This is a genomic window from Streptomyces sp. NPDC050988, from assembly GCF_044456225.1.
Classification (GTDB): Bacteria; Actinomycetota; Actinomycetes; order Streptomycetales; family Streptomycetaceae; genus Streptomyces.
Map to the genome: position 1 here is coordinate 57,672 of NZ_JBITFQ010000022.1, position 57,671 is coordinate 115,342.

At 69.7% G+C, this 57,671-nt stretch carries 42 protein-coding genes, 1 tRNA gene and 1 pseudogene (2 of these 44 cut by a window edge); 30 read left to right on the forward strand and 14 right to left on the reverse strand.

Annotation, left to right across the window (positions count from 1 at the left end):
- The 4 genes from ACIBEI_RS34245 to ACIBEI_RS34260 form a co-directional block, all read right to left on the reverse strand.
- Positions 1-638: the 5' portion of a 2Fe-2S iron-sulfur cluster-binding protein gene (locus ACIBEI_RS34245; RefSeq protein WP_398894195.1), read on the reverse strand. 223 nt of this gene lie to the left of the window's left edge; only the first 638 of its 861 coding nucleotides appear in the window; its start codon is at positions 636-638; the stop codon falls past the left edge of the window.
- Positions 635-2,467, reverse strand: a complete 1,833-nt coding sequence (locus tag ACIBEI_RS34250; RefSeq protein WP_398894325.1) for an NAD(P)H-dependent oxidoreductase subunit E — start codon at positions 2,465-2,467, stop codon at positions 635-637. Before ACIBEI_RS34250 ends, ACIBEI_RS34245 begins: the two co-directional genes overlap by 4 nt.
- A 6-nt stretch (positions 2,468-2,473) precedes the next feature.
- Positions 2,474-4,399, reverse strand: a complete 1,926-nt coding sequence (locus ACIBEI_RS34255) for a molybdopterin oxidoreductase family protein (protein WP_398894196.1) — start codon at positions 4,397-4,399, stop codon at positions 2,474-2,476.
- Between the two features lie 72 nt (positions 4,400-4,471).
- Positions 4,472-5,443 carry a 2-dehydropantoate 2-reductase gene (locus tag ACIBEI_RS34260; protein WP_398894197.1) on the reverse strand — a complete coding sequence of 324 codons (972 nt, stop codon included), beginning with the start codon at positions 5,441-5,443 and terminating at the stop codon, positions 4,472-4,474.
- 363 nt (positions 5,444-5,806) lie between these two features.
- Between ACIBEI_RS34260 and ACIBEI_RS34265 the strand changes: the two genes are divergently transcribed.
- From ACIBEI_RS34265 to ACIBEI_RS34275, 3 genes are all read left to right on the forward strand, one after another.
- Complete coding sequence (locus tag ACIBEI_RS34265) at positions 5,807-7,138, forward strand: OFA family MFS transporter (RefSeq protein WP_398894198.1); 1,332 nt, start codon at positions 5,807-5,809, stop codon at positions 7,136-7,138.
- Between the two features lie 254 nt (positions 7,139-7,392).
- A complete protein-coding gene (locus ACIBEI_RS34270; RefSeq protein WP_189840978.1) occupies positions 7,393-8,331 on the forward strand; it encodes a beta-ketoacyl-ACP synthase III in 939 nt (312 codons plus the stop codon).
- Between the two features lie 188 nt (positions 8,332-8,519).
- On the forward strand, positions 8,520-9,197 hold the full coding sequence (locus ACIBEI_RS34275) for a GntR family transcriptional regulator (RefSeq protein ID WP_055616771.1): 678 nt from the start codon (positions 8,520-8,522) through the stop codon (positions 9,195-9,197).
- A gap of 102 nt (positions 9,198-9,299) precedes the next feature.
- Here ACIBEI_RS34275 and ACIBEI_RS34280 read toward each other — a convergent pair whose 3' ends face one another.
- Positions 9,300-10,124 carry an NAD(P)H-binding protein gene (locus ACIBEI_RS34280; RefSeq protein ID WP_398894201.1) on the reverse strand — a complete coding sequence of 275 codons (825 nt, stop codon included), beginning with the start codon at positions 10,122-10,124 and terminating at the stop codon, positions 9,300-9,302.
- A 228-nt stretch (positions 10,125-10,352) separates the two neighbouring features.
- Here ACIBEI_RS34280 and ACIBEI_RS34285 point away from each other — a divergent pair, with 228 nt between their 5' ends.
- From ACIBEI_RS34285 to ACIBEI_RS34360, 16 genes are all read left to right on the forward strand, one after another.
- Positions 10,353-11,534, forward strand: coding sequence for an ROK family transcriptional regulator (locus ACIBEI_RS34285; protein ID WP_266507014.1), 1,182 nt, complete (start codon positions 10,353-10,355; stop codon positions 11,532-11,534).
- Positions 11,535-11,785: 251 nt separating this feature from the next.
- A complete protein-coding gene (locus ACIBEI_RS34290; RefSeq protein ID WP_398894203.1) occupies positions 11,786-13,303 on the forward strand; it encodes a sugar ABC transporter ATP-binding protein in 1,518 nt (505 codons plus the stop codon).
- Positions 13,300-14,319, forward strand: a complete 1,020-nt coding sequence (locus ACIBEI_RS34295) for an ABC transporter permease (protein WP_398894205.1) — start codon at positions 13,300-13,302, stop codon at positions 14,317-14,319. Before ACIBEI_RS34290 ends, ACIBEI_RS34295 begins: the two co-directional genes overlap by 4 nt.
- Before the next feature lie 17 nt (positions 14,320-14,336).
- Complete coding sequence (locus ACIBEI_RS34300; protein ID WP_383944889.1) at positions 14,337-15,374, forward strand: substrate-binding domain-containing protein; 1,038 nt, start codon at positions 14,337-14,339, stop codon at positions 15,372-15,374.
- A gap of 158 nt (positions 15,375-15,532) precedes the next feature.
- Positions 15,533-16,753 carry a Gfo/Idh/MocA family protein gene (locus tag ACIBEI_RS34305; protein ID WP_398894206.1) on the forward strand — a complete coding sequence of 407 codons (1,221 nt, stop codon included), beginning with the start codon at positions 15,533-15,535 and terminating at the stop codon, positions 16,751-16,753.
- A gap of 129 nt (positions 16,754-16,882) precedes the next feature.
- Positions 16,883-17,887 carry a sugar phosphate isomerase/epimerase family protein gene (locus ACIBEI_RS34310; protein ID WP_398894207.1) on the forward strand — a complete coding sequence of 335 codons (1,005 nt, stop codon included), beginning with the start codon at positions 16,883-16,885 and terminating at the stop codon, positions 17,885-17,887.
- 91 nt (positions 17,888-17,978) lie between these two features.
- Complete coding sequence (locus tag ACIBEI_RS34315; RefSeq protein WP_398894208.1) at positions 17,979-20,498, forward strand: PQQ-dependent sugar dehydrogenase; 2,520 nt, start codon at positions 17,979-17,981, stop codon at positions 20,496-20,498.
- Positions 20,499-20,510: 12 nt separating this feature from the next.
- Positions 20,511-21,917 carry a ThuA domain-containing protein gene (locus ACIBEI_RS34320; protein WP_398894210.1) on the forward strand — a complete coding sequence of 469 codons (1,407 nt, stop codon included), beginning with the start codon at positions 20,511-20,513 and terminating at the stop codon, positions 21,915-21,917.
- Between the two features lie 184 nt (positions 21,918-22,101).
- The gene (locus ACIBEI_RS34325; protein WP_398894211.1) at positions 22,102-23,355 is read left to right on the forward strand and encodes an inositol-3-phosphate synthase; all 1,254 of its coding nucleotides are present in this window, start codon (positions 22,102-22,104) and stop codon (positions 23,353-23,355) included.
- Positions 23,356-23,555: 200 nt separating this feature from the next.
- A complete protein-coding gene (locus ACIBEI_RS34330; RefSeq protein WP_398894212.1) occupies positions 23,556-24,536 on the forward strand; it encodes an SCO3242 family prenyltransferase in 981 nt (326 codons plus the stop codon).
- Entirely contained in the window at positions 24,533-25,528 is a 996-nt protein-coding gene (locus ACIBEI_RS34335) for a sugar phosphate isomerase/epimerase family protein (protein WP_398894213.1), read from the forward strand. The genes ACIBEI_RS34330 and ACIBEI_RS34335 overlap by 4 nt, the downstream gene beginning before the upstream one ends.
- The gene (locus ACIBEI_RS34340; RefSeq protein ID WP_398894214.1) at positions 25,525-26,223 is read left to right on the forward strand and encodes an EboA domain-containing protein; all 699 of its coding nucleotides are present in this window, start codon (positions 25,525-25,527) and stop codon (positions 26,221-26,223) included. The genes ACIBEI_RS34335 and ACIBEI_RS34340 overlap by 4 nt, the downstream gene beginning before the upstream one ends.
- Positions 26,223-27,134, forward strand: coding sequence for a TatD family hydrolase (locus tag ACIBEI_RS34345; protein WP_398894216.1), 912 nt, complete (start codon positions 26,223-26,225; stop codon positions 27,132-27,134). The genes ACIBEI_RS34340 and ACIBEI_RS34345 overlap by 1 nt, the downstream gene beginning before the upstream one ends.
- A 3-nt stretch (positions 27,135-27,137) precedes the next feature.
- Entirely contained in the window at positions 27,138-28,307 is a 1,170-nt protein-coding gene (gene eboE, locus ACIBEI_RS34350) for a metabolite traffic protein EboE (protein ID WP_398894217.1), read from the forward strand.
- Entirely contained in the window at positions 28,304-29,728 is a 1,425-nt protein-coding gene (locus ACIBEI_RS34355; RefSeq protein ID WP_398894219.1) for a nucleotide pyrophosphatase/phosphodiesterase family protein, read from the forward strand. The genes eboE and ACIBEI_RS34355 overlap by 4 nt, the downstream gene beginning before the upstream one ends.
- 176 nt (positions 29,729-29,904) lie before the next feature.
- A complete protein-coding gene (locus tag ACIBEI_RS34360) occupies positions 29,905-31,074 on the forward strand; it encodes a sugar phosphate isomerase/epimerase family protein (RefSeq protein WP_398894221.1) in 1,170 nt (389 codons plus the stop codon).
- Between the two features lie 238 nt (positions 31,075-31,312).
- Here ACIBEI_RS34360 and ACIBEI_RS34365 read toward each other — a convergent pair whose 3' ends face one another.
- From ACIBEI_RS34365 to ACIBEI_RS34380, 4 genes are all read right to left on the reverse strand, one after another.
- The gene (locus tag ACIBEI_RS34365; protein ID WP_398894223.1) at positions 31,313-32,701 is read right to left on the reverse strand and encodes an OFA family MFS transporter; all 1,389 of its coding nucleotides are present in this window, start codon (positions 32,699-32,701) and stop codon (positions 31,313-31,315) included.
- Positions 32,702-32,866: 165 nt separating this feature from the next.
- On the reverse strand, positions 32,867-34,999 hold the full coding sequence (locus tag ACIBEI_RS34370) for an acetate--CoA ligase family protein (RefSeq protein ID WP_398894224.1): 2,133 nt from the start codon (positions 34,997-34,999) through the stop codon (positions 32,867-32,869).
- A 3-nt stretch (positions 35,000-35,002) separates the two neighbouring features.
- Complete coding sequence (frc, locus tag ACIBEI_RS34375; protein WP_398894225.1) at positions 35,003-36,280, reverse strand: formyl-CoA transferase; 1,278 nt, start codon at positions 36,278-36,280, stop codon at positions 35,003-35,005.
- Between the two features lie 10 nt (positions 36,281-36,290).
- The gene (locus tag ACIBEI_RS34380) at positions 36,291-37,976 is read right to left on the reverse strand and encodes a thiamine pyrophosphate-binding protein (protein ID WP_189840998.1); all 1,686 of its coding nucleotides are present in this window, start codon (positions 37,974-37,976) and stop codon (positions 36,291-36,293) included.
- Between the two features lie 200 nt (positions 37,977-38,176).
- Here ACIBEI_RS34380 and sucC point away from each other — a divergent pair, with 200 nt between their 5' ends.
- From sucC to ACIBEI_RS34395, 3 genes are all read left to right on the forward strand, one after another.
- Positions 38,177-39,307 (forward strand): ADP-forming succinate--CoA ligase subunit beta, encoded by a 1,131-nt coding sequence (gene sucC / locus ACIBEI_RS34385; protein ID WP_398894227.1) that lies wholly within the window; start codon positions 38,177-38,179, stop codon positions 39,305-39,307.
- A gap of 11 nt (positions 39,308-39,318) precedes the next feature.
- Positions 39,319-40,203: a succinate--CoA ligase subunit alpha gene (gene sucD, locus ACIBEI_RS34390; RefSeq protein ID WP_398894229.1), complete on the forward strand. Its 885-nt coding sequence runs from the start codon at positions 39,319-39,321 to the stop codon at positions 40,201-40,203.
- 229 nt (positions 40,204-40,432) lie between these two features.
- Positions 40,433-41,974 carry an aldehyde dehydrogenase family protein gene (locus tag ACIBEI_RS34395; protein WP_398894230.1) on the forward strand — a complete coding sequence of 514 codons (1,542 nt, stop codon included), beginning with the start codon at positions 40,433-40,435 and terminating at the stop codon, positions 41,972-41,974.
- Positions 41,975-42,268: 294 nt separating this feature from the next.
- Here the strand turns inward: ACIBEI_RS34395 and ACIBEI_RS34400 are convergent, their stop codons facing one another.
- On the reverse strand, positions 42,269-43,666 hold the full coding sequence (locus ACIBEI_RS34400; RefSeq protein ID WP_398894231.1) for a DUF2254 domain-containing protein: 1,398 nt from the start codon (positions 43,664-43,666) through the stop codon (positions 42,269-42,271).
- 141 nt (positions 43,667-43,807) lie between these two features.
- Here ACIBEI_RS34400 and ACIBEI_RS34405 point away from each other — a divergent pair.
- A tRNA-Leu gene (locus tag ACIBEI_RS34405) sits at positions 43,808-43,892 on the forward strand.
- A 288-nt stretch (positions 43,893-44,180) separates the two neighbouring features.
- Here ACIBEI_RS34405 and ACIBEI_RS34410 read toward each other — a convergent pair.
- Both ACIBEI_RS34410 and ACIBEI_RS34415 read right to left on the reverse strand, forming a co-directional pair.
- The gene (locus ACIBEI_RS34410) at positions 44,181-44,720 is read right to left on the reverse strand and encodes a GNAT family N-acetyltransferase (protein ID WP_398894233.1); all 540 of its coding nucleotides are present in this window, start codon (positions 44,718-44,720) and stop codon (positions 44,181-44,183) included.
- Positions 44,721-44,885: 165 nt separating this feature from the next.
- Positions 44,886-45,869: a BtrH N-terminal domain-containing protein gene (locus ACIBEI_RS34415; RefSeq protein ID WP_398894235.1), complete on the reverse strand. Its 984-nt coding sequence runs from the start codon at positions 45,867-45,869 to the stop codon at positions 44,886-44,888.
- A gap of 346 nt (positions 45,870-46,215) precedes the next feature.
- On the opposite strand from ACIBEI_RS34415, the pseudogene ACIBEI_RS34420 reads away from it, so the two are divergent.
- Together ACIBEI_RS34420 and ACIBEI_RS34425 are read left to right on the forward strand one after the other, a co-directional pair.
- Positions 46,216-47,280 (forward strand): annotated as a pseudogene (locus ACIBEI_RS34420) (dihydrodipicolinate reductase); the annotation flags it as partial.
- Between the two features lie 174 nt (positions 47,281-47,454).
- Positions 47,455-47,934: a carboxymuconolactone decarboxylase family protein gene (locus ACIBEI_RS34425; protein ID WP_143633754.1), complete on the forward strand. Its 480-nt coding sequence runs from the start codon at positions 47,455-47,457 to the stop codon at positions 47,932-47,934.
- Positions 47,935-48,037: 103 nt separating this feature from the next.
- Here the strand turns inward: ACIBEI_RS34425 and ACIBEI_RS34430 are convergent, their stop codons facing one another.
- Positions 48,038-49,681, reverse strand: coding sequence for a GMC oxidoreductase (locus ACIBEI_RS34430; protein ID WP_398894237.1), 1,644 nt, complete (start codon positions 49,679-49,681; stop codon positions 48,038-48,040).
- Between the two features lie 395 nt (positions 49,682-50,076).
- A complete protein-coding gene (locus ACIBEI_RS34435) occupies positions 50,077-51,102 on the reverse strand; it encodes a LacI family DNA-binding transcriptional regulator (RefSeq protein ID WP_398894239.1) in 1,026 nt (341 codons plus the stop codon).
- A gap of 459 nt (positions 51,103-51,561) precedes the next feature.
- Between ACIBEI_RS34435 and ACIBEI_RS34440 the strand changes: the two genes are divergently transcribed.
- The 5 genes from ACIBEI_RS34440 to ACIBEI_RS34460 form a co-directional block, all read left to right on the forward strand.
- Entirely contained in the window at positions 51,562-52,941 is a 1,380-nt protein-coding gene (locus ACIBEI_RS34440) for an ABC transporter substrate-binding protein (RefSeq protein ID WP_398894241.1), read from the forward strand.
- Positions 52,942-53,080: 139 nt separating this feature from the next.
- Positions 53,081-53,989, forward strand: a complete 909-nt coding sequence (locus tag ACIBEI_RS34445) for a carbohydrate ABC transporter permease (protein ID WP_398894243.1) — start codon at positions 53,081-53,083, stop codon at positions 53,987-53,989.
- 2 nt (positions 53,990-53,991) lie between these two features.
- The gene (locus ACIBEI_RS34450) at positions 53,992-54,879 is read left to right on the forward strand and encodes a carbohydrate ABC transporter permease (RefSeq protein ID WP_398894245.1); all 888 of its coding nucleotides are present in this window, start codon (positions 53,992-53,994) and stop codon (positions 54,877-54,879) included.
- A gap of 52 nt (positions 54,880-54,931) precedes the next feature.
- A complete protein-coding gene (locus ACIBEI_RS34455; RefSeq protein ID WP_398894246.1) occupies positions 54,932-56,449 on the forward strand; it encodes an alpha-N-arabinofuranosidase in 1,518 nt (505 codons plus the stop codon).
- Positions 56,450-56,508: 59 nt separating this feature from the next.
- On the forward strand, positions 56,509-57,671 hold the 5' portion of the coding sequence (locus ACIBEI_RS34460) for a sialidase family protein (protein ID WP_398894248.1). It continues 34 nt past the right edge of the window; 1,163 of the gene's 1,197 nt are visible here — the first part of the coding sequence; it begins with the start codon at positions 56,509-56,511; its stop codon lies beyond the right edge, outside the window.

Genomic DNA, 57,671 nt, shown 5'->3' on the forward strand with positions numbered 1-57,671 from the left:
AACGACAGCGCGCCCGTCGGGCACACCTCGATGCAGTTGCCGCAGTACACGCACGCCGAGTCGGTCAGTGGGGCGTCGTGCTCGACGGCGATCCGGGCGTCGAAGCCGCGCCCGGTGACCGAGATCGCGAAGGTGTTCTGCCACTGGTCGCCGCAGGCGTCCACGCACTTGTAGCAGAGGATGCACTTGTCGTAGTCGCGCACGTACAGGTCGTTGTCGACCTTCGGCTCCTCGTTGAGACGGGCCGCGTCCGGGCCGAACCGGTCGGGCTTCGCCTCGTACTCCTTGAGCCACCCGGCGACCTCCGGTGTGGTCGACAGGTCGACGGAGGACGCGAGGAGTTCGAGGACGATTTTGCGGCTGTGGCGGGCGCGCTCGCTGTCCGTCCGCACCTGCATGCCCGCCTCGGCCTTGCGGGAGCACGCCGGGACGAGGGTGCGCGAGCCCTCGACCTCGACGACGCAGACGCGGCAGGCGTTCTTGGGGGTGAGGGTGTCGCCCTGGCAGAGGGTCGGGACGTCCTTGCCCACCGACCGGCAGGCGTCGAGGAGCGTCGACCCCTCCGGGGCCCGCACGGGCTCACCGTCGATCGTGAACTCCAGCAGACGGCGGGGGATCCCCAGCGGTATCAAGGTCATTCGTACGCCCCCAGGCGGTCGATGGCGGATTCCACGGCGTTCCACGCGGTCTGCCCGAGACCGCAGATCGAGGCGTCCTTCATGGCGCGGCCCACCTCGCGGAGCAGGGCGATGTCGGAGGCCGCCGCCGCGCCCGTCCGGTCGACGATGCGGTGCAGCGCCTCCTCCTGGCGCACGGTCCCTACCCGGCACGGCACGCACTGCCCGCAGGACTCGTCGCGGAAGAACTCGGCGATCCGCAGCAGCAGACGCGGCAGCGGCACAGTGTCGTCGAAGGCCAGCACGACCCCGGAGCCGAGCGTCGTGCCCGCCTCCCGCGTCCCCTCGAAGGTGAGCGGGATGTCCAACTCGTCGGGCCGTACGAAACCGCCGGCCGCGCCGCCGAGCAGCACCGCGCGCAAACGTTTACGTACGCCCGCGAGATCCAGCAGCTCGCCGAGCGTCGCGCCGAACGGCAGCTCGTAGATGCCGGGCCGGTCCACGCTGCCCGACACACAGAACAGCTTCGGTCCGGTGGACTTGCCGGTGCCGATCGCGGCGTACGCCTGCGACCCCATCGTGAGGATGGGCAGCACGTTGATCAGCGTCTCGACGTTGTTCTCGGCAGTGGGTTTGCCGAACAAACCCTTCTCTACGGGGAAGGGCGGTTTCGACCTGGGCTCTCCTCTGTACCCCTCTATGGAGTTGAAGAGGGCGGTCTCCTCGCCGCAGATGTACGCGCCCGCGCCGCGCCGGATCTCGATGTCGAAGGCGTACCCCTGGCCGAGCACGTCGTCGCCGAGCAGCCCACGCGCGCGTGCCTGTCCGATGGCGTGCTCCATGCGTTCCAGTGCCCTCGGGTACTCGCCGCGCAGATACAGATAGCCCTTGTGCGCCCCGACCGCGTAGCCCGCGATCGTCATCGCCTCCACGAGGGAGTACGGGTCGCCCTCCATGACCACGCGGTCCTTGAAGGTGCCCGGCTCGGACTCGTCGGCGTTGCAGACGAGGTAGTGCGGACGGTCGGGCTGCGATGCCGTGGCCTGCCATTTGCGGCCGGTGGGGAAGGCGGCGCCGCCGCGCCCGACCAGGCCTGCGTCCGTGACCTCGCGGATGACCCCGGCGGGGCCGATCGCGAAGGCCTGCCGCAGGGCCGTGTAGCCGCCGTGCGCCCGGTAATCGTCCAGCGAGACCGGATCGACCACGCCGACGCGGCTCAGAAGCACGAGCTCCTCACGGCCCGCCCGGCCCGCCTGCGGTACCGCCAGGGCCGCCGGCGGCTCCTCGGGCGCCGAGTCGGGCGCGCTCGCCGCGAGCACGGCCCGCTCGACGGTCGCGGGCGCCGACACGGCCGTACGCACGGGATCGCCGGCCTTGATGGCCAGCGTGGCCGGAGCGCGCTCGCACAGGCCCAGGCAGGGGCTGCGCTCGACGCTCACACCGCTGCCGAGGCCGAGCCGGGCCTCGACGCCCGCGCACAGCTCCGATGCCCCGGCCGCCGCGCACGCGAGGTCCGTGCACACGTGCAGGACCGTCGCGGGCCGCGGTTTCACCGAGAACATCGCGTAGAAGGTGGCGACCCCGTAGGCCTCCGCCGGCGGCACGGTCAGCCGTCGGCAGAGGTAGTCGAGGGCGCCCTCACTGATCCAGCCGATCCGGTCGTTGACGGCGTGCAGCCCCGGCAACAGCAGGTCACGGCGTTCCCGGGCCTCACGCCCGCCGCGTGCCCACCTCAGGTCGGCGTCGGAACGGTCGGCGCCCTCCCACGAAGACTCCGGAGGACCGAGCAGCGTGTCGATGGCCGCCCGCTCCTCGTCCGTCGGTTTGCTGTCACCGAAGCGCAGGTCCACCACACATCACCTCACTTGAATAGCAACCGGCAGCTTTTCGATCCGGATCGCCGACGCCTTGAACTCAGCCGTGCCCGCGATCGGGCAATTGGCCTCGATCGTCAGCTGGTTGGTGTCCACCTCGTCGGGAAAGTGCATGGTCATGAACGCGAGCCCGGGCCGCAGCGCGGTGTCGATCCACACCGGCGCCACCACCGCCCCGCGCCGCGAGGAGACCTGGACCTCCTCGCCGACCACCACGCCGTAGCGCTCCGCGTCCTCCGGGCACAGCTCGACGTACTCACCGCGCCGCATCGGCGAGGCGAAACCGCCGCTCTGCACCCCGGTGTTGTACGAGTCGAGCCGCCGCCCGGTGGTCAGCCGGATCGGGTACTCCTCGTCCGTCAGGTCGACCGGCGGATCGTGCTGGACCAGCCCGAAGGGCGCGAGCCGGCCCCGCTCGGCCGGGTCGGACGCCCACAACCGGCCGTGCAGATAGGTCGGTTCGAGTCGGTCCGTCTCCGGGCACGGCCACTGGATGCCCTGGTGCTCCTCCAGCCGCTCGTACGTCATCCCGAAGTGGTCCGGGGACACCGACCGCAACTCGTTCCAGACGGCCTCGGAGTCCGCGTACTTCCACTCGTGCCCGAGCCGTGCGGCGAGGTCGCAGAGGATGTCGATGTCCTCGCGGGCCTCACCGGGCGGGATCACCGCCCGGCGCACCCGCTGAACGCGCCGCTCGCTGTTGGTCGTCGTGCCCTCGGTCTCGGCCCAGCCGGCCGTCGCGGGCAGGACGACGTCCGCCAGCTCGGCCGTCTTCGTCAGGAAGATGTCCTGGACGACGAGGAAGTCGAGGGCGCGCATACGGCGTACCGCCTGCTCGCTGTCGGCCTCCGACTGCGCCGGGTTCTCCCCGATGCAGTAGACGGCCTTGAGCGTGCCCTCCTCCATGGCCTCGAACATCTCGGTCAGGTTCATCCCGTAGTGGGGCTGGATGACGGTGTCCCAGGCGGTCTCGAACTTCAGCCGGGTGTCCGGGTCGAGGATGTCCTGGAAGCCGGGCAGCCGGTTCGGGATGGCGCCCATGTCGCCGCCGCCCTGCACGTTGTTCTGCCCGCGCAGCGGCTGCAATCCCGAGCCGAACCGCCCGACATGGCCCGTCAGGAGCGACAGGTTGATGAGCGCGCGGACGTTGTCCGTGCCGTTGTGGTGCTCGGTGATGCCGAGCGTCCAGCACAGCTGGGCGCGCTCGGCGCGGGCGTAGGCGTGCGCCAACTCCCGTATCGCGGCGGCCGGTACGCCCGTCACCTTCTCGGCGAGGGACAACGTCCAGGGCTCTACGAGCTGCTTGTACTCCTCGAAGCCGGTGGTCGCCCGCTCGATGAACGCGTCGTTGGCCAGCCCCGCCCGGATGATCTCGCGGCCGATCGCGTGCGCCATCGGGATGTCCGTGCCGACGTTCAGCCCGAGCCAGCTCTCCGCCCACTCGGCCGTGGACGTGCGGCGCGGGTCGACCGCGTACATCCGGGCGCCGTTCCTGATCCCCTTCAGCACGTGATGGAAGAAGATCGGGTGCGCGAAGCGGGCGTTGGAGCCCCACATCACGATGAGGTCGGAGTGCTCGACCTCCGCGTACGAGGAGGTCCCGCCGCCGGATCCGAAGGCTGCCGACAGGCCCGCCACGCTGGGCGCGTGACAGGTCCGGTTGCAGGAGTCGACGTTGTTGGTGCCCATGACCACGCGGGCGAACTTCTGCGCCACGTAGTTCATCTCGTTGGTCGCGCGGGCGCAGGAGAACATGCCGAACGCGTCGCGTGCCGCGCCGAGGCCCCGGGCGGCGCGGTCCAGGGCCTCGTCCCAACTCGCCCTGCGGAAGGGCTCGTCGCGCGAGTCGCGGACCAGCGGATACTCAAGTCGGGTGTAAGTCTTGGGAGTTCGGTCGCGCTTCCTCATGCGGTGGTCCTCACGGTCCTCATGCGGGTGCTTTTGGCGGTCCTCATGCGGCGGGTCCTCATGCGGCGGTCCTCATGCGGCTGTCCTCAGGGCGAGGAGGTCCGAGATGGCGTGGACGGTACGGAGCGTGGGCACCGGGACGTCGGTGATCTCCGCGAGTTCGACGACGGCGGCGAGCAGCACGTCGAGTTCGAGCGGTTTGCCGCGCTCCAGGTCCTGGAGCGTCGAGGTGCGGTGGTCGCCGACGCGCTCCGCGCCGGCCAGCCGCCGTTCGATGGAGACGCCCACCTCGCAGCCGAGCGCCTCGGCGACCGCGAGCGTCTCGGTCATCATGATCTCGATGACCCGGCGCGTACCGCCGTGCAGGCACATCTGCCGCATGGTCGCGCGGGCCAGGGCGCTGATGGGGTTGAAGGAGATATTGCCGAGCAGCTTGAGCCAGATGTCGTTGCGCAGGTCCGGCTCGACGGGGCACTTGAGTCCGCCCGCGACCATGGCCTCGCTGAACGCCGCACAGCGCCTCGAGACCGAGCGGTCGGGCTCCCCGATGGAGAACCGGGTGCCTTCCAAGTGGCGGACGACGCCCGGTCCTTCCAGCTCGGTCGCCGCGTAGACGACGCAGCCGACGGCCCGTTCGGGCGCGATCACCGCACTGACCGCGCCGCCCGGGTCCACGCTCTCGACCCGGTGGCCGTCGTGCGGGCCGCCGTGCCGGTGGAAGTACCACCAGGGGATGCCGTTCTGAGCGGCGATCACCGCTGTCGTGTCGTTCAGGAGTGGCTCGATCAGCGGCCCGCACGCCGCGTACGAGTTGGCCTTCAGGCCCAGGAAGACGAAGTCGACCGGGCCGACCTCGGCCGGGTCGTCGGTGGCGTGCGTCCGCGCGGTGAAGTCGCCGCGCGGGCTGAGCACTCGCACTCCGTGCTGCCTCATGGCCGCGAGATGCGGTCCACGGGCGATGAGGTGCACATCGGCACCCGCGCGATGCAGCGCGGCACCGACGTAGGCGCCGATAGCACCGGCGCCGAGAACTGCCACTTTCACGGGAGGGGCTCCGTTCGGTCGAGGGTACCGAGGAGACGCTGAACAGCGTTGAACCATGTCGACTGAATATTGTCTACAGTATGGGAGTTGGGGCAGCAAGGGTTCGCGCAGCACCTGCGACAGGCTTCGGGGATCCACCAGGTATCGCCGGACACGGCTCAGGAGTTCGCAGAGCGTCGCGCCCCGAACACCCTTGGTGGAGCAGTCGAGTTCGGCCACGTCCCGATGAGCGCAGCGCCCGAATGCCGTTCGTCGGACCGAACCGACCGTTCGTCGCGCACCGCATACCGTTCACCGCACACGGGATACGCGTTCGTGTGGCCGTCTTCCCAACCGGCCGACCGGTTCCTATCGTCCGGGATCATGAGTCCCCCTGTAGCCCCACCGGGCTGGAGCCGCTGGCTGGTCCCGCCCGCGGCCCTGTCGGTCCACCTCTCCATCGGACAGGCCTATGCCTGGTCCGTGTTCAAGCCGTCCCTGGAGTCCGCGCTCGACCTCAGCGGCACCCAGAGCGCCCTGCCCTTCCAGCTCGGCATCGTGATGCTCGGCCTGTCCGCCGCGTTCGGCGGCACACTCGTCGAGCGCAACGGCCCGCGCTGGGCGATGACGGTCGCCCTGATCTGCTTCTCATCGGGCTTCCTGCTCTCCGCGCTCGGCGCCGCCACCGAGCAGTACTGGCTGATCGTCTTCGGCTACGGATTCGTCGGCGGCATCGGCCTGGGCATCGGCTACATCTCGCCCGTCTCCACGCTCATCAAGTGGTTCCCGGACAGGCCGGGCATGGCCACCGGCATCGCCATCATGGGCTTCGGTGGCGGCGCGCTCATCGCCTCGCCGTGGTCCGCGCAGATGCTGGAGTCCTTCGGTTCCGACAGCTCCGGCATCGCCCAGGCATTCCTCGTGCACGGACTGACGTACGCCTTGTTCATGTCCCTCGGCGTGTTCCTGGTCCGCGTGCCGCGCCCCACGAAGACCGCGGCCGACGGCGCTCCGGCGCCACTCGAAGGCGTACAGGTCTCCGCGAACAGCGCCATCCGCACGCCGCAGTTCTGGTGCCTGTGGGTGGTGCTCTGCATGAACGTGACCGCGGGCATCGGCATCCTGGAGAAGGCCGCCCCGATGATCACGGACTTCTTCTCGGACACCTCCACACCCGTCTCGGTGTCGGCGGCGGCCGGGTTCGTCGCGTTGCTCTCGGCGGCGAACATGGCGGGCCGTATCGGCTGGTCGTCGACGTCCGACCTGATCGGGCGCAAGAACATCTACCGCGTCTACCTGGGCGTCGGCGCGCTGATGTACGCCCTCATCGCCTGGGTCGGAGACTCCTCGAAGCCGCTGTTCATCTGCTGCGCCCTGGTGATCCTCTCCTTCTACGGAGGCGGCTTCGCGACCATCCCCGCCTATCTCAAGGACCTCTTCGGGACCTACCAGGTCGGCGCGATCCACGGGCGGCTGCTCACCGCCTGGTCGACCGCCGGAGTCCTCGGACCGCTGATCGTCAACTGGATCGCGGACCGCCAGGAGGAGGCCGGCAAATCCGGAGCGTCCCTCTACGGAGTGTCACTGATCATCATGATCGGGCTGCTCGTGATCGGCTTCGTCGCCAACGAACTGGTCCGCCCGGTCAACGCCCGCCATCACATCCCCGCCCAGAGGGAGGCCTCCGATGTCCACGAGCGACAGCAGTCCGCCTGAGGGCGCCACACCCGACCGCCGCCCACTGATCGCCTTCGCCTGGCTCTGGGTGGGGGCGCCGCTGGCCTATGGTCTGTACGAGCTGGTGCAGAAGGCCACCCAATTGTTCACAGGGTAGGTGTTCGGGTGTCCGAGGGCCTGACAGAAGCCGACAAGGGTGGCACACCAATCCTGTGGCATCACGTGCCCTCGTACCCGTGAGTACCTGATCAGACTGGTGAGTCCCGTTACCCAGGCAACAAAGGGGACCGCCCATGAACGGCTCGCGCATCGCCGCTGTCGGCCACTACCAGCCCGCCAGGATCCTCACCAACGAGGACCTGGCGGAACTGGTCGACACCAGCGACGAGTGGATCACGAGCCGGGTGGGCATCCGTACGCGGCACATCGCGGGCCCCGACGAACCGGTCGACGAGCTGGCCGCGCACGCGGCGGCCAAGGCCCTGGCGGCCGCCGGCCTCGCCCCCGACGACATCGACTTCGTCCTGGTGGCCACCTCCACCGCCGTCGACAAGTCGCCGAACATGGCCGCCCGGGTCGCCGCCCGCCTCGGCATCCCGTCGCCCGCCGCCATGGACGTCAACGTCGTCTGTGCGGGCTTCACGCATGCCCTGGCCACCGCCGACCACGCCGTCCGCGCGGGTGCCGCGACCCGGGTGCTGGTCATCGGCGCCGACAAGATGTCCGACGTGGCCGACTGGACGGACCGTACGACCTGTGTGCTTGTCGGGGACGGGGCGGGGGCCGCCGTCGTCGAGGCCGCCGAGGAGCCCGCCATCGGGCCCGTGCTCTGGGGCTCGGTGCCCGAGATGGGACACGCGGTACGCATCGAGGGCACCCCCTCGCGGTTCGCGCAGGAGGGCCAGAGCGTCTACCGCTGGGCGACCACCAAGCTCCCGTCCCTCGCGCGCGCGGCCTGCGAGCGCGCCGGCCTGACCCCCGAGGAACTCGCCGCGGTCGTGCTGCACCAGGCCAACCTGCGGATCATCGAGCCCCTCGCCGCGAAGATCGGTGCCGTGAACGCGGTCGTGGCACGCGATGTCACCGAGTCGGGCAACACCTCCGCCGCCAGCATCCCGATCGCGCTGTCCAAGCTCGTCGAACGCGGCGAGATCTCCACCGGCGACCCGGTCCTGCTCTTCGGCTTCGGCGGCAACCTCTCGTACGCGGGACAGGTCATCCGCTGCCCGTGACGTGCGCGTATGCCGTCGAGCGAGCCCCTCGCGACGGGCGTGTGACGAGGCCAACTCCCCTCCGGCCTGGCCATTGTGCGCCGTAGACTGTAGACGAAAGACAATTGATACTGGCTTCGAGGCTGTCGTGCTGCTGTGCTGTCGTGCTGCCGGCGCGCACGCCGCCACTGCCCAGGAGGGGGACCGCGATGTTGTCGACCGGACTGCCGCAGGGGTCGGTGCCCAAGCTCGAACGGCCGGGACCGCTCCGGGACCGTGTCTACGAAGCGCTGCTAGAACTGATCACGACACGTGCCCTGCAGCCCGGCCAGCATCTGGTCGAGAGCGAGTTGGCGGGGCACCTCGGGGTCTCCCGGCAGCCCGTGCGCGAGGCGCTGCAGCGGCTGAACACCGAGGGATGGGTCGATCTGCGGCCCGCCCAGGGCGCTTTCGTGCACGAACCGACGGAGGCCGAGGCCGACCAACTCCTCACGGTACGCACGCTGTTGGAGGCCGAGGCCGCCCGGCTGGCGGCGGCCAACACGGGCACGGCCGGAATCGCCGCTCTTGAGGAGCTGTGCGCCCAGGGCGAGGAGGCGGTCGGCGCCGACGACGTGGACGGGGCGGTCGCGATGAACGCCCGTTTCCACGCGAAGGTCATGGAGCTCGCCGGCAACACGGTCCTCGCCGAACTGGCCGCCCAGGTCGACCGGCGGGTCCGCTGGTACTACACGCCGGTCGCCCGGCAGCGCGGCCACCAGTCCTGGATCGAGCACCGCGACCTGATCGCCGCGATCGCCGCCCGCGACGAGCAGCGGGCGACCGAGGTCATGCGTGCCCACACGGAGCACACCCGCCGGACTTATCACGCCCGCCCTCGCGACTGAGTGCCCACTGCAGGTGAGCTTGCGCAGCCGCGGGTCCGTTGTGGCTGGGCGCGCAGTTCCCCGCGCCCCTTAAGGGGCTCCCCGTTTCGGAGGTAGGGGGCGTCAGAAGGCGTTCGCGTGTTCCGTTGCCCACTCGCGGAACGTGCGTGGTGGGCGGCCCGTGACCTCCTCGACCGTGGGCAGGACCTGGGACTCGTCCAGGATCCCGTCGGCGAAGAAGCGGAGGAACGCCTCGGCGTACGGGGCCGGGAAGGCGGCCCCCAGTGCCTCGCGGGCCTCCTCGTCCGAGAGGCCGACGGTACGCAGTTCGCGGCCCAGCACCTCACCGAGGACGGCGATCCTGTCGGCGGGCAGCAGTGACTGAGGGCCCGTCAGGGTGTAGACGTGGCCCGCGTGTTCGGGCGAGAGGAGGGCCCGGGCGGCGACCTCGGCTATGTCGTACGGATCGATGTCCGCCGTGCGGACGCCGGGGAACGGCACACGCACCTCGTCGCCCTTGCGTATCTGGTCCGCGAGCGATACCGCGTTGGACATGAAGCTCACGGGACGCAGGAAGGTCCAGGCGAGTCCGGACTTGCGCACCCCGTCCTCCGACGCCCGCATATAGCGGGTCACCGCGTTTCCGTCGTCGATCGCCGCCGACTTTCCGGAGAGCATCACGACCCGCTCGACACCCGCGGCCCGCGCGTCGGCGAGGACGGCCCGCTGGCCCTCGTACCCGGGCATCAGGAACAGGGCCCGCACCCCGTCGAGCGCCTCCCGCACGGTCTCCGGGCGGTTGAGATCGCCGGCCACCCCCTCGGCACCCTGCGGCAGTCCGGCCCCCTCGCCCGAACGGGTCATCGCCCGCACCGGCTCACCCGCGGCGGTCACCGCGCGCACCACACCGGCGCCGACGTTCCCCGTGGCACCCGTCACCAGGATCATGGGTCCCCCCTCTCCCGCCCCGGGCCACGGCAGCCCGGAGCACAGGGTGCCCATCCTGCTGTGTCGTTCCGCGCGTGGCCACCGCCCCAACTCGCTTTGTCCTCTGAGTGGAAGAAGTGGTCAGTAATTCGTGCGCAACTTCTTCCCAGCTCGGGCAGCCGCTGCTACGTTCCACTCGAAAGCCAACGACGGCGGTGCCGATGAGGCGGGGAGGGGCTCGTGAGACGCATGACGGCGCGACCCGGAAACGCCCACCAGGCGCGGCTGCTCAGGCTGCTGCGTGACGGGGGTCCCAACTCGCGGGCCCAGCTGGGCGATCAGGTGGACCTCTCACGGTCCAAACTGGCCGTCGAGGTCGAACGGCTGCTGGAAACGGGCCTCGTGGTGGCCGACGGACTCGCCGCCTCGCGCGGCGGCCGCCGCTCCCACAACATCCGGCTCGCTCCCGCGCTGCGCTTCCTCGGGGTCGACATCGGCGCCACCTCGGTCGATGTCGCCGTCACCAACGCGGAGCTGGAGGTGCTGGGGCACATCAACCAGCCCATGGACGTACGCGAGGGCCCGGTCGCGGTCTTCGAGCAAGTCCTGTCCATGGCAGCGAAGTTGAGGGCCTCGGGGCTCGCGGAGGGGTTCGACGGCGCCGGCATCGGCGTACCCGGTCCGGTCCGTTTCCCCGAGGGTGTTCCGGTCGCCCCGCCGATCATGCCGGGCTGGGACGGGTTCCCGGTCCGCGAGGCGCTGAGTCAGGACCTCGGCTGCCCCGTCATGGTCGACAACGACGTGAACCTGATGGCGATGGGGGAGCAGCACGCGGGCGTGGCCCGTTCCGTGGGCGACTTCCTCTGCGTCAAGATCGGTACCGGTATCGGCTGCGGGATCGTCGTCGGCGGTGAGGTCTACCGCGGTACGACGGGCAGCGCGGGCGACATCGGCCACATCCAGGCCGTGCCGGACGGCCGCCCGTGCGCGTGCGGCAACCGGGGCTGCCTGGAGGCCCACTTCAGTGGCGCCGCGCTCGCCCGCGACGCCACGGAGGCCGCCCAGCAGGGGCATTCCCAGGAACTTGCGGCACGGCTGGCGGCGGCGGGCGCCCTGAGCGCCGTCGACGTCGCCGCCGCGGCCGCCGCGGGCGACGCCACCGCGCTCGATCTGATCCGCGAGGGCGGCAACCGCACCGGCCAGGTCATCGCCGGACTCGTCAGCTTCTTCAATCCGGGCCTGGTGGTGATCGGCGGCGGGGTGACCGGACTCGGCCACACCCTGCTCGCCGCGATCCGTACCCAGGTCTACCGCCAGTCGCTGCCCCTGGCGACCGGCAACCTGCCCATTGTCCTGGGGGAGTTGGGCCCCACCGCCGGCGTCATCGGCGCGGCCCGGCTCATCAGCGACCACCTCTTCTCACCCGCGTAACGCCTGCTTCCAGAGCCGCAAAACAGCGTCACTTCTCCACGAGTCGCACGAGCGCCCCATCTCCACGAGTCGCACGAGCGCCACATCTCCGAGCCGCAAGAGCGCAACTTTCTCCCGAGCCGCAAGAGCAGCGCCTCTTCCCGAGGCGCTCCCGCACCACGCCTCACATCACCTCATAGCACACACCCTGCTTCGCCCTGCCCTCACTCCGCCCTGCCCTGAGACCGGCCCGCACGCCGAGGGGAACCGTCATGGCTCCAGAACCACCCCTGCTCACCATGTCCGGCATCACCAAGTCGTTCCCCGGTGTCCGGGCCCTCGACGGCGTCGACCTCGACGTCCAGACCGGCGAAGTGCACTGCCTGCTCGGCCAGAACGGCGCGGGGAAGTCCACGCTCATCAAGGTCCTGGCAGGCGCCCACCAGCCGGACGACGGCACGATCACCTGGCGCGGCGAACAGGTCATCCTGCGTTCGCCCATCGCCGCCATGCGCCTCGGCATCGCCACCATCTACCAGGAACTCGACCTGGTGGAGCACCTGTCGGTGGCCGAGAACGTCTACCTCGGCCATGAACCGACGACCGCCGGCTTCGTCGTACGCGGCAAGGACGCCAAAGCCTCAACTGGCGCTCTACTCAAGCGACTTGGGCATTCCGAGATCGATCCCGCGCGGCTCGTCGGTGACCTGTCCGCCGCCCAGCAGCAGATCGTCTCCATGGCCCGGGCGCTCTCCCACGACGTACGCCTCATCGTCATGGACGAACCGTCCGCGGCCCTGGACCCCGACGAGGTCGACAACCTCTTCCGCATCGTCGGCGACCTGACCGCGGAGGGCGTCGCCGTCGTCTACATCTCCCACCGGCTGGAGGAGATCCGCCGCATCGGCGACCGGGTCACGGTCCTGAAGGACGGCCGGGCGGTGGCCGGCGGACTGCCCGCAAAGTCCACGCCGACCCGCGAGGTCGTCGCGCTGATGACCGGGCGCAACGTCGAGTACGTCTTCCCGGAGCGGCCCACGCACCAGGCGCTGCCCGACCCGGTGCTGGAGGTCCAAGGCCTCGCCCGGGACGGTGAGTTCGCCTCGCTCGACCTCACCCTGCGCCCCGGCGAGATCGTCGGCCTCGCGGGACTCGTCGGCTCCGGCCGCTCCGAGATCCTGGAGACCATCTACGGCGCCCGCAAGCCCAGCACGGGTCAAGTCCTCGTCGACGGCAAGCGGTTGAAGCCTGGCAGCGTACGCGCCGCCGTCCGCGCCGGACTTGGCCTCGCCCCCGAAGAGCGCAAGGCACAGGCCCTGCTGATGCTGGAGTCCGTCACCCGGAACGTCTCGGTGTCCTCCATGTCCCGCTTCTCGTACGGGGGTTGGCTCGACCGGAGTGCCGAGCGGAACGCGGCGCAGAAGGCGACCCGCGAACTGTCACTGCGCCCCGACAATCCGTCCGCCCCTGTGCGCACCCTCTCCGGCGGCAACCAGCAGAAGGCCGTACTGGCCCGCTGGCTGCTGCGCGGCTGCCGGGTGCTGCTGCTCGACGAACCGACCCGCGGCGTCGACGTCGGCGCCCGCGCCGAGCTGTACGCCGTGATCCGCCGCCTCGCCGACGAAGGCCTGGCCGTGCTCCTGGTCTCCAGCGAAGTACCCGAGGTCCTCGGCCTCGCCGACCGCGTCCTGGTGCTCCGCGAGGGCCGGGTCGTGCACACGGCGCCCGCCCGGGAGCTCGACGAACACCGCGTACTCGACCTCGTCATGGAAGGAAGCCCGGCGTCATGACGCAGCCCGTGTCCCCGCCCCGGGACGACACCCCGAAGCTGTCACCACAGGTGGACCCCAGTCCGTGGCGGGCGGTCGTGGCCCGTGCCGACGTCCGCACGCTCTCGCTGCTCGGTGTGCTCGCCGCCCTGATCCTCATCGGGGGCATCACCAAGCCCGACGAGTTCCTCGACACCCGCAACCTCCAACTCGTCCTCACCCAGGCCTCGGTGATCGGTGTCGTCACGGTCGGCATGACCTTCGTCATCATCTCCGGCGGCATCGACCTCTCCGTCGGCGCGATCGTCGCACTCGCCTCGGTATGGGCGACGACCGTCGCAACCCAGGACTACGGCTTCGTCGGAATCTTCTTCACGGCGGTGATCGTCGGCGTCGGCTGCGGCCTCGTCAACGGCGTGCTGATCGCGTACGGCACCATGGTGCCGTTCATCGCGACACTGGCCATGCTCGCCTCGGCCCGCGGCCTCGCCCTCCAGATAACCGACGGCAACACCCAGGTCGTCACCGTCGACGGCATCCTCGACCTCGGTGAGCGCGACTCCTACGTCCTCGGCGTCCCGCCGCTCGTCATGGTGTTCGCGGTCGTGACGATCATCGGCTGGCTCGTGCTCAACCGCACCACCTTCGGCCGCCGCACGGTCGCCGTCGGCGGCAACGCGGAGGCGGCCCGGCTCGCCGGCATCGACGTACGCCGCCAGCGCCTCTACCTCTACCTGCTGTCCGGACTGTGCTGCGGCATCGCCGCCTTCCTGCTGATCATCCTGTCCGGCTCGGGCCAGAACACCAACGGCAACCTGTACGAACTCGACGCCATCGCCGCCGCGATCATCGGCGGCACCCTGCTCACCGGGGGACGCGGCACCATCGTCGGCTCGGTGCTCGGAGTCCTGATCTTCACCACGATCACCAATATTTTCGCCCTGAACAACCTGCAGAGCGACGTCCAGCAGATCGCCAAGGGCGCGATCATCGTCGCCGCCGTGCTCGTCCAGCGCCGTACCGCCAGCACGACCTGAGGAAAGGGTTCACCGCCATGCCAGAGATCACGAGCCGCAGAGGACTGCTCTTCGGCACCGCCGCCGTCTCGGCCGGTGTCCTCCTCGCCGGTTGCACCAGCAACGAATCCGACGACGAGCCGGCCTCCAACGACCAGCCCGCAGCCGACGACAAGCCCGGCAAGCAGGTCACCATCGGCTTCGCCGGCCCGCAGGCCGACCACGGCTGGCTCAACGCGATCAACGACAACGCCAAGAGCCGGGCCAAGAAGTACAAGGACGTGACGCTGGAGATCACGGAGGGCTCCAACGACACCGCCCAGCAGATCGGCCAGATCGAGACGCTGATCAACAAGAAGGTCGACGTCCTGGTGGTGCTGCCCGCCGACGGCAAGGCGCTCACCCAGGTCGGCCTCCAGGCCATGCGCGCGGGCATCCCCGTCGTCAACCTCGACCGGATCTTCAACTCCCCGCAGGCGTACCGCTGCTGGATAGGCGGCGACAACTACGGCATGGGCCTCAACGCCGGCCACTACATCGGCGAGCAGCTCAAGGACAAGAAGGGCGCCCGGGTCATCGAACTCGCGGGGCTCGACAACCTGGAGCTGACGAAGCAGCGCACGCAGGGCTTCGACGCGGCCCTCAAGAACTACCCGAACATCAAGAAGGTCGCCCGTCAGGCCGCCGAGTTCACCGTCGAGTCGGGACAGGCCAAGATGTCCCAGCTGCTGCAGGCCCAGTCGAACTTCGACGCCCTGTGGAACCACGACGACGACCAGGGGGTCGGCGCCCTGCGCGCCATCGAGCAGGCCGGACGCGACGACTTCCTGATGGTCGGCGGCGCGGGCGCCCTGTCCGCCATGCAGGCCATCGAGTCGGACAACAGCGTCCTCAAGGCCACCGTCCTCTACCCGCCCACCATGGCCGCGTCCGCGATCGACCTCGCCCGCGCCCTCGGCCAGAGCAAGGGCATCGGCGGCCTCGCCGAGTTCGAGATCCCGGCGTCCCTGACCCTCTACTCGGCGGTCGTCGACAAGGCCAACGTCAAGCAGTACCTGCCCACAGGCTTCAAGTAGTCCGTGCCCGCGAGGGGCGCCCCATCAGGGGCGGCCCCGTCAGGGGCGCGGGGAACTGCGCGACCAGCCACAACGGACCCGCAGACAACCCACGCACCCCGCGGAGCGCCCCCGCACGACACCCCCCACCGCGCCACCACGAAGAGGAGGACCTCCGCATGGGACAGCCGCAGCAGCCCGACGAGGCACAGGCCGGGGCAGCGGCCGGAAGGCCGCCCCTGGGCGTGGGCATGGTCGGATACGCGTTCATGGGCGCCGCCCACTCACAGGGCTGGCGCACCGTGGGCCGTGTCTTCGACCTGCCACGCCGACCGGTCCTCGCCGCCGTCTGCGGCCGTGACGCGGGAGCCGTACGAGCGGCGGCCGACCGGCTCGGCTGGGCGGCCGCCGAGACCGACTGGCGGGCGCTGATCTCCCGCGAGGACGTCGACGTGGTCGACATCTGCACTCCCGGCGACAGCCACGCCGAGATCGCCGTCGCCGCGCTCGCCGCGGGCAAGCACGTGCTGTGCGAGAAGCCCCTCGCCAACACGGTCGAGGAGGCTGAGGCGATGGCCGAGGCCGCCCAAGCTGCCGCCGAGCGCGGCCAGGTGGCGATGGTCGGCTTCAACTACCGCCGGGTGCCCGCCACTTCACTCGCCCGGAAGATGGTCGCCGAGGGGCGCCTCGGCACCCTGCGGCACATCCGGGTGACATACCTTCAGGACTGGCTGGTGGACAAGGAGTTCCCGCTCACCTGGCGGCTGCGCAAGGAGACGGCGGGCTCGGGAGCGCTCGGCGACCTCGGCGCGCACATCGTCGACCTCGCCCAGTACGTGGCGGGGGAGCCGGTCGTGGGAGTGTCCGCGCTCACCGAGACCTTCGTACGGGAGCGGCCGCTGCTGTCCGGATCCTCCAGCGGCCTCTCGGCAGCCGGGGGCAGCGAACTCGGGGCCGTCACGGTCGACGACGCAGCCCTGTTCACCGGACGGTTCGCCTCGGGCGCCCTCGCGTCCTTCGAGGCCACCCGGTTCGCCACCGGCCGCAAGAACTCCCTGCGCATCGAACTCAACGGCGACAACGGCTCGTTGGCCTTCGACCTGGAACGCCTCAACGAACTCTCGTACCACGACGCGACCGAGCCCGGCACCCACGCCGGCTTCCGCCGCATCCTCGTCACCGAACCCGACCACCCCTATCTGGAGGCCTGGTGGCCGCCGGGCCACGGCCTCGGCTACGAGCACACCTTCACCCACCAGGCCCGCGACCTCGTGCACGCGATCGCGGACGGCGCGCAGCCGCTGCCCTCCTTCGCCGACGGGCTGCAGGTGCAGCGCGTCCTCGCGGCGGTCGAGGAGAGCGCCGAGAAGAACTCCGTCTACACCCCCATCGCGAGCTGAGCGCTCCGCTGGACACGCGGTTCATTTGCCGCGGACCGGCGGGGGCTGGTCGCGCAGTTCCCCGCGCCCCTCATGGGGCGCTGTACCGCACCGGACTTCACCAGTCCCGCTTAGAGGAGGGCCAGTCCCATGCCGCGCAACTTCACGCTGTTCACCGGCCAGTGGGCCGACCTGCCGCTCGAAGAGGTCTGCCGGCTCGCCCGCGACTTCGGCTACGAGGGGCTCGAACTCGCCTGCTGGGGCGACCACTTCGAGGTCGACAAGGCCCTCGCGGACTCCACCTACCTCGACTCGCGCAGGGAACTGCTCGACAAGTACGGCCTCAAGTGCTGGGCCATCTCCAACCACCTGGTCGGCCAGGCCGTCTGCGACGCCATCATCGACGAGCGCCACCAGGCGATCCTGCCCTCCCGTATCTGGGGAGACGGCGAGGCCGAGGGCGTACGGCAGCGGGCGGCGGCCGAGATCGCCGACACCGCGCGCGCCGCGGCGGCCTTCGGCGTCGACACCGTCATCGGCTTCACCGGGTCCGCGATCTGGCACCTGGTCGCCATGTTCCCGCCCGCCCCCGAGTCGATGATCGAGCGCGGCTACGACGACTTCGCCATGCGCTGGAACCCCATCCTCGACGTCTTCGACACCGAGGGCGTGCGGTTCGCGCACGAGGTCCACCCCAGCGAGATCGCGTACGACTACTGGACAACCCAGCGCGCGCTGGAGGCCGTTGACCACCGGCCGGCCTTCGGGCTGAACTTCGACCCCTCGCACTTCGTCTGGCAGGACCTCGACCCGGTCGGCTTCCTGTGGGACTTCCGCGACCGGATCTACCACGTGGACTGCAAGGAGGCCCGCAAGCGCCTCGACGGCCGCAACGGACGGCTCGGCTCCCACCTGCCGTGGGGCGACCCGCGCCGCGGCTGGGACTTCGTGTCCGCGGGCCACGGCGACGTCCCCTGGGAGGACGTGTTCCGGATGCTGCGCTCCATCGACTACAAGGGCCCCATCTCGGTCGAGTGGGAGGACGCGGGCATGGACCGCCTCCAGGGCGCACCCGAGGCACTCACCCGGCTGAAGGCCTACGACTTCGAACCTCCGACGGCGTCCTTCGACGCGGCGTTCGGCGGCAACGACTAGCCACCCCCCTCACAGAGTTCGTTCCGGGGTGACGGCGCACCCCGGCGCATCGCACCCGCATGTACAACCAGCCCCACTCTGGAGGCATTCCGTGCACGGGAACGACCACATAAGCACCACCAGAACCGAGAGCCACAGACGACGCCCGAGACTCCGACTGCGCAAGGCGCTCGCCCTGTTCACCGGAGCGCTCCTCGCGGGTGCCTCGCTCACCCTGGCCGCACCGCCGGCGGGCGCCGCCGTCGCCGACCCGGCCGCCGCGCCGGCCGCGCCCGCGGCCGCCGAGGACTTCCAGCAGGTCACCCTCGCCAAGGGCGAACCCGAGGTCGGCGAGCCCATGTCGCTGGCCGTCCTCCCGGACCGCTCGGTCCTGCACACCTCGCGCGACGGCGAACTGCGGATCACCGACAGCGCCGGCAACACCAGGCTGGCGGGCAAGCTCGCCGTCTACTCGCACGACGAGGAAGGCCTCCAGGGCGTCGGCATCGACCCCGGCTTCGCCGACAACCGCTTCATCTACCTCTACTACGCCCCGCCGCTCGACACCCCGGCGGGCGACGCCCCCGAGACGGGCACCGCGGCCGACTTCGCGCCCTTCGACGGCGTCAACCGGCTCTCGCGCTTCGTCCTGAAGGCCGACGGCACTCTCGACAACGCCAGCGAGAAGAAGATCCTCGACGTCCCGGCGACCCGCGGCATCTGCTGCCACGTGGGCGGGGACATCGACTTCGACGCGGCCGGGAACCTCTACCTGTCGACCGGTGACGACTCCAACCCGTTCCAGTCGGACGGCTACACGCCCATCGACGAGCGCGCCAACCGCAACCCCGTCTTCGACGCGCAGCGCACCTCCGGCAACACCAACGACCTGCGCGGCAAGATCCTGCGCATCAAGGTGAACGCCGACGGTTCGTACACGGTCCCCGACGGCAACCTCTTCGCGCCCGGCACGGACAAGACGAAGCCCGAGATCTACGCGATGGGCTTCCGCAACCCGTTCCGCTTCAGCGTCGACAAGAAGACCGGCATCCTCTACGTCGGCGACTACGGCCCGGACGCCGGTGCCGCCGACCCCGCGCGCGGCCCGGCCGGCCAGGTCGAGTTCGCCCGCGTCACCGAGCCCGGCAATTTCGGCTGGCCGTACTGCACGGGCGACAACGACGCCTACGTGGACTACGACTTCGGCACGGGCGCGTCGGGGGCCTCCTTCGACTGCTCCGCGCCCAAGAACACCTCGCCCAACAACACGGGCCTGACGGATCTGCCCCCGGCCCAGACCGCGTGGATCCCCTACGACGGCGGTTCCGTGCCCGAGTTCGGCAGTGGCTCCGAGTCCCCGATGGGCGGCCCGGTCTACGACTACGACGCCTCGCTCGCCTCCCCGGTCAAGTTCCCGGAGGCGTACGACGGGGACTTCTTCGCCGGCGAGTTCGGCCGACGCTGGATCAAGCGGATCGCGTCGGACGACAGCGGCACCGTGCAGGCCATCAACGACGTGCCGTGGACCGGCACCCAGGTGATGGACATGGCCTTCGGCCCGGACGGAGCGCTGTACGTCCTCGACTACGGCCTCGCGTGGTTCGGCGGCGACGAGAACTCGGCCCTCTACCGGATCGAGAACGCAACCGACGGCCACTCGCCCGTGGCACAGGCGGCGGCCGACCGCACCTCGGGACAGGCGAAGCTGAAGGTCAAGTTCTCCTCGGCCGGCACCACGGACGCCGACGGTGACGCCCTCACGTACAGCTGGGACTTCGGCGACGGCGGCACGTCGACGGCGGCGAACCCCACGTACACGTACAAGAAGAACGGCACCTACACGGCGACGCTGACCGCGAAGGACGCCACCGGCCGGACCGGCAGCGCGAGCGTCCGGGTCGTCGTCGGCAACACCGCGCCGAAGGTGACCCTCCAACTCCCCGAGGACGGACAGCTGTTCAGCTTCGGTGACGCCGTGCCCTTCAAGGTCAGGGTGACCGACCCGGAGGACGGCAGGTCGATCGACTGCGCCAAGGTGAAGGTCAGCTTCGTCCTTGGCCACGACAGCCACGGCCACCCGCTGACCACCGCGAACGGCTGCTCCGGCACGATCCAGACGAGCGCCGACGGCGGCCACGACGAGGACGCGAACATCTTCGGTGTCTTCGACGCGGAGTACACCGACAACGGAGGCGGCGGCCAGGAGGCCCTCACCACGCACGACCAGAACGTCGTCCAGCCCAGGCACCGGCAGGCCGAGCACTACGGCAAGTCGGAGGGCGTCACGATCCAGACGAAGGCCACCGCACACGGCGGAAGGACCGTCGGTGACATCAACAACCGCGACTGGATCTCCTTCGAGCCGTACGTCCTGAGCAACGCCACGAAGATCACGGCCCGCATCTCCTCCGGCGGCACCGGCGGCAAGCTGGAGGTCCGCGCGGGCTCGCCCACCGGCCGCCTGCTCGGCACCGCGACCGTCCCGGTGACCGGCGGCTGGGAGAACTTCCAGGACGTCAGCGCCAATCTGAGGAACGCGCCGCGCGGCACCACCACGCTCTACCTCGTCTTCAAGGGGAGCGGTACCGGAGCCCTGTACGACGTGGACGACTTCACCTTCACAACCCGCTGAGGGAGGTGCGCCATGCGAGCAACTGGCCGAACAGTGACCGCTGTCGTCGGCGCCGCCCTGCTCATCGGGTGCGTGTCGGGGCCGGCGGCGTCGAAGGGATCCTCCTCCGACTCGTCGGCGCCGTCCGGGACTTCCGTGTCGAAGAAGCCCTCGGAGGGTGAGCGGGTCCTGGTGTTCTCCAAGACCGCCGGGTTCCGGCACGACTCGATCCCCGAAGGGGTCGCCGCGGTGAAGAGCCTCGGCGCCGCGAACGGGTTCAGGGTGGACGCCACCGAGGATGCGGGAGCCTTCTCCTCGCGCAACCTCTCCCGGTACGACGCCGTGGTGTTCCTCTCCACCACCGGGGACGTCCTCAACGGGGCCCAACAGCGGGCCTTCGAGGGCTACATCAAGCGCGGCGGCGGTTACGTGGGCATCCACGCGGCCGCCGACACCGAGTACGACTGGGAGTTCTACGGCGGCCTCGCCGGCGCCTACTTCCAGTCGCACCCGGCGATCCAGCCCGCGCGGATCGAGGTCGAGGACCGGGCACACCCGGCCACCTCGCACCTCGGGGAGTCCTGGAACCGTACGGACGAGTGGTACAACTACCGCTCCAATCCCCGGGACCGGGCCCACATCCTGGCCTCGCTCGACGAGTCGTCGTACAGCGGCGGCACGATGAGCGGCGACCATCCGATCGCCTGGTGCCAGGAGTACCGGGGCGGCCGCGCCTTCTACACCGGCAGCGGTCACACCAAGGAGTCGTACGCCGATCCCGCCTTCCGGCAGCATCTGCTGGGCGGTATCCGGTGGGCCGTCGGCGCCGCGGAGGCCGACTGCCGCCCGGAGAAGGGGTATTCACCCCTCTTCGACGGGACCGCCGAGTCGCTGGTGGACTGGAAGCAGGCCGGACCGGGCTCGTTCTCGCTCTCGGACGACGGCACACTCACGTCGTCCGGCGGCCTGGGCATGCTCTGGTACGCGGACCGCGGCCTCGGCTCGTACTCGCTGAAACTCGACTGGAGAATGGCGAGTGCCTCCGGGGACGACAACTCCGGTGTGTTCGTCGGCTTCCCGGCCTCCGACGACCCCTGGTCGGCCGTCAACAACGGCTACGAGGTCCAGATCGACGCGTCCGACGCCCCCGACCGCACCACCGGGGCCGTGTACAGCTTCCAGTCCGCCGACATCGGGAAGCGCGACCGTGCGCTGAACCCGCCGGGGGAGTGGAACACGTACGAGATCCGCGTGGAGGGCGAACGACTCCGCGTCTGGCTCAACGGCGTGAAGATCAACGATTTCACCAACACCGATCCGGCGCGCAGCCTGCGCGACGGTCATGTCGGGATCCAGAACCACGGAGCCGAGGACCAGGTGTCCTTCCGTGACATCCGGATCAAGGAACTGCCGGCGCGATCCGGCGCGCAGGGCGATTGAGCGGCGGCGGGCGGAGGACGCCGGACCTCCGCCCGCCGTCTTGTCCCTTCTTTTCCTGTTCTGTCTGTCCCCTCTGTGGCAGCTGATTTCCCCGGCTGCCGATTTCGGCTCGCGTTTCCAGCTTGCGTCTCCGGCTTGCGTTTCCGTCTTGCGAACGACCTCACGTACGACAAGGAGGCTGCCCATGTCCGCCGAATCCTCCGTCTCCCCGCCGCGGGTGGGAGTGTGGCTGATCGGAGCACGTGGCTCTGTCGCCACCACGGCCGTCACGGGGTGCGCCGCGGTGACCGCGGGGCTGCACCCACCGACGGGCATGGTCACCGAGACCCCCGCGTTCGCCGACTGCGGACTGCCCCCGCTGTCGTCTCTCGTCTTCGGCGGTCACGACACGGTGGACTGCCCCCTGCCCAAGCGGGCGGAGGCGCTCGCGGCCGGGGGCGTGCTGCCGCCCGGACTTCCGGCGGCCGTCACCGCCGAACTCGCCGCCGCCGACCGGGAGATCAGGCTCGGCGGCCCGCTCTCCGGTGAGACGCGCGACGAGGACGAACTGGTCGAGGCCCTGGCCTCCGACATCCGTGACTTCATGAGCCGATGCGGTCTGACCCGTACGGTCGTGGTCAACGTGGCGTCCACGGAGCCGGTGCCCACCGGTACGGAACTCCCGGCCAGCTCCCTGTACGCGGCGGCCGCGCTGCGGGCGGGCTGCCCGTACGTCAACTTCACCCCCTCCATGGGCCTGCACCACCCGGCACTGGCGTCCGCGGCCTCTGCGTCCGGGCTGCCGTACGCGGGCCGGGACGGCAAGACCGGCCAGACCCTGCTGCGGTCGGTCCTCGGCCCGATGTTCGCGCAGCGCGCGCTGGCGGTCCGCGCCTGGTCCGGTACGAACCTGCTGGGCGGCGGTGACGGCGCGGCCCTCGCCGACCCGGGAGCCGCGGCGGCGAAGAACGCGGGCAAGGAACGCGTCCTCGCCGACACCCTCGGCGGGGTTCCCGAGGGCGAGACGCACATCGACGACGTACCGTCCCTCGGCGACTGGAAGACCGCCTGGGACCACATCGCCTTCGACGGCTTCCTCGGCACCCGGATGGTCCTCCAGACCACCTGGCAGGGCTGCGACTCCGCCCTCGCGGCCCCGCTGATCCTCGACCTGGCCCGCCTGGTCGCCCGCGCCCACGAGACCGGCCTGTCCGGCCCCCTGTCCGAACTCGGCTTCTACTTCAAGGACCCGGTGGGGGATGGGCCGGCGGCCCTGGGCGAGCAGTACGCGGAACTGGTGGGGTTCGCGGGGCGGTTGCGCGGGGCCGGGGCGGGAGCGGAGGGTCCGCTGCGGGGCGTTGGGGATCCGCAACTGCCTTCGGGCGAGCGGCCGGGCTCTTCGGGTGAGCGTCGAGGGCTTCCGGCCGAGCGGCGAAGCCTTCCGGGGGAGCGGCGATGAGCGGGAACGGGTGGCCGGTGTCGCAGGACGCGAGCCCGAGCGGGCCGCACGCGAGCCTGAGCCAGCCGCAGGCGAGCCAGGGCCAGCCGCACGAGAGCCCGAGCCAGCTGCACGAGAGCCCGACCGAGCTGCACGCGAGCCCGATACCTCACGACACCGCGAGGGCGACATCGCCACGGTCCGCGAGGCAGGGAGCGAACGTGAACGCCTGGGTGGAACTCCTGCGCCTCCCCGCCCTCTTCACCGTCCCCGGCGACGCGCTCGCGGGCGCCGCCGCGGCCGGGGCGCGCTCGAACCCCCGAACCCTGGTGGCCATCGCCTCCTCCCTCTGCCTGTACGAGGCCGGTATGGCCCTCAACGACTGGGCGGACCGCGCGGAGGACGCCGTGGACCGCCCACACCGCCCCCTGCCCTCGGGCCGCATCAGTCCGACCGCGGCCCTTGCGGCGGCCGGCGGCCTGACGGCGGCGGGCCTGGCCCTGGCCTCCACAGCGGGTCGCCGCCCCCTCGCGGTCGCCGGCGCGCTGGCCGCCACGGTCTGGTCGTACGACCTGCTCCTCAAGCGCACGCCCGCGGGCCCCGTGGCGATGGCGGCGGCCCGTTCCCTGGACCTCCTGCTCGGCGGGGTGGCCGCCAACGGCGACATCCGCAGGGCCCTGCCCTCCGCGCTGGCCCTGGGCACCCACACCCTGGCCGTCACCACGGTCTCCCGCCACGAAACGCAGGGCGGTTCACCATGGGCCCCGTTGAGCGGGTTGGCCACGACGGCGGCACTGGCCTGGTCCATCACCCGCGACGGCACGGAACGGGACCGACAGCCAGGACAGGACCGGCAACCGGGAGAGACCCGGAAGCCTGGACGGGATCGTAAGCCGGGACGGGACTGGCAGTCAGGAGGGGACTGGCAACCAGGTCGCGCGGCGGCAACCGCCACCAACCTCGTGTCCCTGCGCGGAGCACTCGCCGCCGTCTACGCGGCGACCGCCGCCCGCCCCCTCTTCCACGCCGCCCTGAACCCGTCCCCCCAACTCACCCAGCGGGCCGTCGGCGGCGGCATCCGCGCCATGATCCCTCTGCAGGCCGCCCTCGCGGCCCGCTCCGGCGCTCCCGTCACCGCCCTGCTGACGGCCGCGCTCGCGCCGGCCGCCCGCCGGTTCGGCCGGAAGGTGAGCATGACATGAGCCCTCGGCCGAGCCCCCACCCCACCGCGCACCCCCTCCGCTATTCCTACGGCACCAACGGCCTCACCGACCTCCGCCTGGACGACGCCCTCTCCCTTCTCGCAGACCTCGGCTACGACGGCGTCGGCCTGACGCTCGACCACATGCACCTGGACCCCCTCGCCCCCGACCTCGCGGCCCGCACGCACAAACTGGCCCGCAGACTGGACGAGCTGGGCCTGGGCGTCACCATCGAGACCGGCGCCCGCTACGTACTCGACCCGAGGCGGAAGCACGGCCCGTCCCTCCTCGACCCGGACCCGGCCCAACGCGCCCGCCGCGCCGACCTGCTCGTCAGGGCCGTCCAGATCGCCACGGACCTCGGCGCGCACGCGGTCCACTGCTTCAGCGGCATCCTCCCGAAGGACACGGCCGGAGAAGCGGACAACGGAGCGGGCACCGAAGGGCAGGCTGCCGAGGCCGAGGACGCCGCCTGGAAGCGCCTCGCCGAAACCCTCACCCCCGTCCTCGACGCCGCCACCGCCGCCGGAATCCCCCTCGCCGTCGAACCCGAACCCGGTCACCTCCTCGCCACCCTCGACGACTTCCACCGTCTGCGCACCGCCCTCGGCAGCCCCGACGCCCTCGGTCTCACCCTCGACATCGGCCACTGCCAGTGCCTCGAACCACTCTCACCAGCCGACTGCGTACGCGCCGCCGCCCCCTGGCTGCGCCACGTCCAGATCGAGGACATGCGGCGCGGCGTCCACGAACACCTCCCCTTCGGCGACGGAGAGATCGACTTCCCTCCCGTACTTGAAGCCCTCGCCGCCGTCGGTTACCAGGGCCTGGTCTCCGTCGAACTGCCCCGCCACTCCCACGCCGGCCCCCAACTCGCCCAGCAGTCCCTCCCGTTCCTCCATCACGCGGCCGCCGTCTCCACACCCCCGGACGCCGACCGGCCGCCGAACCCCGGCGAGGGCTCCACCGACTCCGACGGGAGAACCCCGTGAAGGACCTCCACGACGACCTCGGCACCCCGACGGACGTCACCCCGCCGGCCCTCACCGCCCTGCACACCCGCCTGAACGGCCGGCTCGACGGCGCCGCGCGTGCCTGGCTGGACCAGGCCCTCGACGAGGCGGCCGCCCACCCCGGCACCCACGGGCCCATCTCCGTCTGGGAGTTGAGGATCGCCGAGGCCGGCCGCCGCTGCGGCCCCGACCACGCGGAGGCGGCCCGCGTCCTCCTCCTGCACGCGGCCCGCGCCGACGCGACCACCCTCACCCGCGTCTACCGCCAGGGCACCGCCGACGAACGCCGCGCCGTCCTCCAGGCCCTGCCCCACATCGTGCCGGGCCCCGACGCCCTGCCGATCGTCGAGGACGCGCTGCGCACCAACGACACCCGGCTCGTGGCCGCCGCCGTCGGCCCGTACGCCGCCCTGCACCTGGACGCCCACAACTGGCGGCACGCCGTGCTCAAGTGCCTGTTCACCGGTGTCCCCGTCGAGGCGGTGGCCGACCTGCCCCGCCGCGCCCGCGCCGACGCGGAACTCGCCCGCATGCTCGCCGACTACGCCGACGAACGCACCGCCGCGGGCCGTCCCGTACCCCAGGACCTGCACCACGTCCTGGCCCTGACCGAGCACCCGGCCACCCCGCCCGGCACCGACGCCCCCCACGGCAGCGACGGCAAGGAGTCCTGATGCGCATCTTCGACCCCCACATCCACATGACGTCACGGACCACCGACGACTACGAAGCCATGCACGCCGCCGGTGTCAGAGCCGTCGTCGAACCCGCCTTCTGGCTCGGCCAGCCCCGCACCTCGGTCGCCTCCTTCCTCGACTACTTCGACTCCCTCCTCGGCTGGGAACCCTTCCGCGCCGCCCAGTACGGCATCGCCCACCACTGCACCCTCGCCCTCAACCCCAAAGAGGCCAACGACCCCCGCTGCGTCCCCGTCCTCGACGAACTGCCCCGGTATCTCGTCAAGGACCACGTCGTGGCCGTCGGCGAGATCGGCTACGACTCGATGACCCCCGCCGAGGACACCGCCCTGGCCGCCCAGCTCCAGCTCGCCGCCACCTACGAGCTGCCCGCGCTCGTCCACACCCCGCACCGCGACAAGCTAGCCGGTCTGCGCCGCACCCTCGACGTGGTCCGGGAGTCCGCACTGCCCCCGGACCACGTCCTGATCGACCACCTCAACGAGACCACGGTCAAGGAGGCCAAGGACGGCGGCTGCTGGCTCGGCTTCTCCGTCTATCCGGACACCAAGATGGACGAGGAACGGATGGTCGCCGTCTTGCGGGAGTACGGACCGGAGAAGGTACTGGTCAACTCCGCCGCCGACTGGGGCAAGAGCGACCCGCTGAAGACCCGCAAGGTCGCGGACGCCCTGCTGAAGGCAGGGTTCACCGAGGACGACGTCGACCAGGTGCTCTGGCGCAACCCCGTCGCCTTCTACGGACTCAGCGGCCGCCTCGACCTGGACGTCGCCGACACGGACGCCACCCACGAGGGCAACTCCATCCTCCGCGGCGTCCCGAAGACGGTCCCGGACGCAGACCCGAACACCGCCCCGGCCCCTGTCCCGACGACGACGGAGGCGTGACCCATGCGCTTCCGCCACCCCGACGGCTCCACCGTCCACCTCGCCTACTGCACCAACGTGCACCCGGCCGAGACCCTCGACGGCGTCCTCGCCCAGCTCCGCGACCACTGCGAACCCGTACGCAAACGCCTTGGCCGCGACCGTCTCGGCATCGGCCTGTGGCTCGCCAAGGACGCCGCCCACGCCCTCGTCACCGACCCGTCCGCCCTGCGCGGGCTGCGCACCGAACTCGACCTCCGCGGCCTCGAAGTCGTCACCCTCAACGGCTTCCCGTACGAGGGGTTCGGCGCTGAGGAGGTCAAGTACCGCGTCTACAAGCCGGACTGGGCCGACCCCGAGCGGCTCGAACACACCACGGCCCTCGCCCGCGTGCTCGCCGTACTCCTCCCCGACGACGTCACCGAAGGCACCATCTCCACCCTGCCGCTCGCCTGGCGCACGGTGTACGACGACGACCGCGCCGCCCGCGCCCACGCGGCCCTGACCACCCTCGCGGAACGCCTCGACGCGCTGGAGGATCTGACCGGCCGCTCCATCCGTGTCGGCCTGGAGCCGGAGCCGGGCTGCACCGTCGAGACCACGGCCGACGCCATCGCCCCGCTCACCGCGATCGGCCACCCCCGTATCGGCGTCTGCGTCGACACCTGCCACCTCGCCACCTCCTTCGAAGATCCGAGCACCGCCCTGGACGCCCTGGCCGCAGCCCGCGTCCCCGTCGTCAAGTCCCAGCTGTCAGCCGCCCTGCACGCCGAACACCCCCACCTCCCCGAAGTCCGCGAGGCCCTCGCCGCCTTCGACGAACCCCGCTTCCTGCACCAGACCCGCACCCTCACCGCCGCCGGACTCCGCGGGACCGACGACCTCGGCGAGGCCGTCAAGGAGGACGCCCTGCCCGACGCCTCCCCGTGGCGCGCCCACTTCCATGTCCCGCTGCACGCGGCCCCCGACGCGCCCCTCACCTCCACGCTGCCCGTACTCAAGGACACGCTGACCCGACTGGTCGGCGGCCCGCACCCGCTGACCAGCCACCTCGAGGTCGAGACCTACACCTGGCAGGCCCTCCCGCCCGAGCTGCGCCCCCGCGCCCGCGCCCAGCTCGCCGACGGCATCGCCGCGGAACTCACCCTCGCCCGGGACCTGTTGACCGACCTCGGCCTGAAGGAACTCCCATGAGCACCCACGAGACCCCGGCAGCGCCGGCCGGCACCGACGGCTCCACGGCTCCCACCCCCCTCCTCGTCCTCGACGTCGTCGGCCTCACCCCCCGTCTCCTCGACCACATGCCCCACCTCAAGACCCTCGCCCAGTCCGGCTCGCAGGCCAGCCTCGGCACGGTCCTGCCCGCCGTCACCTGCGCCGCCCAGTCGACGTTCCTCACCGGTACCCACCCGTCCGAGCACGGCATCGTCGGCAACGGCTGGTACTTCCGCGACCTCGGCGACGTACTGCTGTGGCGCCAGCACAACGGCCTGGTGTCCGGGGACAAACTGTGGGACGCCGCCCGGCGCGCGCACCCCGGCTACACGGTCGCCAATATCTGCTGGTGGTACGCCATGGGCGCCGACACCGACATCACCATCACCCCTCGTCCGATCTACTACGCCGACGGCCGCAAGGAACCCGACTGCTACACCCGGCCCCCGGCCCTGCACGACGAACTCACCGAGAAACTCGGCACGTTCCCCCTCTTCCACTTCTGGGGTCCCGGCGCCGACCTCGTCTCCAGCCGCTGGATCATCGACGCCACCCGGCACATCATCCGCTCCCGCCACCCGGACCTGACCCTCTGCTACCTCCCTCATCTCGACTACGACCTGCAGCGCTTCGGCCCCGACGACCCGCGCTCCCTGAAGGCGGCCGCCGACCTCGACGCGGCCATGGCCCCCCTCCTCGACGACGCCCGGGCGGAAGGCCGCACCGTCGTCGCCCTGTCCGAGTACGGCATCACCCGCGCGGACCGTCCCGTCGACATCAACCGCGCACTGCGCCGCGCCGGACTCCTCGAAGTGCACACGCAGGACGGCATGGAGTACCTCGACCCGATGGCCTCACGTGCCTTCGCCGTCGCCGACCACCAGATCGCCCATGTCTACGTGCGCCGCCCCGAGGACCTGGAGGCCACGAAAGCGGCGCTCGCCGATCTGCCCGGCATTGAGCAACTCCTCGACGACGAAGGCAAGAAGACCCACCACCTCGACCATCCGCGCTCCGGCGAACTCGTCGCCGTCGCGGAGCCCGACGCCTGGTTCACGTACTACTACTGGCTCGACGACGCCCGCGCGCCCGACTTCGCTCAGCTCGTCGAGATCCACCGCAAACCCGGCTACGACCCGGTCGAACTCTTCATGGATCCGCTCGACCCGTACGTCAAGGTCAAGGCCGCGGGCGCGCTGGCCCGCAAGAAGCTCGGCATGCGCTACCGCATGGCGGTCGTGCCCCTCGATCCCTCACCTATTCGAGGCAGCCACGGCCGCCTCCCCCTGAGCGACGACGAAGGTCCGCTCATCATCTGCTCCACCCCCCGCGCTGTCGGCGACCGCGTCGCGGCCACCGATGTGAAATCCCTGTTGCTCGACCTGGCCGGCCTCGGGTGACAGCACCCGGGAACGACCGGACGAGCGATTACGAAAAGTGAAACACACGGCACCGACAGTGCGTTCGGCCTGTGGATAACCGGCATACCGCACGGCACCCGTCACAGCCGGACCTCTGACGAACATGGCTGGGCCCCTGCCGAACACGGTGGGCCCCTACCCGAAAGAGAGACACCGTGACCGCGTTCAACGACGAATCCGGAACCGGCGACGCCCTGCGTCGCGCGCTCGGCGTCAACCGCCGCCGCTTCCTCAGCACCTGCACCGCCGTCGCCGCCGGGGCGATCGCCGCCCCGGTGGTGGGCGCCTCACCAGCCCTGGCCCAGGACCGGGGCAGAGGCCACGACCATGACCACGGCCGCGGTCACGTCCTCGTTCCGCCGGGCAAGCGCGGCATCATCCTCTACACCGTCCGCGACGCCACGGCCCGCGACCCGCTCGCCTCGGACCTGCCCTCCGGCTTCCGCGAGGTGTTCAAGCAGCTGGCCCGACACGGATACCGACAGGTGGAGTTCGCCGGCTACAACCAGCACGCCAACGCGCCCGGCGGCGCCAGTCTGGAGTCCGTCGCGGGCGCCAGGCTGCTGCGTTCCTGGCTCGACGACTACGGCCTGCGCGCCCAGGGCAACCACGGCTTCATACCGTCCTCCTGGCCACTGACCAGCGCCGACCTGGACACCTTCAAGAAGCACCTGGAGATCGCCAACATCCTCGGCATGGACCACATGGGCACCGGCGGCGACCCCACCGGCAGCTCCTACCCGGCCGACTGGGACGTGGCGGCCGACAAGTGGAACGCGCTGGGCAGGATCGCCCGCCGCGAGGGCATCAAGCTGTACACGCACAACCACGACTCCGCCTACGGCTTCCTGCTCGACGGAGGCCCGCTGGACGCGCAGGGCCGGCCCACCCGCAGCTCCGGCATTCGCAAGCTGGAGTACTTCCTGAAGGCCACCGACCCGAAGCTGGTCTGGCTGGAGATGGACATCTTCTGGGCGCACGTGGCCCAGTACAAGTTCCACACCTACACCGCCCACGACGGCTCCACCCGCGAGAAGGTCTTCGACCCGGCGGGGCTCGTCGCCCGCAACAACAAGCGCTACCCGCTGTTCCACGCCAAGGACGGTGTCGTGAGCACCACCAACGGCATGGGCTACGACATGGTGCCCTTCGGAACGGGCGTCATCGACTACACCACGTTCTTCTCGCGGGTCGGGGAGCGGAACTACCACAACCCGATGGTCGAGGACGACAACTCGCCCAGTGCCACGGACCCCGCACAGTCGCTGCGCGAGGCCAAGATCAGTTACGACAACCTCGCGGCCCTCCGCGCAAGGCGCCACTGACCCCGGACACACAGCGAAGGTCCTCCCCACGCGGTGCCGTGGGGAGGACCGTCGGCGTTTCCAAGGACAGAATTCCGAAGGACAGTATTCCGAAGGACGGAATTCCAAGGACAGAAGCGGATCGTGGAAGTTCTAGAGCTTCGGGGACGTGTGCGGCGGACACAGTGCGGGACGGTTCCGCACCGCAGGGTTCATGAGGGGGCATGCCCCCACCGGCTCGATTCGCCTCCTCACCGGTTCAGGCCATCTCCTCACCGATCGGGTGCGGGTTGGGCACGATGCGCTTGGCCGTAGGACGCCCAGGAGCGCGCAGGAAGAGCGCGAGGACCGCGGAACCGAGACCGATACCGCCCGCCAGTGCGAAGGCGCCCCCGTAGCCCCAGGCGCTCACGACGACGGCTCCCACGCCGGAGCCGACGAGACCGGAGATGAGCTTGGAGCTGTAGACCATGCCGTAGTTGGAGGCGTTGTTGTTCTCACCGAAGTAGTCCGCCGTCATGGCCGCGAACAGCGGGAAGATCGCGCCGCCGCCGAAGCCCGAGACCATCGAGCAGACCAGGAAGAACGGCATCGAGCCCATGTTCCCGGAGAGGAACACGCCGAACTGCGAGCAGCCGAGGACGACACAGACGATGACGAGTGTGTTCCGTCGGCCGTAACGGTCCGAGATCCAGCCGATGACACCACGCCCGGTGCCGTTGACGATCGCCTTGAGTGACATCGCGGTGGCCACGATGCCGCCCGCGAACCCCATCTCCTTTCCGAACGGCACCTGCATGGCGATGCCGAAGATGTTGATACCGGCCGTGCACAACAGGCAGAACCACATCATCCACAGGACGGGCGTCCTGGCCGCCTCCCGCGGTGTGTACTGCTTGACCGCCGGCGGGTTCTTCGCCAGTGCCCGCACGACCCGCGGGTCGTCGGAGGTCTTCAGCGGGTCGACGTGCGCCGGCCACCAGTTCTTCGGCGGGTCCTTGAAGAACCAGCCGGCGACGGCGACGACCGTGCAGCAGATCACGCCGACCATGACCAGCACGGTCTCGTAGTTGGACAGGTCCATGTACGAGGTGAACAGGAACACGAAGGGCACGGAGCCGTAGGCGAAACCGCCGTTGACCATGCCGGTCTTGCCGCCCTTGCGCTCCGGATACCACTTGCCGACCATGTTCACGCAGGTCGCGTAGACGAGGCCGGCGCCGATGCCGCTGAACATGCCGAAGCCTATGTACGCGACGATCACGTGCGGCGCGTACGCCAGCGAGATGTAACCCAGGATCGTGCCGAGTGCGCCGAGCATCATGGCGTACCGCGCGGGCAGCTTTCCGCTCTCGCGCAGCTGGCCGGCCGGGAAGGCCACGGCCGCCTGGAAGAACACCCAGACGCCCATCAGCCAGAAGATGTGCCCACTGTCCCAGAGGTGGGCCTCGTGCAGGGTGTCCTCGGCGGATGTGAACGCGTACTCCGAGGAGCTGATGCCCATCATGCCCATCCAGGGGAAGAGCACCATGGTCCAGCGTGGTCGCCCCATGATGTCCCGGTCGGTCTCGCCGATCCGGTACAGGCGGCCGTTGCGGTCCGTCACCTCCCTGTAGGGGACGGGTGTCGTGAAGTCGGTGGTTGTCATGTCGCGTAGCACCCCTTGCGTCGAAAGATCTGGCCAGCGCCCCCTGTCCAATTCCTTTCGTGTGCGCACGGGTCCCGGGGCGGGCCGACGCGCACCGTCGGCCCGCCCCTTCACCGGGTCAAGTCATGAACCGCCCCCCAACAGCGCCCACCGCGCGCCGCCGCGTCACAACAGCCCCGCCGCACGCGCCCAGCGATATTTCGCGCCGAGGACGGCGACCGGCTTCTCGGTCGTGTACGGGTATGCCACGACCCCGTGCTCGTAGAGGTACTGGCAGGCCTCCTCGACCTCGACGTCGCCCGCGAGCGATGCCACGACGGGCTTCTCGATCCCGCGCTCCCGGAATTCGGCCACCACGCGCGCGGTGAGCTCGGCGAAGACCATGGGAGGGGTCACGATGGTGTGCCAGTAGCCGAGGACCAGCGAGTGGATCCGCGGGTCCTCGAGACCGAGCCGGATCGTCGCCTCGTACGTCGACGGCGGCTCGCCGCCCGTGATGTCCACCGGGTTGCCGGCCGCGCCGAAGGGCGGGATGAACTTCCGGAAGGACGCGTCCAGGTCCGGCGGGATCTCCATCAGGGAGAGGCCGTTGTCGGTCACGGCGTCGGACAGCAGTACGCCACTGCCGCCGGCGCCGGTGATGATCACGATGTTGTCGCCCTGAGGGGTCGGCAGCACCGGCAACGCGCGCGCGTACTCCAGCATTTCGTTCAGACCGGGCGCCCGGATGACACCGGCCTGCTTGAGGATGTCCTCGTACACGGCGTCGTCGCCCGCGAGGGCGCCCGTGTGCGAGCCTGCGGCCTTGGCACCGGCCGCCGTACGGCCCGCCTTCAGGACGACCACCGGCTTCTTGGGGACGGTCGCCCGCGCGGCCTCCACGAAGGCGCGGCCGTCCTTGAGGTCCTCCAGGTGCATGGCGATGCACTTGGTGTTGGGGTCCTCGCCGAACCAGGTCAGCAGGTCGTCCTCGTCCAGGTCCGACTTGTTGCCGAGCCCCACGATCGCGGAAACACCCGTCTTCGTAGTGCGTGCGAAGCCCAGAATGGCCATCCCTATGCCACCGGACTGCGAGGTGAGCGCGACGCCGCCCTTGACGTCGTACGGCGTGCAGAACGTGGCGCACAGGTCCTGCCACGTCGAGTAGTAGCCGTAGATGTTCGGGCCGAGCAGCCGGACTCCGTACCGCTCACCGATCGCCACGATCTCGTCCTGCAGCTCGTGCTCACCGGTCTCCGCGAACCCCGAGGGGATCAGGACAGCGTTGGGGATCCCCTTGCGTCCCACCTCCTCCAGGGCCGAGGCCACGAACTTGGCGGGGATAGCGAAGACCGCCACATCCACCTCACCGGGAACGTCGGTGACACTCTTGTACGCCTTGCGGCCCAGAATGTCATCGGCTTTGGGGTTCACCGGGTGGATCTCCCCGGAGAAGCCGCCGTCGATGAGGTTGCGCATGACCGAATTGCCGATCTTTCCCTGCTCGTTGGAGGCGCCGATCACGGCCACCGACGACGGCTGCATCAACCGGCGCATGGTGGTGAGGATCTCTTCGCGTGTGTACTTCCGTCGCGGCTTGGCCACTTCCTCGGCGAGGATGACCCGGATGTCCGCGGCCACCGCGCCCTCCGGGGTGGCGATCACCGGGTTGAGGTCCACCTCGGCGATCTCCGGGAAGTCCGCGACCAGTTCGGAGACCCGGCGGATCTGCTCGGCGATCGCCCACCGGTCCACCGCCGGAGCGCCCCGCACGCCGCGCAGGATCTCCGCAGCGCGGATCGAGTCCAGCATCGACAGCGCCTCGTCCGCGTCCACCGGCGCCAGCCGGAACGTGACGTCCTTGAGGACCTCGACCAGTACACCGCCGAGCCCGAAGGCCACGACCTTCCCGAATGTCGGATCGGTCACCGCGCCGACGATGACCTCCTGCCCCTTGGGGAGGAGTTCCTGGACCTGTACGCCCTCGATGCGGGCCTTGGAGTCGTACGCCCGGGCGTTCTCGATGATCTTGTGGAAGGCGGCGCGTACGTCCGTCGCGCCCTCCACACCTACGATCACGCCGCCGGCGTCGGTCTTGTGGAGGATGTCGGGGGAGACGATCTTCATCACGACGGGCCCGCCGAAGCGCGCCGCGTACGAGACCGCCTCGTCGACGTCCGTCGCGAGTTCCTCGCCGGGGACGGCGATCGCGTACGCGTCGGCGATCACCTTGCCCTCGGGCGCGGTCAGCGCCGTCCGCCCCTCGGCCCGCACGGCTTCGAGGAGCGTACGCACCCTCAGCACCCGGTCTTCGGCCATCAATCAGATCACTCCGTTCGATTTGAGCAGGCGCAGCTCCTCGTCGCCGAGACCCAGCTCGCCGACGTACACCTCTTCGTTGTGCTCGCCGAGCAGCGGCGAACTGGTCACGTCCACGGGGGAGTCGGAGAGCTTCAGCGGGCTGCCCACGGTCACGAAGTCGCCCCGCTCGGGGTGCGGCACCGTCACGACCATCTCGTTGGCGACCAGCGACTCGTCCTCGATGATCTCCTTGGTGGAGAGGATCGGACCGCAGGGGATGTTGTGGGCGTTGAGCTGCTCAAGGACCTGCCACTTGGGGAGCGTGGACGACCACTCCTCGATGAGCTGAAACATCTTGGTGAGCTGGGGGAGCCGGGCCTCCGGGGTCGCCCACTCGGGGGCGTCCGCGAGTTCGGGGCGCCCGATGAGCTCGGTGATGGGCTTCCAGCCGACGGGCTGCACGATGACGTACACGTAGTCGTTCGGGCCGCCCGGCGCGCACTTGACGGCCCAGCCGGGCTGGCCGCCGCCGGACGCGTTGCCCGACCTGGGAACCTCGTCGCCGAAGTCGTCGTTGGGATATTCAGCCAGTGGTCCATGCCCGAGGCGCTGCTGGTCCCGCAGTTTCACCCGGCACAGATTCAGCACGGCATGCTGCATCGCCACGTTCACGCGCTGCCCGCGCCCCGTGTTCTCCCGCTGGAACAGGGCGGCGAGGATCGCCGCCACCGCGTGGATGCCCGTGCCCGAGTCACCGATCTGGGCCCCCGTCGCCAGCGGCGGCCCGTCCTCGAAGCCGGTGGTCGACATCGACCCGCCCATGGCCTGAGCGACGACCTCGTACGCCTTGAAGTTGGTGTACGGGCCGTCCCCGAACCCCTTGATGGAGGCATAGACGATCCGCGGATTGATCTCCTGGATGCGGTCCCAGGTGAAGCCCATGCGGTCGACCGCGCCCGGTCCGAAGTTCTCGACCATGACGTCGGAGCGCCGGATCAGCTCGGTGAGGATCTCCTTGCCGCGCTCGGTCTTGGTGTTGAGGGTGATGCTCCGCTTGTTGCAGTTGAGCATCGTGAAGTAGAGGGAGTCGACGTCCGGGAGGTCACGCAGCTGCTTGCGCGTGATGTCCCCGGTCGGCGCCTCCAGCTTGACGACGTCCGCGCCGAGCCAGGCGAGCAGCTGGGTGGCGGAAGGACCGGACTGGACGTGCGTCATGTCGAGGACGCGGATGCCTTCGAGGGCTTTGGTCGAGGTCGGCGGCGTCGCTGCCGTGGCCGGCGTCTCAGTCGTCGCTGTCATCGGTGCCACCTCACTTGTACATCGTCTGGTTCATGGTTCCGGGGGCGTACGCGTCCGGGTCGACCCAGACGTTGATCAGTGACGGCTTGCCCGACTCGCGGGCGCGCTGGAGGGCGGGGGCTATGTCGGCGGGGTCGCGGACCTCTTCGCCGTAGCCGCCCAGCATCTGGGCGAACTTGTCGTAGTGGACGTCGCCGAGGGTGTTGCCGACCCGCTCGCGCTCCAGGCCGTACTTGGCGGCCTGGCCGTAGCGGATCTGGTTCATGGAGGAGTTGTTGCCGACGATGCCGACGAACGGGAGGTTGTAGCGGACGAGGGTCTCGAAGTCCCAGCCGGTGAGCGAGAAGGCGCCGTCTCCGAAGAGGGCGACGACCTCCTTGTCGGGCCGTGCCTTCTTGGCGGCGAGCACGAAGGGGACGCCGACGCCGAGCGTGCCGAGGGGTCCCGGGTCCATCCAGTGCCCGGGCGACTTGGGCTGCACGACCTGACCGGAGAAGGTGACGATGTCGCCGCCGTCGCCGATGTAGATGGAGTCCTCGGTGAGGAAGTCGTTGATCTCGCTGACCAGGCGGTACGGGTGGATCGGCGAAGCGTCCGACTTCAGGTTCGGCAGCCGCTTCTCGATGGCGGTCTGCTCTGCGGCGCGCAGCTCGTCGAGCCACTCCTTGCGCTTCGACGCGCCCCCGTTGATGCGACCGGAGGCCGCCTCGGTGACCGACTTCAGGACCAGACCCGCGTCACCGACGATCCCGAGGTCGATGTCCCGGTTCTTGCCGACGGTCCGGTAGTCGAGGTCGATCTGCACGACGGTGGCGTCCTGCGACAGCCGCTTCCCGTAGCCCATACGGAAGTCGAAGGGCGTACCGACGATGACGATGACGTCGGCGTTGGAGAAGGCGTACCGCCGCGACAGCTGGAAGTGGTGCGGGTCCCCGGGCGGCAGCGTGCCGCGCCCGGCGCCGTTCATGTACGCGGGGATGTTGAGAGCGCGTACGAGCTCGATGGCGGACTCGGTGCCACGGGTCGTCCACACCTGGCTGCCCAGCAGGATCGCGGGCTTCTCGGCGTGCACGAGGAGGTCGGCGAGCTTCTCGATGGCCTCGGGGTCACCGGCCGAGCGGGTCGAGGCCCGGTACTGGCCGGCGGCGGGGACCCGGGCCTTCTCGACCGGCACCTTGGCGTCGAGGACATCGCGCGGGATCTCCAGGAAGGACGGGCCGGGCGCCCCGTGGTAGCACTCACGGAACGCCATCGACACCATGTCGGCGGCCCGCGCGGTGTCCGGCACGGTCGCCGCGAACTTGGTGATCGGCGTCATCATGTCGACGTGCGGCAGGTCCTGCAGAGACCCCATCTTGTGCTGGGTGTGCGCCCCCTGGCCGCCGATCAGCAGCATCGGGGACTCCGCGCGGAAGGCGTTGGCGACACCCGTCACGGCGTCGGTCGTGCCGGGACCGGCGGTGACGACGGCGCAGCCGGGCTTGCCGGTGATGCGCGCGTAGCCGTCGGCGGCGTGGGCGGCGACCTGTTCGTGGCGTACGTCGACGACCTCGATGCCTTCGTCGACGCAGCCGTCGTAGATGTCGATGATGTGGCCGCCGCAGAGCGTGTAGATGACCTCCACACCCTCCGCTTTGAGTGCCTTGGCGACCAGGTGCCCACCGGAGATGAGGTTCTGGCTGTTGTCGTCGGGCATGGCGAAGTCCTGTCCCTTCGTAGGGGATTGGGCGCGCCGAAGCGCAGCTCATACGTGCAGCTCATACGTGGTGCGCGCACTGTTCGTGGATGCCGTCGCGGTACATTGCATACAGTCGACGAATACTGTATGAAGCTTGTTATCCCGCATCCAGTGGGTGGTGTCCAGGGGGCGTGCGGCACTTTTAAGAGGGAGCCGAGATGGACCTGTTCGAGCACCAGGCAAGGGAACTCTTCGAGGAACACGGCATCTTGGTGCCGAGGGCGGAGGTCACGGACTCGCCCAAGGAGGCACGCGAGATCGCCCGCAGGCTCGGCGGCCGCGTCGTCGTCAAGGCACAGGTGAAGACCGGCGGACGCGGCAAGGCGGGCGGCGTGAAACTCGCCGCGGACCCCGCCGCCACCGAACTGACGGCACGCCAGATCCTCGGTATGGACATCAAGGGCCACACCGTCGGCAAGGTGATGCTGGCCCAACCGGTCGACATCGAGAGCGAGTTCTACGTCAGTTACGTACTCGACCGAGCCGCCGGCCGGTTCCTCGCGATCGCCTCGGCCGAGGGCGGCATGGACATCGAGGAGGTCGCCGCCACCCGGCCGGACGCCGTGGCGCGCGTCCACATCGACCCCGCCGAGGGCGTCACCTCGGCGAAGGCGGCCGAGATCGCCGATGCCGCGGGCCTGCCCCCGCAGACCGTCGACGTCCTGGTCAGACTCTGGGACGTACTGATCCGCGAGGACGCCGTACTCGTCGAGGTGAACCCCCTCGTCCGTACCGCCCAGGGGCAGATCCTCGCCCTCGACGGCAAGGTCACGCTCGACGACAACGCCCGCTTCCGGCAGGCCCGTTGGGGCGACCAGGAGTCCACGCACGACGACCCGCTGGAGGCGGCGGCCGCCGCCAAGAACCTCAACTACGTGAAGCTGCACGGCGAGGTCGGCATCATCGGCAACGGCGCCGGACTCGTCATGTCGACCCTCGACGTGGTCGCCGGCTGCGGCGCGCGCCCCGCCAACTTCCTCGACATCGGCGGCGGAGCCTCCGCCCAGATCATGGCCGACGGCCTCTCCGTCATCCTCTCCGACCCGGCGGTGAAGTCCGTCTTCGTCAACGTCTTCGGCGGCATCACCGCCTGCGACGCGGTCGCCGACGGCATCGTGCAGGCCCTGGAATCGGTCCACTTGACCAAGCCGCTGGTGGTCCGCCTCGACGGGAACAACGCCGTACGCGGCCGCACGATCCTCGACGACCGGGCGCACCCCCTGGTCCAGCAGGCCACCACCATGGACGGCGCCGCGCGCCGTGCCGCCCAACTCGCCAACGCCAGCTGAAGGAGCGGGACATGGCCATCTACCTCACTAAGGAGAGCAAGGTCCTCGTCCAGGGCATGACCGGCGGCGAGGGCATGAAGCACACTCGGCGGATGCTCGCGGCCGGCACCGACGTCGTCGGCGGCGTCAACCCGCGCAAGGCAGGGCAGAGCGTCGACTTCGACGACCGCGCCGTGCCCGTCTTCGGCTCGGTTCGCGAAGGCATCGAGGCCACCGGAGCCGACGTCAGTGTCGTCTTCGTCCCACCCGCCTTCTCCAAGGCGGCAGTTGTGGAAGCCGCCGACGCCGGCATCGGGCTCGCCGTCGTCATCACCGAGGGCATCCCGGTCCACGACTCGGTCGCCTTCACCGCGTACGCGAGGGCGAAGGGCACGCGGATCATCGGCCCCAACTGCCCGGGCCTGATCACCCCCGGGCAGTCCAACGCGGGCATCATCCCGGCCGACATCACCAAGTCGGGCCGCATCGGCCTCGTCTCCAAGTCGGGCACGCTCACCTACCAACTCATGTACGAACTCCGCGACATCGGCTTCTCGACCTGCGTCGGCATCGGCGGCGACCCCGTCGTCGGCACCACCCACATCGACTGCCTGGCCGCCTTCCAGGACGACCCCGACACCGAACTCATCGTCCTCATCGGGGAGATCGGCGGCGACGCCGAGGAACGCGCGGCCGCGTACGTCCACGACCACGTCACCAAACCCGTCATCGGCTACATCGCCGGATTCACCGCACCCGAGGGCAAGACGATGGGCCACGCCGGCGCGATCGTCTCCGGCTCGTCCGGCACGGCCCAGGCGAAGAAGGAAGCCCTGGAAGCGGCCGGGGTCCGCGTGGGCGACACCCCGACCGAGACGGCCCGGCTGGTCCTTGCCGCCCTGGGCGAGTCCGGATGAAGGAGCATGATGTCACTCATAGTTGACGCGACGTTACTTTGCGACGCCTGGATGGATCGCTAGCTTCCTTCGTACGACGTCTCCGTACGCGAGTACCTCAGAGCCGGGACAAGCCCGGAGTCCGGGTCGTAATTCCCGTACTCCGGAACTCATGCGCCCCAGCACTCCCGTACGGGAGACGAGCCATGCACTACCGCCCCCGACTGTGCACCGAGAGCGGAGCAACCGAATGGCACCCACCCTCACCCTCAAGTCCCACACCTCCTGGACCGACGCCTGGCAGCGCTGCCTCACCGTGGCACCGGAAGCCTTCCGGGACGACCGTGTCCTCAACCTCTGGGGCGCCGCCTGGCAGGCGGACGGCAGGGCGCTGCCCGCCACCAGCCCCGTGGACGGCAGCCCCATCGCGGGGCCCCCGCGCCTCGACGGCCCGACGGCCCACCAGGCCGTACGCGCCTCACTCGACCACCACCGCGCCTGGCGGCACGTGCACCTGGACGAACGCCGGGCCCGTGTCGCGGCGACGCTCGACGCGCTCACGGAACACCGCGAACTGCTCGCCCTCCTCCTCGTCTGGGAGATCGGCAAGCCCTGGCGGCTCGCGCAGGCCGACGTCGACCGGGCCATCGACGGCGTGCGCTGGTACGTCGACGGAATCGAGCCCATGGTCGAGGGCCGAACCCCGCTCGACGGGCCTGTGTCCAACATCGCCAGCTGGAACTACCCGATGAGCGTGCTCGTTCACGCAATGCTGATACAGGCATTGGCAGGCAACGCGGTCATCGCCAAGACCCCGACCGACGGCGGCGTCGCGTGTCTCACCCTGGCCTGCGCACTCGCCGCACGCGAGGGGATTCCCGTCACCCTCGTCAGCGGCAGCGGGCGCGAGCTGTCGGAGGCGCTCGTGCGCGCGCCCGAGATCGGCTGCGTCTCCTTCGTCGGCGGCCGCGACACGGGCGCCGCGGTGGCCACGGCCGTCGCCGACCTCGGCAAACGACATGTACTGGAACAGGAGGGACTGAACACCTGGGGCATCTGGAACCACACGGACTGGGACACGCTGACGGCGGTGATCCCCAAGCTCTTCGACTACGGCAAGCAGCGCTGCACCGCCTACCCGCGCTTCGTCGTCCAGCGTGAGCTGTTCGACGACTTCCTGGCGGCGTACCTGCCGGCGGTCCGTACGCTGCGAGTGGGCCACCCGTTGGCGGTCGAGCACCCTGACGACCCGTATCCGCAGCTGGACTTCGGTCCGGTGATCAACGCGGCCAAGGCGAAGGACCTCCACGACCAGGTCGCCGAAGCGATCGACCGGGGCGCTGTCCCGCTGCACCGAGGCCGGCTCACCGACGCGCGTTTCCTGCCCGGCCAGGACACGGCGGCGTACGTCCAACCGGTCACGCTCCTCAACCCGCCCCCGTCCTCGCCCCTCCACCACGCGGAACCCTTCGGCCCGGTCGACACCATCGTCCTGGTCGACACCGAGGCGGAGCTGCTCGCCGCCATGAACGCGTCGAACGGCGCGCTCGTCGCGACCCTGTCGACGGACGACGAGGCCACCTACGACCGGCTGGCCCCGCAGATCCGTGCCTTCAAGGTCGGCCACGGCAAGCCCCGTTCGCGCGGCGACCGCGACGAGCTCTTCGGCGGCTTCGGCGCGTCCTGGCGGGGTGCGTTCGTGGGCGGCGAACTGCTGATACGCGCGGTGACGCGAGGACCGGTGGGGGAGCGGTTGCCGGGCAACTTCCCGGAATACCACCTCATGCCGTGACCGCGGGTGGGCGGCGCCGTGCGGGGCGTCGCCCACTGGTCCGGGGATTGGATCGCCGGTGGTCCGGTCGGTGGCGGGTGGTCGCGTCGCCGGACTCTTCGCACCGCTGGACTGTTCGCGTCGTCGGACTGTTCGCCCGCTGGACTGATGGCTGGACCGATGGCTGGGCCGACTGCCGGACCGCCCGCTTGACCGGCACGCGGACCGACCACCTGCGCCCGCCCGCGCGACTGACCGTCCGGCGGGCCGACGGGCCAGCGGGTCGGCGGGTCGGCGGAGACGGCCGAGTCGCGCCTATCCGATGCCCTGCCGGTCCGGGTGGAGGGCGAAGACGCGGTCCGCGGCTTCCGGAACGGTCCGTTCCACGGCCTGGGTCAGCAGCGTGCGATGGCGGACCAACGGCGCCCGACGGTCCTCGGGAACCGCACCGAGGAGATCGTCGAGCCCGGCCAGCAGACGGCGGGTGACCTGAGGACTGGACACCGCGCACACCCGGATCTCGGTGAAGGCGAGATCGACCAACTCGGCCCAGCCCGGCACGGGTTGCACCAGCCGTACGGTGCCTCGCCGGTCCCGGTGCAACAGAGCCCCGAGCGGGCGCCGCGCCACCGAGGACAGGAACTGCACGATCCGGTCCGCGGCCTGAACCGCCGTGGTGGGGTCGTTCACGGCAGGCGACAGGGCCCGTAGTGCGATGTCCGCCAACTGCCGCAGCCCGAACCCCAGATCCTGATGGAACGTCCGCTCGGCACCCACGGACACCTGAAAACTCAGCGCCCGCAACCCCTTTGTTGCGGGCCCGCCGTGTACGGCGAACACCGGCGTACCCGGCACGACGAAGTCCCCGATCCGCGGGACGAGCCGCAGCACGACACCGTTCTGCCGCGCCATCCGGACGAGCCGCGCGATGTCGATGTCCCGCAGCACGCCCGCGCGGCCGTGATGGGCGACGCGGGCGGTCTCGGGACCGAGGTCGGAGCCGGTGCTGGTGCCGGTGCCGGTGCTGGCGTCGGTGCTGGTACTGCTGCCGCCGACGGGCTCCTCCGCCGCCGAGACGTCGAGGGGCATGCTCGCGACAACCCGCAAAGCCTCCCTGGTGATCAGATCAACGACGTGTGCGACCCGCATCAGCCGCAGCGTCGAGTTCACGTACATCACGAACAGGACGACGCTCAGCCCCACCAGGATCAGTGTGAGGACGGACTGGACGAGCGGGATCGAGGCCACCAACGCGGGATCGCGCTGACTGTCGTACGAGGTGAGGACGAGCAGGGACTGGACGAAGGTGGCCAGGAACACCGCGAAGGTGGCCTTGGTGATCCGGCTCCGCACGAAGATCCGTACGACGCGGGGGCTGAACTGCCCGGCGGCCATCTGCACGGCGACGAGCGAGATGCTGAAGACGACACCGATGAAGGTCATCATGGCCGCGCTGATCGTGGTGACCACGGTCTTCGCGTCCTCGGCGATCCCCAGCAGATCACTGACGGCGTCCTCGTCGCCTGCTTCGCGCAGCGCGGTCAGGATCGCGTCGTCAGCCGCAGTCGCCGCGGACCACACGACGAACACCAGGAACAGAGCGGCGGTCGGAGCGAACCAGAACGTGTCCCGCAGATGCTCCCGCCACGGCGACAGAGCCCTGTGCCGCCGCCGTCTCCGCGGCAACCCGTCCGTAGTCTTCCAGTCACCCATGGTGAGACTGTAGGTGCACCCTCCACACCTGTCGGGGACCCCCGCCGAGGCGAGGAAACGCAGGTGAAAGCCACTCCGAAAGCTTGGTATTGTTGTGCATGTCGCCACGGGGAACACCCCCGTCCAGGCGGCAGACACCTAGTCCGGGTGGCGGAATGGCAGACGCGCTAGCTTGAGGTGCTAGTGCCCTTTATCGGGCGTGGGGGTTCAAGTCCCCCCTCGGACACAAGTCTTTACGTGCACGGATGGTGTCGGCCGGTTTTCGGTCGGCACCATCCGTGTTTCGTTTGCCGTAGATCGGGCGCGGGCCGGGCTGGCGGTAGAGCTCGGCCTTTGTTTGAGGGGTCGGCCTGGCCGAGGAACGGCAGCAGGCACGTCGGCGCCGGCTTCCAGAGTGGCCCGGTGGCGGGCGAGCTTGCGGTCGCATTCGTTGATGGTCTGGCGCGCGGCGGACACGCGCAGGTCGGGTGCGGTGTGTGTCTGTTCCATTTCGGTGAGCGACTGTTCGATGTGCTCAAGGGGACGGAGTGACCGGGGGCCGCAGGCCGAGCCACTGTTCGGCGTCCCAGGCACGAAACCGCTCCACCTCGGTGAACCCCAGCTTCGCCGCGAGACGCATCGAGCCGACGTTGGCGGTCTGGGTGGCAAGCACCACCGGCTCGCCGGGCAGGACGCCATCGAACCAGTCGAGCGCCGCCGCGCACGCCTCGGCGGCGTACCCGAATCCCCACGCGCGCGGCAGGAACAGGTAGCCGAGGTCGGCCTTCCCCACGGCAGTCGGACGATGGTGCCCCGATGCTCTCCTGAGCAGGATCTGGCCGATCATCGCCCCGTCGAGATCAACGACGAAACTCCCGGGCCACCGCTCGGGCACCCTGGGCATCTCGCGTTCAAGCTTGTCGCGCGACCGGGGACCGCCGAGGTAGGTGTGCACTTCTGTTGACGCCAGCAGCTCGATGAACGCCGCGCGGTCCCGGGCTTCTGGCTCACGGAGCACCAGCCTCTTGGTCCTGATCGGGGCAGGTGGCCATGCGGCGGGTCCGAGGTCGGTCATGCGGGCCAGCCAATCAGCAGGATCGGTAACGATCAAGACTCGCGAACCGGTCAACCCACCTGACCTGACCTGACCTGCCCTGCCCTGACCTGTTCTTGTTCCTGCTGGTCCGTCCACGTTGAGTGCGGAACGCCCGCTCCGTGCATGACCCGCCGGACAGCCGCCCTAGACCATGCTGAGTGCCCGCATCGCATCACGCTCGATGCGCGAGACGTCGTGGAGAATCGAGCCAGCCTGCATGAGGTCCTTCGAGTCGCCGGATTTCCCTGCTGTCGCGACGAGTTCGGCCACCTGCGTCCAGAGCGTGGCGGCCTCGGTGTACAGGCTGTGGCCGGTGCGCAGGTGGCTGCTGTCGATCAGCTGGGCGCACTCGGCGAGGAAGTCGCGGTAGAGATTGCGGAAGAGGGCACCGCCGGTACCGGCCCTCTCCATGAGGAGGGCGGCCCGTGGCAGGTCCTCCCGGGGATTGTCGCTGCGCGGCAGCCACTTCGGCACTTGTCCGGCGGCCTTCTCGATGCCCCGGTGACCCAGGTTCGCGATGGGCGGGTTCAGGAAGGTGCCGGCGCAAGTCTTGATCGCGGGAATGATCCGGTCCTGCGGTGACGTCGGACTGCTGGGCGCTGTGATGGTGAAGGAGCGGTGCTTGGCGGTCATGGGGCCGCGTTCGGCCCTGGCCCTGGCCAGGCCCGCGAGGCTGGTCGAGACACCTCCGCCCTGCGGGACGGTGTCCACCAGGTAGGCGTCCTGTTCGTCGTAGCCGTACATGGCCACGACGTGCCCGCCGAAGTGCACCTTGGTGCTGAAGTAGTCCAGGTGGTAGCTGTCGAGTTGAAGGCCGACCGGCCTACCGGCGTCGATGGGTGTCACCACGTTGTGCCATGCCTTGCGCGGGGAGGTGGTCTCCTCGACCATCAGCTCAAGTCCGAGTGCGGAGGCCAGGTTCCTGGTGAGTTCGAACGGCTTGACGCGGCCTCCCAGGAAGGGGAAGTCCATGCCTTTGCTGTCCCAGTAGACGAAGGACAGCCCGGAGCCAAGTCCGAACAGCATGGGCTCGGACAGGTCGATTCCCTCGTGCCGCAGCAGCACGCCCAGCGTCGTCGTCTCGCAGTGCTGCATACCGCGGACGTCGATGTCCTTCACCATGGTCATGCCGCGCATTCTCCTCCTCGCCGGATGCCAAACACCCGCTGATGGGCGTGCCGGACCAGCACGTCCCAGGCACGTCCCAGGCACGTCCCAGGCACGTCCCAGGCACGTCCGCCGGACAAGGCTCGGCGTGCGTCCATGGCGCGCCGCTCCTGAACTCCCTTGCCCGGTACGCCCGTTCGTACCGCTCCATGACAGCCCGCCCGGCCAGGGCAACACTTCGAGCGAGGGAGTGGCCCTGTGTGATCAGTCCGGTGGCCGACCGTCGTGGCCGTCTCGGTCGGAACGTCCCCGGGTCGGGCGGTGCAAGGGTATAGAAACTGACGACTCGTCAGGTTACGCTCCGCGCATGATTTCCACGGTGGTCTGGGGAACCGGAAATGTCGGCCGTGCGGCGATCCGTGCGGTCGACGCGCATCCGGCGCTCGATCTCGCGGCGGTACTGGTTCACAGTCCCGGGAAGGTCGGCCGCGACGCGGGTGAACTCGCCGGTCTGGACCGGGCCTTGGGCGTCGCGGCGACGGACGATGTCGCCGCGGTGCTGGCGGCGGGGCCGGGGGCGGTGGTGTACGCGGCTTCGGGTGATATCCGGCCCGACGAGGCACTGGCCGACATCGGCGCGGCGATCCGGGCGGGCGCGGTGGTCGTCACTCCCTCGTTGTATCCGCTCTACGACCAGCGCAACGCCCCGCCCGAGTTCCGCGACCCCGTGCTCGCGGCGATCGCGGACGGTGGCGGGTCACTGTTCGTGTCCGGTGTCGACCCGGGCTGGGGCAATGACGTCCTGCCCCTGCTGATGAGCGGACTCGGCACGGTCGTCGACGCCGTCCGCTGCCAGGAGATCTTCGACTACTCGACGTACGAGCAAGAAGAGTCCGTCCGGCATCTGATCGGTATGGGCCATCCCATGGACTACCAGCCGCTGATGCTCGCGCCGTCGATCCCGACCATGGTGTGGGGCGGGCAGATACGGCTGATGGCCAGGGCCCTCGGCGTCGAACTCGACGAGATCCGCGAGACCTTGGAGCGACGCGCGCTCGACACCACGGTGAGCACCCGGACCATGGGCGACTTCGAGGCCGGCACCCAGGGCGCCGTGCGCTTCGAGGTGCAGGGCATCGTGAAGGGCGAACCCCGCCTGGTCATCGAACACATCACCCGCATCCACCCGAGCTGCGCCCCGGACTGGCCGTCACCACCCAACGGCGACGGGGCCCACCGTGTGATCATCGAGGGCCGCCCGCGCATCGAGATCACCGTCGAGGCCACCGACGAGGGCGACAACCGCTCCGCCGGCGGGAACGCCACCGCCGTCGGCCGTCTCGTCGGAGCCATCGACTGGCTCGTCGACGCGGAACCCGGACTCTACGACGCCCTCGACGTTCCGCTGCGCCCGACGGTCGGCAGACTCGGCGCACCCGCATCGCTCGGCGCACCCGCACCGCTCGGAGCAACCGCATCACTCGGCGCGCCCGCATCGCTCGGAGCACTCGGAACCAAGTGACATCGACGCCGACACTCCCTGTCGGCATTCCAAGGACGCCTGCGGCCCCGGCCGAGGCCGGGAACGTGGACGAAGGAGTCCCGGATGAACGTCGACATCCCCGAGGGCAAGAACCCGATCGAGTACGTGTGGGGCGACATGGTCCCCGGCATCGGGCCCGCCGCCGCGAACTTCTCACTGGCCGTCTACGCCCATACGACCCTGGGACTGCGGGAGTTCGAGGCGGCACGGCTTCGGATCGCGCAGATCAACGGCTGCCTCTTCTGCCTCGACTGGCGGACCGAGCGGGACGGTCACAAGGTCGAGGACGACTTCCCCGACGCCGTCGAACACTGGCGCACGACCGACGCGTTCGACGACCGCACCCGCCTGGCCGCCGAATACGCCGACCGCTACGCCCTGGACCACCACGGCCTGGACGAGGAGTTCTGGGACCGGATGACCACGCACTACAGCCAGACCGAGATCGTCGAACTGACCATGAGCCTGGGCTCCTGGCTTGCCTTCGGACGGCTCAACCGTGTCCTGGGGCTCGACGCCATGTGCGTACTGCCGGGGCACTGAACCGGTCCGTGCCGGGGCACTGAACCGGTCCGGGGCCGCCCGGCAGATCCGGGTGGCCCCGGCCGGATCCCCCTTCTCGTCCGTGCACGCGCGCGGGTCGCTGCTACAGGTCCGCCGCGATGATCTTCTCGATGTTCCGTTCGGCGAGCGCCGTGATGGTGACGAACGGATTGACGCTGGTGTTGCCGGGGATCAGCGCGCCGTCGATGACGTACAGCCCCGGATGTCCGTGCAGGCGGCCGTAGTTGTCGGTCGCCTTGTTGAGCACCGCGCCGCCCAGGGGGTGGTACGTCAGGTGGTCGCCCCAGATCTTGTAGGCGCCGAAGAGGTCGGTGCGGTAGATCGTGCCCTCCTTGGCGTTGATCTTGTCGAAGATCGTCTTGGCCATGTCGATGGACGGCTGCTTCCAGGCGGTCTGCCAGTTGAGTTCGGCCTTGCCCGTCGACGCGTTCCACGAGAACTGGGCGCGGTTGGGGTTCTTGGTGATCGACAGGTAGAACGAGGCGAAGGTCTCGATGCCGGTGGGCAGCGGCGCCACCTCGGCGAACGCGCCGCCCGCGGCCCAGTTGTCGATGCCGGAGCACGGGATGGACGACTGCACGGCACCGGTGGGGTCCCACATATGGTTGGCGCGGCCGCACATCACGTTGCCGTTGTCGCCCCAGCCCTTGCCCACCTCGCTGTTGAGGCCCGGCAGTGCGCCCGTGGCCTTGAGCTGGACCAGCAGTTTGCTGGTGCCGACGCTGCCGGCCGCGAAGAACACCCGGTCCGCGGTGACGGTCTTGGTGGCGGTGGTGTTGCCGCCGGTGTCGAGCTGGTCGATGACGACCGTGTAGCGGCCGCCCGTCGCAGGAGCGACCGAAGTGACCTTGTGCAGCGCTGAGATGGAGACCCGGCCGGTCGCCGTGGCCCTGGCCAGATAGGTCTTCTGCAGGGACTTCTTGCCGTAGTTGTTGCCATAGAGGATCTCACCCGCGAGCGCGGACTTCGGTACGGTTCCGGCGGCCTCCTGTTCCATGTAGTCCCAGTCGTACACGTCGGGCACGAAGACGAAGGGGAAGCCCGAGCGCTGGGCGTGCTTACGGCCGACCCGGGCGTACTGGTAGCAGTCGGCGCTGTCGAACCAGGTCGGGTCGACCGTGCCGACCCCGAGGCCGGAGTTGGCGCGCGGGTAGTAGACGGAGTACATCTCGTCCGCGTTGACCGAAGGCAGGACGGCGCCGAAGTTCTCCCGCCTCGGAGTGACCGCCATCCCTCCGTTGACCAGTGAGCCGCCGCCCACGCCGCGGCCCTGATAGACGATGATGCCACCCATCTCCTCGGCGTCCAGGATCCCGGTGTAGCGAGGGACGTCCTTGTCGATGGGGAAGCCGAGGAAGTTGCTGAGCGGCTGCTTCGTCCTGGTGCGCAGCCAGTAGGAGCGGTAGTCGGGGCTCGTCGTGTTGGCGAAGATCTTGCCGTCCGACCCGGGGGTGTCCCAGGCCATGCCCATCTCGACCATGTGGACGTCGACACCCGCCTGGGCCAGGCGCAGAGCGGCCACCGAACCGCCGTATCCGGTGCCGATCACGAGGGCGGGTACATGCGCCCCCGGCTCGATGACGGCGGCTGCGGCTGCCGTGGCGGCATGTGCCGGCAGTACCTGGCCGGCGAGTGCGGCCGACCCAAGAAGAGAACCAGTTCCAGTGATGAATCTCCGACGAGATACGCCTCTGAGGCGCGTCCCACGTGGGGAATCGTCGTTCATGCGCGGCTCCTCACTCTCCATAGAGTGAAACGGGTTCTAATGCCACCCTCGTAAGAAGTCACGCCATACCCTGAGGTAACTTTCAAACGATCACAAATTGGGCATCATGCGCAACACGAGACGACAGAGCATGACTGGAACACGCGTTGACACGGGGGAAGGGGCGGCCCACGGTTGCCCCGTCGGCGTTCGCGAGGAGTGTCAGGTCCGCCTCTTGGGCCGGTCGATCGGCCGGGTTCTCGGGGGCGACGGCTACACGTCTCGGTCGCCGTTCGCGGGGCCTCGGCGACCATGCCGCCGCCGGGTGCTTGACGGGAGGACGGACCCCGCGTGCGGCCCCCTCACCCCGTTGGCGACCCCGTGCCGCCTCACCCCGTCGGTGACTCCGTGCCGCCTCACCCCGTCGGCGACCCCGGCTGCGTGCTCTCCCGCACGACCAGCGAATACCCCGCGGTGAGTCTCGTGTGGGGGGCTTCCGCGTCGGCGGTGATTCGCTGCAGTGCCGCGTCCACCGCGAGTTCGGCGATCTCGCGCTTGTTGGGCGACACGGTGGTCAGTGACGGCACGCTGTAGCTGGTCTCCTGGATGTCGTCGAAGCCGACGACCGCCAGGTCGTGCGGCACCCGCAGGCCGTGTTCGTGCGCCGCGCGCACCGCGCCGGAGGCGAGCAGGTCGCTGAAGCAGAAGACCGCGTCCGGCGGTTCGTCCAGACCGAGCAGGACCCGCATGGCGGAGGCTCCGTCGGCGCGGGTGAACGCGACGGTGTCCGGGGCCAGCCGGGGGTCGTGCGGCACACCCGCGGCGTGCAGCGCGGTCAGGAAGCCGTGCATGCGCTGCACCGTCGTCGCATGGGCCCGGTCCGACGGCTGGCCGATGACTCCGATGCGCCGGCGGCCGAGCCCGAGCAGGTGCTCGGTCGCCTCCTGTGCCGCCGCGGAGTTGTCGATCAGCACGTGGTCCGCGGGGATCCTGTACGACTGCTCTCCCAGGAGTACGAGGGGCACGCGCCGCTCGCGAGTGGCGAGCATCGCCTCGTCGAGGCTGAGCGGGCTGAGCAGCACGCCGTCGATGAGCGGGTCGCTCAGGCCGCAGGCGATACGGAGTTCTTCCGCGGGATCACCGCCGGTGTCCTCGATGAGCACGGTGCAGCCGCGCTTCTTGGCGGCCGCGATGACCTCCGCGGCCAGCTCCGCGAAGTACGGCGCGACCAGCTCGGGGACGGCCAGCGCGATGATGCCGCTGCGGCCGGTGCGCAAGTGGCGTGCGGAGGCGTTGGGCTGGTAGTCGAGCTCGGCTATCGCGCGCAGCACCCGCTGCCGGGTCTGCTCCGCGACCCGGATCTCGCCCCGGACGACGTTCGACACCGTCTTGATCGACACACCCGCGCGTTCCGCGACGTCCTTGAGGCGTGCACCTGCCATGACGCTCGCCCTCCCTCCCCGGCATTCCTCCGGCCGCCCTCGTCGTCGACGCACCACGAGAGCCGATGCCGGTGTGCCGACCAGCGTAAACCATGTTGCAACGTTGTAAGAGGCTCGCGTCCTGCGTCTGAGATGCACGTCCCGGATGGGCGATATACCCCGATGGCGAGCCCGCTCCCTGACGAACAACCAGTTTCCGCACAGGTGTTGACGTCGAATTTCCGCAGGGATACAACGTTGGAACCGCCTCCGTGCATCGATTGAGCCGTTTGAATCTGTCACTCATTCCAACGTTGTACTCGTTCGCTGTCGTCGTTCGTCGTTCGTCGTTCGTCGTTCGTCGTTCGTCGTTCGTCGTTCGTCGTTCGTCGTTCGTCGTTCGTCGTTCGTCGTTCGTCGTTCGTCGTTCGACGTTCGTCGTACTCGTTGGGTTTCCCTGCCGTGGAAGGACGCCTGCCCATGCGGGACCGCACACCGCACCTCTCCCCGCCTCCGCCTCCGCCCCCGCCGTCCCGTCGCCGGCTTCTGCGCGGCACCCTGTCGCTCGGCGCCGTCGCGGCCTCGTCCGTCGCCCTCGGCGGCTGTGGCAGCACGCTCGCGCAGGGGTTCACCGGAGGATCGCCCGCACCGACACGGCTGAACTTCTGGAATCCCTTCACCGGCGGTGACGGCGAACGGCTGCTGGCCATGGAGGACGTCTACCGGGCCCGCCACAGGGCCACGGACCTGAAGTCGGCGACCTTCGTCTGGGGCAGCCCGTACTACACCAAGCTCACCCTGGCGACGCTCGGCGAGCGGCCCCCGCAGGTCGCCGTCACCCATCTGTCGAAGGTGCCCACGCTCGCCGAGGCGGGACTGCTCACCGAACTGCGGACGTCCGATCTCGACCGACACGGGCTCACCGAGGACAAGTTCGACCCGCGCCCATGGAAGAAGTCCCAGGTGGACGGGAAGCTGTACGCCGTCCCGCTCGACACCCACCCCTTCGTGCTCTACTTCCGGACCGACATCGCCGAGAAGGCCGGACTGCTCGACGGACAGGGCCGGTTGACGGACGTGGACGGGCCCGACGCGTTCATCGACGCCCTGCGCGCCGCGAAGGAGGTGACCGGCGCCTGGGGCGGCTCGGTCGCCTCGGTGAAGGACGCCTCGACGCAGTTCCGGCTCTTCTGGTCGTTCTACCGGCAGATAGGGGGCGGCGATCTCGTCGCCGACCAGGGCAGGAAGGTCGTCATCGACACGGCGGCCGCGGCCGAGGCCCTCGCGTACATCCGCCGCCTCACCCAGGAGAAGGTCGTCCCTACGAGCACCGACAGCCCGGGCGCCATCACGATGCTCACCACCGGCAAGGCCGGATTCCTGATGGACGGCGTCTGGCAGGTCCTCACGGTCCAGGGCGCCAAGGTGAAGTTCGACGTACGGCCGCTGCCACGAGTCTTCAACGACGCGCCCTACGCCTGCGCCGCCGACTCGCACTCCCTGGTCCTGCCCAAGGCGCCCTCCGCCGCGGCGCAACGCCTCGACCTTTCCCTGGGGTTCGTCTCCGCCCTGCTCAACTCCAGCAAGCTGTGGGCGGAGGGCGGACACGTCCCCGCGTGGCTGCCCACCCAGCAGTCACCCGGCTACCGGGACCTCGCACCACAGTCCCACTACGCCGCTGCCGCCGACGGCGCGGCCTACGACCCGGCCGCCTGGTACAGCGGCGCGGGCAGCACCCTGCAGGTCGTCGTCGGCAACGCCGTGACGTCCGTGTTCACCGGCGCCACCAGCCCCACGGCCGGAGCCGCACGCATGCGCCGCGAACTGCGCGAACTCGCAAGCCGGCCCGCGCCCTTGTAAGCCGCGCCTCTGTAAGCCGAGTCCCTGTACTCCGCACCGCTGTAGGCCGCCCCGCCCGGCCGCCGACTGCCACTGTCACGGCCCGCATCGGGCCCCGCACGTCTGAGATTCCGCATGTCCTGACTGAAAGGGCCGACCCATGGCCACGACAACCGCACCGACCAAGGCCCCCGGCAGAGGTGACCGCTGGGCCGGTCCGGGGATGCTGTTGCCCTTCGCCCTGTTCTACCTGGTCTTTCTGGTGGGGCCGCTGATCTATACGGTCGTGGCCGGCTTCTTCGACGCCAGTCTGCTCAAGAAGGGCCTCGGCGACTTCGCCGGGCTGTCCAACTACACGGCCGTGCTGGGCGACGACGAGTTCTGGCGCACACTCAAGAACACGCTGTGGTTCACCGTTCTGACCACAGTTCCACTCGTGCTGCTCAGCCTGGTGCTGGCGATTCTCGCCGACCGCTTCGTACGTGGACGCTGGTTCTTCCGCTTCGCCTTCTTCGCACCGTTCGTGCTGCCCTCGGCGGTCATCTCGCTGATCTTCACGTTCATCTACGCCGATCAGGTGGGCCTCGCCCAGCAGGCCGCGAAGTGGATCGGTGTGGACACCCCGCCGTCCTGGCTGGGTGATCCGGACTGGGCGATGATCTCCATCGCCGCCGCCACCGTGTGGTGGACGATCGGCTTCAACTTCGTCCTGTATCTGGCCGGTCTGCAGGACATCCCGCGTTCCGTGCACGAGGCCGCGGCCATCGACGGGGCCGGACCCTGGCAGCGCATCCGGCACATCATCGTGCCCATGCTCGGCCGCACCACGACCCTTGTGACGGTCCTCCAGGCCGTCGCCTCCCTGAAGGTCTTCGACCAGATCTACATGCTGACCATGGGCGGCCCCGACGGCAGCACCCGCCCCTCCCTCCAACTCATCTACGACACGGGCTTCGTGGAGGGCCGCGTCGGCTACGCGTCGACCGTCTCGCTGCTGCTCTTCGTGGTGATCCTGCTGGTCTCGCTCGTCTGGTTCGCACTCGTACGCCGCGCCGAGAAGGAGCGCTGATCATGACCGCCATCGCCACTCCGCCAGTGACCGAGCAGCAGACGACCACAGCCGGGGCACCTCGGAGGTATGACGCCGAGCGCCTGTTCAACCGGGTGGCCCTCGGCGTCCTCATCGCCTTCGCACTGCTGTGGCTGGTGCCCCTGGCCTGGGCACTTGCCACCTCCGTACGGCCCGCGCAGGAAGTCGTCACCGACCCGACCAACTGGTTCACCGCCCACCCCACCCTCTCGGCGTACGGGGACATCTTCGACGCGGGGAAGCTGCCCTACTGGTACGCGAACAGCTTCATCACGTCGATCCTCACCACCGCCCTCACCGTGGTCGCCGCGTCACTCGCCGCCTTCGCCCTCTCACAGACCCGCTTCAGGACGCGCCGCGCCGCGTTCGTCGTACTCCTCGCCGGGATCATGATTCCGGGGCAGGTCCTCATGATCCCGCAGTTCCTGGCGCTCCAGTCGGTGGGCCTGCTCAACACCTACTGGGGAGTCGTACTGCCCCAAGTCCCCAACGTCGTCGCCGTGTTCGTCTTCAAGCAGTTCTTCGACGGCATCCCCAGGGAGCTGATCGACGCGGCACGCGCGGACGGCGCGGGCTGGCTGCGTACGTACCGGCAGATCGTCATGCCCATCTCGCGTCCGGTGATCTCCGCGGTCACGGTCTTCGTGTTCGTCGGGGTCTGGAACAACTTCCTGTGGCCCCTCCTGGTTGTCACCGACCCGGAGATGATGACCCTCCCGGTCGGGCTGACCTCCGTCCAGGACGTCTTCGGCGTGCCCTACGCCCAGTTGATGGCCTCCGCCGTACTCGGCGCCATCCCACTCCTCGCCGTGTTCCTGCTGTTCCAGCGCCGCATCGTCGAAGGCATCGCCGGAACCGGCCTCAAGTAGCCATCCCTGATTGCCAGTTCACACCCCTCGCCATACCGAGAAAGGCTCCAGCATGCCGCACACCGCACGGTTCACCGTCGACCCCGAGTTCACCATCGGGGAGGTGGACCCGCGCCTGTACGGAACGTTCGTCGAGCACATGGGCCGCTGCGTCTACACCGGTATCCACGAGCCCGGCCATCCCTCGGCGGACGCCGCCGGATTCCGGACCGACGTCGCGGACCTCGTACGAGAACTCGGCACCGGCCTGGTCCGCTACCCCGGAGGCAACTTCGTCTCCGGCTACCACTGGGAGGACGGGGTCGGCCCCGCCTCCGAGCGGCCGCGCCGGCTCGACCTGGCCTGGCGCTCCATCGAGACCAACCAGGTCGGCACCAACGAGTTCCTCACCTGGGCGCGGCAACTCGGTCTCGACCCGATGATGGCGGTCAACCTCGGCACCCGCGGCATCGACGCGGCCCGCGCCCTGGTGGAGTACTGCAACCAGCCCGGCGGCACCGCCTGGTCCGATCTGCGGATCAAGCACGGCGTCCCCGATCCGCACGACGTCAAGCTGTGGTGCCTGGGCAACGAGATGGACGGCCCCTGGCAGACCGGACACAAGACGGCCACCGAGTACGGACGGCTCGCGGCCGAGACCGGCAAGGCGATGCGCCAGGTCGACCCGTCCATCGAACTGGTCGCCTGCGGCAGCTCCAACGCGGCCATGCCGACCTTCGGCACCTGGGAGCGCGAGGTCCTGGAGCAGACGTACGACGAGGTCGACTACCTCTCCCTGCACGCCTACTACGAGGAGTTCGACGGCGACCGCGCCAGCTTCCTGGCCTCCGGCGCGCACATGGACCAGTACATCCGCGATGTGATCGCCACCGCCGACCATGTGCGGGCCGCACGCCGCGCCAAGAAGCACATCCGGCTCTCCTTCGACGAGTGGAACGTCTGGTACGCCGCCCGCTTCGTCGGGGAACGCAACCTGGAGACCGCCGAGACACCCCGCCTGATCGAGGACACCTACAGCGTGACCGACGCCGTCGTCGTCGGCTCGCTGCTCATCACGCTCCTCCGCAACGCCGACCGGGTTGCCATCGCGTGTCTCGCCCAACTGGTCAACGTCATCGCCCCGATCCGCAGCGAACCGGGGGGTGCCAGCTGGCGGCAGACCACCTTCCACCCGTTCGCCCAGGCGGCCCGGTTCGCCACCGGGAAGGTGCTGCGTACCGAGATCACCGGATCCCGCATCGACACGGCGCGGCACGGGGACGTATCGGCGCTCGACACGGTGGTGACGTACGAGGAGGAGAGCGGCGCGCTCACGGTCCTCGCCGTCAACCGGGGCCAGGACCAACCCCTGTACCTGCGGGCCGAGTTGCGCGGTGCGTTGTCCGGCTACCGGGTGCTGGAGCACCTCGTCCTGGCCGACCAGGACCCGGATGCCGTCAACACCGAGGCTGAGCCGGAGCGCGTGACGCCCCGCAGTGGGGGCGGAGCCAAGGTCACCGCTGACGGGGCGCTTGAGGCGGAGCTGGCCCCGGTGTCCTGGAACGTCATCCGCCTGGCCCCTGCCCGGTGACGCCCCGCCCGACGTCACCGTCCGAACAGATCCAGCCCGCACCCCGATGGGAGAATCTGATGTCGGCAAGACCCCGTACGCCGCTTCATCCGCTCCAACTGGCCGCCCTTGTAGCCGGGTTGATCGCCCTCCTGGCCACCCTGCTCACCGCCCAGTCCGGAACCGCGGACGCCGCGACCGGCACCGCACTGCGCAACGACACGGGCCTGTACCCCCGGGCCGTCCGCCTCGCGCACAACGCGGGCGCCAACGGCCGCGTTCTGTCGTCGGTGGTCACCTTCTCCGGAAACAACGGCCTCGGAGCCATCTACGAGAGCACCGACTCCGGCGCGTCTTTCCGGCAGGTCGGCACGGTCACCGACCCGGAGGCGGCCGGCGGGCAGGGACTCTGCTGCTCCACTCTCTTCGAACTCCCGCAGAGGGTCGGCGAGTTGCCCGCCGGCACGCTGCTGTGGTCGGCCTCGGTCGGCCAGGACGAGACGAACCGGCGCATGGCCCTGCGTGTCTTCAAGAGCAACGACGTGGGGCGCACCTGGAGTTACCTGTCCACCATCGCGACCGCGGGCAGCACCGGAGGCCTGTGGGAACCCGAGTTCTCCGTCGACGCCACCGGCCGCCTCGTCGCCCACTACTCGGACGAGACCGACCCCGCACACAGCCAGAAGCTCATGGCCGCCCGCACCTCGAACGGCCTGACCTGGACCGGACACCGCGCCACCGTCATCAGCCCGCTAGCCACCGACCGCCCCGGCATGGCGGTCGTCCGCAAGCTCGGCAACGGCACCTACTTCATGTCGTACGAGATCTGCGCCGCCCCCGGGCAGTACCAGTGCGTCGTGCACTACCGGACCTCGGCCGACGGCTGGGACTGGACGAGCGGGCCGTTCCTCGGCTACCGGCCCGAGACGGCCGACGGCAAGTACTTCAAGCACGCCCCGACCGTCGCCTGGGCTCCCGAGGCGGGCAATCCGCTGGGCCGGCTCTTCCTCATCGGCCAGGTCCTCTACAACAAGGACGGCACCCGGGCCGCCGGCAGCGGAAGGACCGTCTGGGTCAACAGTGCGGGCGGCAGCGGCACTTGGCGGGAGATCCCCGCGCCCGTCACCGTCGACTCGACGGTCGTCGACTACTGCCCCAACTACAGCTCTGCCCTGCTGCCATCGGCGGACGGCAACAGCCTTCTGGAGATCGCCACCGACTGGGTCGGCGGAGTCTGCAAGCC

Coding starts and splice junctions, on each gene's coding strand:
- ACIBEI_RS34255 (WP_398894196.1), bottom strand. CDS start 4,399: ATGAGGAAGCGCGACCGAACTCCCAAGACTTACACCCGACTTGAGTAT.
- ACIBEI_RS34265 (WP_398894198.1), top strand. CDS start 5,807: ATGAGTCCCCCTGTAGCCCCACCGGGCTGGAGCCGCTGGCTGGTCCCG.
- ACIBEI_RS34270 (WP_189840978.1), top strand. CDS start 7,393: ATGAACGGCTCGCGCATCGCCGCTGTCGGCCACTACCAGCCCGCCAGG.
- ACIBEI_RS34275 (WP_055616771.1), top strand. CDS start 8,520: ATGTTGTCGACCGGACTGCCGCAGGGGTCGGTGCCCAAGCTCGAACGG.
- ACIBEI_RS34280 (WP_398894201.1), bottom strand. CDS start 10,124: ATGATCCTGGTGACGGGTGCCACGGGGAACGTCGGCGCCGGTGTGGTG.
- ACIBEI_RS34285 (WP_266507014.1), top strand. CDS start 10,353: ATGACGGCGCGACCCGGAAACGCCCACCAGGCGCGGCTGCTCAGGCTG.
- ACIBEI_RS34290 (WP_398894203.1), top strand. CDS start 11,786: ATGGCTCCAGAACCACCCCTGCTCACCATGTCCGGCATCACCAAGTCG.
- ACIBEI_RS34295 (WP_398894205.1), top strand. CDS start 13,300: ATGACGCAGCCCGTGTCCCCGCCCCGGGACGACACCCCGAAGCTGTCA.
- ACIBEI_RS34300 (WP_383944889.1), top strand. CDS start 14,337: ATGCCAGAGATCACGAGCCGCAGAGGACTGCTCTTCGGCACCGCCGCC.
- ACIBEI_RS34305 (WP_398894206.1), top strand. CDS start 15,533: ATGGGACAGCCGCAGCAGCCCGACGAGGCACAGGCCGGGGCAGCGGCC.
- ACIBEI_RS34310 (WP_398894207.1), top strand. CDS start 16,883: ATGCCGCGCAACTTCACGCTGTTCACCGGCCAGTGGGCCGACCTGCCG.
- ACIBEI_RS34320 (WP_398894210.1), top strand. CDS start 20,511: ATGCGAGCAACTGGCCGAACAGTGACCGCTGTCGTCGGCGCCGCCCTG.
- ACIBEI_RS34325 (WP_398894211.1), top strand. CDS start 22,102: ATGTCCGCCGAATCCTCCGTCTCCCCGCCGCGGGTGGGAGTGTGGCTG.
- ACIBEI_RS34335 (WP_398894213.1), top strand. CDS start 24,533: ATGAGCCCTCGGCCGAGCCCCCACCCCACCGCGCACCCCCTCCGCTAT.
- ACIBEI_RS34345 (WP_398894216.1), top strand. CDS start 26,223: ATGCGCATCTTCGACCCCCACATCCACATGACGTCACGGACCACCGAC.
- eboE (WP_398894217.1), top strand. CDS start 27,138: ATGCGCTTCCGCCACCCCGACGGCTCCACCGTCCACCTCGCCTACTGC.
- ACIBEI_RS34355 (WP_398894219.1), top strand. CDS start 28,304: ATGAGCACCCACGAGACCCCGGCAGCGCCGGCCGGCACCGACGGCTCC.
- ACIBEI_RS34365 (WP_398894223.1), bottom strand. CDS start 32,701: ATGACAACCACCGACTTCACGACACCCGTCCCCTACAGGGAGGTGACG.
- ACIBEI_RS34370 (WP_398894224.1), bottom strand. CDS start 34,999: ATGGCCGAAGACCGGGTGCTGAGGGTGCGTACGCTCCTCGAAGCCGTG.
- frc (WP_398894225.1), bottom strand. CDS start 36,280: ATGACAGCGACGACTGAGACGCCGGCCACGGCAGCGACGCCGCCGACC.
- ACIBEI_RS34380 (WP_189840998.1), bottom strand. CDS start 37,976: ATGCCCGACGACAACAGCCAGAACCTCATCTCCGGTGGGCACCTGGTC.
- sucC (WP_398894227.1), top strand. CDS start 38,177: ATGGACCTGTTCGAGCACCAGGCAAGGGAACTCTTCGAGGAACACGGC.
- sucD (WP_398894229.1), top strand. CDS start 39,319: ATGGCCATCTACCTCACTAAGGAGAGCAAGGTCCTCGTCCAGGGCATG.
- ACIBEI_RS34395 (WP_398894230.1), top strand. CDS start 40,433: ATGGCACCCACCCTCACCCTCAAGTCCCACACCTCCTGGACCGACGCC.
- ACIBEI_RS34400 (WP_398894231.1), bottom strand. CDS start 43,666: ATGGGTGACTGGAAGACTACGGACGGGTTGCCGCGGAGACGGCGGCGG.
- ACIBEI_RS34410 (WP_398894233.1), bottom strand. CDS start 44,720: ATGACCGACCTCGGACCCGCCGCATGGCCACCTGCCCCGATCAGGACC.
- ACIBEI_RS34415 (WP_398894235.1), bottom strand. CDS start 45,869: ATGACCATGGTGAAGGACATCGACGTCCGCGGTATGCAGCACTGCGAG.
- ACIBEI_RS34425 (WP_143633754.1), top strand. CDS start 47,455: ATGAACGTCGACATCCCCGAGGGCAAGAACCCGATCGAGTACGTGTGG.
- ACIBEI_RS34430 (WP_398894237.1), bottom strand. CDS start 49,681: ATGAACGACGATTCCCCACGTGGGACGCGCCTCAGAGGCGTATCTCGT.
- ACIBEI_RS34435 (WP_398894239.1), bottom strand. CDS start 51,102: ATGGCAGGTGCACGCCTCAAGGACGTCGCGGAACGCGCGGGTGTGTCG.
- ACIBEI_RS34440 (WP_398894241.1), top strand. CDS start 51,562: ATGCGGGACCGCACACCGCACCTCTCCCCGCCTCCGCCTCCGCCCCCG.
- ACIBEI_RS34445 (WP_398894243.1), top strand. CDS start 53,081: ATGGCCACGACAACCGCACCGACCAAGGCCCCCGGCAGAGGTGACCGC.
- ACIBEI_RS34450 (WP_398894245.1), top strand. CDS start 53,992: ATGACCGCCATCGCCACTCCGCCAGTGACCGAGCAGCAGACGACCACA.
- ACIBEI_RS34455 (WP_398894246.1), top strand. CDS start 54,932: ATGCCGCACACCGCACGGTTCACCGTCGACCCCGAGTTCACCATCGGG.